Annotated in this window: 56 protein-coding genes (2 of these 56 only partly in view); 31 read left to right on the plus strand and 25 right to left on the minus strand. The window is 77.1% G+C overall.

What is annotated here, in order from left to right; translation table 11 throughout:
* The 11 genes from uvrC to D5H78_RS15570 form a co-directional block, all read left to right on the plus strand.
* A protein-coding gene (uvrC, locus tag D5H78_RS15520; protein ID WP_119951415.1) for an excinuclease ABC subunit UvrC crosses the window boundary here: on the plus strand, window positions 1-721 show its final stretch. It extends 1,280 nt beyond the left edge of the window; only the last 721 of its 2,001 coding nucleotides appear in the window; its start codon lies off the left edge, out of view; its stop codon occupies window positions 719-721.
* Between the two features lie 202 nt (window positions 722-923).
* Complete coding sequence (gene rapZ / locus D5H78_RS15525; RefSeq protein WP_425472966.1) at window positions 924-1,757, plus strand: RNase adapter RapZ; 834 nt, start codon at window positions 924-926, stop codon at window positions 1,755-1,757.
* Complete coding sequence (locus D5H78_RS15530) at window positions 1,754-2,743, plus strand: gluconeogenesis factor YvcK family protein (RefSeq protein WP_119951417.1); 990 nt, start codon at window positions 1,754-1,756, stop codon at window positions 2,741-2,743. Before rapZ ends, D5H78_RS15530 begins: the two co-directional genes overlap by 4 nt.
* A 3-nt stretch (window positions 2,744-2,746) precedes the next feature.
* A complete protein-coding gene (gene whiA / locus D5H78_RS15535) occupies window positions 2,747-3,727 on the plus strand; it encodes a DNA-binding protein WhiA (protein WP_119951418.1) in 981 nt (326 codons plus the stop codon).
* A gap of 165 nt (window positions 3,728-3,892) precedes the next feature.
* On the plus strand, window positions 3,893-4,897 hold the full coding sequence (gene gap, locus D5H78_RS15540) for a type I glyceraldehyde-3-phosphate dehydrogenase (RefSeq protein WP_119951419.1): 1,005 nt from the start codon (window positions 3,893-3,895) through the stop codon (window positions 4,895-4,897).
* An 81-nt stretch (window positions 4,898-4,978) separates the two neighbouring features.
* Window positions 4,979-6,184, plus strand: coding sequence for a phosphoglycerate kinase (locus tag D5H78_RS15545; RefSeq protein ID WP_119951420.1), 1,206 nt, complete (start codon window positions 4,979-4,981; stop codon window positions 6,182-6,184).
* Window positions 6,185-6,261: 77 nt separating this feature from the next.
* On the plus strand, window positions 6,262-7,059 hold the full coding sequence (tpiA, locus tag D5H78_RS15550) for a triose-phosphate isomerase (RefSeq protein WP_119951421.1): 798 nt from the start codon (window positions 6,262-6,264) through the stop codon (window positions 7,057-7,059).
* A gap of 77 nt (window positions 7,060-7,136) precedes the next feature.
* The gene (gene secG, locus D5H78_RS15555) at window positions 7,137-7,376 is read left to right on the plus strand and encodes a preprotein translocase subunit SecG (RefSeq protein ID WP_119951422.1); all 240 of its coding nucleotides are present in this window, start codon (window positions 7,137-7,139) and stop codon (window positions 7,374-7,376) included.
* A gap of 70 nt (window positions 7,377-7,446) precedes the next feature.
* Window positions 7,447-7,791: an RNA polymerase-binding protein RbpA gene (locus D5H78_RS15560; protein WP_119951423.1), complete on the plus strand. Its 345-nt coding sequence runs from the start codon at window positions 7,447-7,449 to the stop codon at window positions 7,789-7,791.
* A gap of 6 nt (window positions 7,792-7,797) precedes the next feature.
* Window positions 7,798-8,439: a biliverdin-producing heme oxygenase gene (locus D5H78_RS15565; protein WP_133412082.1), complete on the plus strand. Its 642-nt coding sequence runs from the start codon at window positions 7,798-7,800 to the stop codon at window positions 8,437-8,439.
* Entirely contained in the window at window positions 8,436-10,760 is a 2,325-nt protein-coding gene (locus tag D5H78_RS15570; RefSeq protein WP_218566679.1) for a SpoIIE family protein phosphatase, read from the plus strand. The genes D5H78_RS15565 and D5H78_RS15570 overlap by 4 nt, the downstream gene beginning before the upstream one ends.
* On the opposite strand, the gene D5H78_RS15575 is transcribed toward D5H78_RS15570, so the two are convergent.
* The 11 genes from D5H78_RS15575 to tkt all read right to left on the minus strand — a co-directional run bounded on the left by D5H78_RS15575 (window position 10,757) and on the right by tkt (window position 25,281).
* Window positions 10,757-11,866, minus strand: a complete 1,110-nt coding sequence (locus D5H78_RS15575; protein WP_119951425.1) for a phosphotransferase — start codon at window positions 11,864-11,866, stop codon at window positions 10,757-10,759. The two genes, D5H78_RS15570 and D5H78_RS15575, sit on opposite strands and share 4 nt — an antisense overlap.
* Window positions 11,863-13,047, minus strand: coding sequence for a phosphotransferase (locus D5H78_RS15580; protein ID WP_119951426.1), 1,185 nt, complete (start codon window positions 13,045-13,047; stop codon window positions 11,863-11,865). The genes D5H78_RS15575 and D5H78_RS15580 overlap by 4 nt, the downstream gene beginning before the upstream one ends.
* Window positions 13,040-14,854 carry an ABC transporter ATP-binding protein gene (locus D5H78_RS15585; RefSeq protein WP_119951427.1) on the minus strand — a complete coding sequence of 605 codons (1,815 nt, stop codon included), beginning with the start codon at window positions 14,852-14,854 and terminating at the stop codon, window positions 13,040-13,042. The genes D5H78_RS15580 and D5H78_RS15585 overlap by 8 nt, the downstream gene beginning before the upstream one ends.
* Window position 14,855: 1 nt before the next feature.
* Complete coding sequence (locus D5H78_RS15590) at window positions 14,856-16,016, minus strand: glycosyltransferase family 4 protein (protein ID WP_119951428.1); 1,161 nt, start codon at window positions 16,014-16,016, stop codon at window positions 14,856-14,858.
* Window positions 16,016-17,272: a glycosyltransferase gene (locus tag D5H78_RS15595; RefSeq protein WP_119951429.1), complete on the minus strand. Its 1,257-nt coding sequence runs from the start codon at window positions 17,270-17,272 to the stop codon at window positions 16,016-16,018. Before D5H78_RS15595 ends, D5H78_RS15590 begins: the two co-directional genes overlap by 1 nt.
* Window positions 17,259-18,548 carry a glycosyltransferase family protein gene (locus D5H78_RS15600; RefSeq protein ID WP_119951430.1) on the minus strand — a complete coding sequence of 430 codons (1,290 nt, stop codon included), beginning with the start codon at window positions 18,546-18,548 and terminating at the stop codon, window positions 17,259-17,261. Before D5H78_RS15600 ends, D5H78_RS15595 begins: the two co-directional genes overlap by 14 nt.
* A gap of 146 nt (window positions 18,549-18,694) precedes the next feature.
* Entirely contained in the window at window positions 18,695-19,474 is a 780-nt protein-coding gene (pgl, locus tag D5H78_RS15605; protein WP_119951431.1) for a 6-phosphogluconolactonase, read from the minus strand.
* Window positions 19,471-20,391 carry a glucose-6-phosphate dehydrogenase assembly protein OpcA gene (gene opcA / locus D5H78_RS15610; RefSeq protein WP_119951432.1) on the minus strand — a complete coding sequence of 307 codons (921 nt, stop codon included), beginning with the start codon at window positions 20,389-20,391 and terminating at the stop codon, window positions 19,471-19,473. Before opcA ends, pgl begins: the two co-directional genes overlap by 4 nt.
* Complete coding sequence (gene zwf / locus D5H78_RS15615) at window positions 20,388-21,911, minus strand: glucose-6-phosphate dehydrogenase (protein WP_119951539.1); 1,524 nt, start codon at window positions 21,909-21,911, stop codon at window positions 20,388-20,390. Before zwf ends, opcA begins: the two co-directional genes overlap by 4 nt.
* A gap of 65 nt (window positions 21,912-21,976) precedes the next feature.
* Complete coding sequence (tal, locus tag D5H78_RS15620) at window positions 21,977-23,131, minus strand: transaldolase (RefSeq protein ID WP_119951433.1); 1,155 nt, start codon at window positions 23,129-23,131, stop codon at window positions 21,977-21,979.
* A gap of 53 nt (window positions 23,132-23,184) precedes the next feature.
* Window positions 23,185-25,281 (minus strand): transketolase, encoded by a 2,097-nt coding sequence (tkt, locus tag D5H78_RS15625; RefSeq protein WP_119951434.1) that lies wholly within the window; start codon window positions 25,279-25,281, stop codon window positions 23,185-23,187.
* A 263-nt stretch (window positions 25,282-25,544) separates the two neighbouring features.
* Between tkt and D5H78_RS15630 the strand changes: the two genes are divergently transcribed.
* Complete coding sequence (locus tag D5H78_RS15630) at window positions 25,545-26,531, plus strand: heme o synthase (protein WP_218566680.1); 987 nt, start codon at window positions 25,545-25,547, stop codon at window positions 26,529-26,531.
* 594 nt (window positions 26,532-27,125) lie between these two features.
* Here the strand turns inward: D5H78_RS15630 and D5H78_RS15635 are convergent.
* The 5 genes from D5H78_RS15635 to D5H78_RS15655 form a co-directional block, all read right to left on the minus strand.
* Window positions 27,126-28,100 carry a COX15/CtaA family protein gene (locus D5H78_RS15635; RefSeq protein WP_218566681.1) on the minus strand — a complete coding sequence of 325 codons (975 nt, stop codon included), beginning with the start codon at window positions 28,098-28,100 and terminating at the stop codon, window positions 27,126-27,128.
* Between the two features lie 85 nt (window positions 28,101-28,185).
* Window positions 28,186-29,082, minus strand: coding sequence for an anti-sigma factor (locus tag D5H78_RS15640; RefSeq protein WP_119951436.1), 897 nt, complete (start codon window positions 29,080-29,082; stop codon window positions 28,186-28,188).
* Window positions 29,069-29,629, minus strand: a complete 561-nt coding sequence (locus tag D5H78_RS15645) for an RNA polymerase sigma factor (RefSeq protein WP_119951437.1) — start codon at window positions 29,627-29,629, stop codon at window positions 29,069-29,071. Before D5H78_RS15645 ends, D5H78_RS15640 begins: the two co-directional genes overlap by 14 nt.
* A 127-nt stretch (window positions 29,630-29,756) precedes the next feature.
* Window positions 29,757-30,533, minus strand: coding sequence for an ABC transporter permease (locus tag D5H78_RS15650; RefSeq protein WP_119951438.1), 777 nt, complete (start codon window positions 30,531-30,533; stop codon window positions 29,757-29,759).
* Window positions 30,530-31,453, minus strand: a complete 924-nt coding sequence (locus D5H78_RS15655; protein ID WP_119951439.1) for an ABC transporter ATP-binding protein — start codon at window positions 31,451-31,453, stop codon at window positions 30,530-30,532. The genes D5H78_RS15650 and D5H78_RS15655 overlap by 4 nt, the downstream gene beginning before the upstream one ends.
* Window positions 31,454-31,617: 164 nt before the next feature.
* On the opposite strand from D5H78_RS15655, the gene D5H78_RS15660 reads away from it, so the two are divergent.
* From D5H78_RS15660 to D5H78_RS15695, 8 genes are all read left to right on the plus strand, one after another.
* On the plus strand, window positions 31,618-32,391 hold the full coding sequence (locus D5H78_RS15660) for a helix-turn-helix transcriptional regulator (protein WP_425472967.1): 774 nt from the start codon (window positions 31,618-31,620) through the stop codon (window positions 32,389-32,391).
* On the plus strand, window positions 32,388-33,797 hold the full coding sequence (gene sufB, locus D5H78_RS15665; RefSeq protein ID WP_119951441.1) for a Fe-S cluster assembly protein SufB: 1,410 nt from the start codon (window positions 32,388-32,390) through the stop codon (window positions 33,795-33,797). The genes D5H78_RS15660 and sufB overlap by 4 nt, the downstream gene beginning before the upstream one ends.
* Window positions 33,798-33,952: 155 nt before the next feature.
* Window positions 33,953-35,110 (plus strand): Fe-S cluster assembly protein SufD, encoded by a 1,158-nt coding sequence (gene sufD, locus D5H78_RS15670; protein WP_425472968.1) that lies wholly within the window; start codon window positions 33,953-33,955, stop codon window positions 35,108-35,110.
* A 25-nt stretch (window positions 35,111-35,135) separates the two neighbouring features.
* Window positions 35,136-35,909, plus strand: a complete 774-nt coding sequence (gene sufC / locus D5H78_RS15675) for a Fe-S cluster assembly ATPase SufC (protein ID WP_119951443.1) — start codon at window positions 35,136-35,138, stop codon at window positions 35,907-35,909.
* Window positions 35,906-37,195: a cysteine desulfurase gene (locus tag D5H78_RS15680; RefSeq protein ID WP_245941683.1), complete on the plus strand. Its 1,290-nt coding sequence runs from the start codon at window positions 35,906-35,908 to the stop codon at window positions 37,193-37,195. Before sufC ends, D5H78_RS15680 begins: the two co-directional genes overlap by 4 nt.
* A gap of 10 nt (window positions 37,196-37,205) precedes the next feature.
* Window positions 37,206-37,661 carry a Fe-S cluster assembly sulfur transfer protein SufU gene (gene sufU, locus D5H78_RS15685; protein ID WP_119951542.1) on the plus strand — a complete coding sequence of 152 codons (456 nt, stop codon included), beginning with the start codon at window positions 37,206-37,208 and terminating at the stop codon, window positions 37,659-37,661.
* On the plus strand, window positions 37,658-37,987 hold the full coding sequence (locus tag D5H78_RS15690) for a metal-sulfur cluster assembly factor (RefSeq protein WP_119951444.1): 330 nt from the start codon (window positions 37,658-37,660) through the stop codon (window positions 37,985-37,987). The genes sufU and D5H78_RS15690 overlap by 4 nt, the downstream gene beginning before the upstream one ends.
* 46 nt (window positions 37,988-38,033) lie before the next feature.
* Complete coding sequence (locus tag D5H78_RS15695) at window positions 38,034-38,597, plus strand: acVLRF1 family peptidyl-tRNA hydrolase (RefSeq protein WP_165865767.1); 564 nt, start codon at window positions 38,034-38,036, stop codon at window positions 38,595-38,597.
* Window positions 38,598-38,654: 57 nt separating this feature from the next.
* On the opposite strand, the gene D5H78_RS15700 is transcribed toward D5H78_RS15695, so the two are convergent.
* Both D5H78_RS15700 and D5H78_RS15705 read right to left on the minus strand, forming a co-directional pair.
* Entirely contained in the window at window positions 38,655-39,125 is a 471-nt protein-coding gene (locus tag D5H78_RS15700; RefSeq protein WP_119951445.1) for a hypothetical protein, read from the minus strand.
* Window positions 39,122-40,183 carry a GTP-binding protein gene (locus D5H78_RS15705; RefSeq protein WP_119951446.1) on the minus strand — a complete coding sequence of 354 codons (1,062 nt, stop codon included), beginning with the start codon at window positions 40,181-40,183 and terminating at the stop codon, window positions 39,122-39,124. The genes D5H78_RS15700 and D5H78_RS15705 overlap by 4 nt, the downstream gene beginning before the upstream one ends.
* Window positions 40,184-40,286: 103 nt before the next feature.
* Between D5H78_RS15705 and D5H78_RS15710 the strand changes: the two genes are divergently transcribed.
* A complete protein-coding gene (locus D5H78_RS15710) occupies window positions 40,287-40,622 on the plus strand; it encodes a hypothetical protein (RefSeq protein WP_119951447.1) in 336 nt (111 codons plus the stop codon).
* Between the two features lie 6 nt (window positions 40,623-40,628).
* Here the strand turns inward: D5H78_RS15710 and ypfJ are convergent, their stop codons facing one another.
* Window positions 40,629-41,600 carry a KPN_02809 family neutral zinc metallopeptidase gene (gene ypfJ / locus D5H78_RS15715; RefSeq protein WP_119951448.1) on the minus strand — a complete coding sequence of 324 codons (972 nt, stop codon included), beginning with the start codon at window positions 41,598-41,600 and terminating at the stop codon, window positions 40,629-40,631.
* A gap of 171 nt (window positions 41,601-41,771) precedes the next feature.
* Between ypfJ and D5H78_RS15720 the strand changes: the two genes are divergently transcribed.
* The 5 genes from D5H78_RS15720 to D5H78_RS15740 all read left to right on the plus strand — a co-directional run bounded on the left by D5H78_RS15720 (window position 41,772) and on the right by D5H78_RS15740 (window position 47,652).
* Complete coding sequence (locus tag D5H78_RS15720) at window positions 41,772-43,370, plus strand: ABC-F family ATP-binding cassette domain-containing protein (RefSeq protein WP_119951449.1); 1,599 nt, start codon at window positions 41,772-41,774, stop codon at window positions 43,368-43,370.
* Window positions 43,371-43,512: 142 nt separating this feature from the next.
* Window positions 43,513-44,322 carry a DUF4397 domain-containing protein gene (locus D5H78_RS15725; RefSeq protein ID WP_119951450.1) on the plus strand — a complete coding sequence of 270 codons (810 nt, stop codon included), beginning with the start codon at window positions 43,513-43,515 and terminating at the stop codon, window positions 44,320-44,322.
* A gap of 2 nt (window positions 44,323-44,324) precedes the next feature.
* Window positions 44,325-45,035, plus strand: a complete 711-nt coding sequence (locus tag D5H78_RS15730; protein ID WP_119951451.1) for a class F sortase — start codon at window positions 44,325-44,327, stop codon at window positions 45,033-45,035.
* A gap of 216 nt (window positions 45,036-45,251) precedes the next feature.
* Window positions 45,252-45,470: a helix-turn-helix domain-containing protein gene (locus D5H78_RS15735; RefSeq protein ID WP_119951452.1), complete on the plus strand. Its 219-nt coding sequence runs from the start codon at window positions 45,252-45,254 to the stop codon at window positions 45,468-45,470.
* Window positions 45,471-45,645: 175 nt separating this feature from the next.
* Window positions 45,646-47,652, plus strand: coding sequence for an ABC transporter ATP-binding protein (locus D5H78_RS15740; RefSeq protein WP_119951453.1), 2,007 nt, complete (start codon window positions 45,646-45,648; stop codon window positions 47,650-47,652).
* On the opposite strand, the gene D5H78_RS15745 is transcribed toward D5H78_RS15740, so the two are convergent.
* Window positions 47,598-48,362, minus strand: coding sequence for an SDR family oxidoreductase (locus D5H78_RS15745; RefSeq protein WP_119951544.1), 765 nt, complete (start codon window positions 48,360-48,362; stop codon window positions 47,598-47,600). The genes D5H78_RS15740 and D5H78_RS15745 overlap by 55 nt on opposite strands.
* Window positions 48,363-48,464: 102 nt before the next feature.
* On the opposite strand from D5H78_RS15745, the gene D5H78_RS15750 reads away from it, so the two are divergent.
* Window positions 48,465-48,875, plus strand: coding sequence for an SRPBCC family protein (locus D5H78_RS15750; RefSeq protein ID WP_218566683.1), 411 nt, complete (start codon window positions 48,465-48,467; stop codon window positions 48,873-48,875).
* A gap of 251 nt (window positions 48,876-49,126) precedes the next feature.
* On the opposite strand, the gene D5H78_RS15755 is transcribed toward D5H78_RS15750, so the two are convergent.
* Together D5H78_RS15755 and D5H78_RS15760 are read right to left on the minus strand one after the other, a co-directional pair.
* On the minus strand, window positions 49,127-51,007 hold the full coding sequence (locus D5H78_RS15755; RefSeq protein WP_119951454.1) for an HNH endonuclease signature motif containing protein: 1,881 nt from the start codon (window positions 51,005-51,007) through the stop codon (window positions 49,127-49,129).
* Window positions 51,008-51,610: 603 nt separating this feature from the next.
* Window positions 51,611-52,426, minus strand: coding sequence for an SURF1 family cytochrome oxidase biogenesis protein (locus D5H78_RS15760; protein WP_119951455.1), 816 nt, complete (start codon window positions 52,424-52,426; stop codon window positions 51,611-51,613).
* A gap of 62 nt (window positions 52,427-52,488) precedes the next feature.
* Between D5H78_RS15760 and moaA the strand changes: the two genes are divergently transcribed.
* Window positions 52,489-53,523: a GTP 3',8-cyclase MoaA gene (moaA, locus tag D5H78_RS15765; protein ID WP_218566684.1), complete on the plus strand. Its 1,035-nt coding sequence runs from the start codon at window positions 52,489-52,491 to the stop codon at window positions 53,521-53,523.
* Between the two features lie 17 nt (window positions 53,524-53,540).
* On the opposite strand, the gene D5H78_RS15770 is transcribed toward moaA, so the two are convergent.
* Both D5H78_RS15770 and D5H78_RS15775 read right to left on the minus strand, forming a co-directional pair.
* Window positions 53,541-53,774, minus strand: coding sequence for a hypothetical protein (locus tag D5H78_RS15770; protein ID WP_218566685.1), 234 nt, complete (start codon window positions 53,772-53,774; stop codon window positions 53,541-53,543).
* A 180-nt stretch (window positions 53,775-53,954) separates the two neighbouring features.
* Window positions 53,955-54,320, minus strand: a complete 366-nt coding sequence (locus D5H78_RS15775; protein WP_218566686.1) for a DUF3099 domain-containing protein — start codon at window positions 54,318-54,320, stop codon at window positions 53,955-53,957.
* Between the two features lie 237 nt (window positions 54,321-54,557).
* Here D5H78_RS15775 and fabG point away from each other — a divergent pair, with 237 nt between their 5' ends.
* From fabG to D5H78_RS15790, 3 genes are read left to right on the plus strand one after another with little or no spacing between them, the layout of a single operon-like run.
* Window positions 54,558-55,292, plus strand: a complete 735-nt coding sequence (fabG, locus tag D5H78_RS15780) for a 3-oxoacyl-ACP reductase FabG (protein ID WP_119951457.1) — start codon at window positions 54,558-54,560, stop codon at window positions 55,290-55,292.
* Between the two features lies 1 nt (window position 55,293).
* Window positions 55,294-56,091, plus strand: a complete 798-nt coding sequence (gene fabI / locus D5H78_RS15785; RefSeq protein ID WP_119951458.1) for an enoyl-ACP reductase FabI — start codon at window positions 55,294-55,296, stop codon at window positions 56,089-56,091.
* Entirely contained in the window at window positions 56,092-56,610 is a 519-nt protein-coding gene (locus tag D5H78_RS15790; RefSeq protein WP_119951459.1) for a SixA phosphatase family protein, read from the plus strand.
* Between the two features lie 2 nt (window positions 56,611-56,612).
* Here D5H78_RS15790 and D5H78_RS15795 read toward each other — a convergent pair whose 3' ends face one another.
* Window positions 56,613-57,151: the 3' portion of an NAD-dependent epimerase/dehydratase family protein gene (locus tag D5H78_RS15795; protein WP_119951460.1), read on the minus strand. It continues 454 nt past the right edge of the window; 539 of the gene's 993 nt are visible here — the last part of the coding sequence; its start codon lies off the right edge, out of view — the gene reads right to left on this strand; it ends in the stop codon at window positions 56,613-56,615.

Genomic DNA, 57,151 nt, shown 5'->3' on the forward strand with positions numbered 1-57,151 from the left:
ACTGGCCCGCAAGTCCGAGTACCGCCGGTTCAGCGTGCGCGGCACCGGCGGGCAGGACGACGTCGCGAGCATCCACGAGGTCGTGACCCGGCGGTTCCGCCGCTACCTGGAGGAGCGCGAGGGCGTCGTCGCGGTGGAGGGCACCCAGGACGAGCACGGCGCGCACGCGGCGGGCGGCGGGGCCCCGGCCGGCCCGGCGGCCCTCGACCCGGACACGGGCCGGCCCCGGCGCTTCGCGTACCCGCCGAACCTGCTCGTCGTCGACGGCGGCCCCCCGCAGGTCGCCGCCGCGGCGCGGGCGCTCGACGAGCTCGGCATCGACGACGTCGCGCTGTGCGGGCTCGCCAAGCGCCTGGAGGAGGTGTGGCTGCCGGGGGAGGACCACCCCGTCGTGCTGCCCCGCACCAGCGAGGGCCTCTACCTGCTGCAGCGGGTGCGCGACGAGGCGCACCGGTTCGCCATCGCCTACCACCGCCAGAAGCGCGGCAAGGGCATGGTCGAGAGCGCGCTGGACGGCGTGCCCGGGCTCGGCGAGAGCCGCCGGCGCGCGCTGCTCAAGCACTTCGGCTCCCTCAAGCGGCTGCGCGCCGCGAGCGCCGAGGAGGTGGCCGAGGTGCCGGGCATCGGCCCCCGCACCGCCGAGGCCGTCGTCGCGGCGCTGGCCGGGCAGGCCCCCGCGGCCCCCGCCGTCAACATGACGACCGGCGAGGTGCTCGACTGACCCCCGGCCCCGCAGCCCCGCCCGCCGCAGCCCCGCCCGCCGCCGCCCCGCCACCGACCCACGAGGGAGCCCTCCGCCCGTGAGCACGCCCGAGCCCGCCCCCGACGCGACCCCGGCGCCCGAGCCGGCCGCCGCCACCGACCCGGCCGCGGTCGCCGCGGCGCAGGAGGTGCGCATCCCGGAGATCGCCATCGTGACCGGCATGTCCGGCGCGGGGCGCACCACGGCGGCCGACGCGCTGGAGGACCTCGGCTGGTACGTCGTCGACAACCTCCCGGCCGCGCTCCTGCCGCGGCTGGCGCACCTGGGCGCGAGCACCGGCGGGGCGGTGGAGCGGATCGCCGCGGTGGTCGACGTGCGCAGCCTGAGCTTCACGAGCGACCTGCGCGGCTCGCTGGACGAGCTGCGCGCCGAGCTCGGCGTGCAGCCCAGCGTGATCTTCCTCGAGGCCGCCGACGACGTGCTCGTGCGCCGCTTCGAGTCGTCCCGCCGCCCGCACCCGCTGCAGGGGAACGGCAGGATCCTCGACGGCATCACCGAGGAGCGCCGCCTGCTCGCCCCGGTGCGCGAGCTCGCCGACCTGCTCATCGACACCTCGGCGCTCAACGTGCACCAGCTCGCGACCAAGGTCGTGGAGAACGTCGACGGCGGGGCGACGGCGCCGCTGCGCGCGACCGTCATGACGTTCGGCTACAAGTACGGCCTGCCCGTCGACGCGGACCTCGTCGTCGACTGCCGCTTCCTGCCCAACCCGCACTGGGTCCCCGACCTGCGCCCGCTCACCGGCCAGGACGAGCCCGTGAGCAGCTACGTGCTCGACCAGCCCGGCGCGAGCGAGTTCCTCGACCGCTACACCGACGTGCTGCGCATCGTCGCCGACGGCTACCGGCGCGAGGGCAAGCGCTACGTGCTGCTCGCCGTCGGCTGCACCGGCGGCAAGCACCGCTCCGTGGCCATGGCCGAGGAGCTCTCGGCCCGGCTGCTCGCCGGCGGGGTCGACGTCACGCTCGTGCACCGCGACCTGGGCCGCGAGTGAGCCGGCGCCCGGGGCGCGACGCACCGTCGCGGATCTTCCACCGGCGGGTCGTGGCCCTCGGCGGCGGGCACGGCCTCGCGGCGTCCCTGCAGGCCCTGCGCCGGGTCACCGACGACCTCACCGCGGTCGTGACCGTCGGGGACGACGGGGGCTCCAGCGGGCGGCTGCGCCGCGAGCTCGGGGTGCTGCCCCCCGGCGACCTGCGCATGGCCCTCGCGGCCCTGTGCGGCGACGACGACTGGGGGCACACCTGGAGCGAGGTGCTGCAGCACCGCTTCGCCAGCCGCGGCGAGCTGCACGGGCACGCCCTGGGCAACCTGCTCATCGTCGCGCTGTGGGAGCGGTTCGGGGGCAACCCGGTCGCAGCGCTCGACCTCGTCGGCGAGCTGCTGGGGGCGCAGGGCCGGGTGCTGCCGATGGCGACCGTCCCGCTGGAGATCTGCGCGACGGTCGGCGGGCTCGACCCCGCCGACCCGCTGGCCACCGCGGAGGTCCGCGGCCAGGTGGCCGTCGCCACCACCCCCGGGCGGGTGCTGGGCATCCGCGTGGAGCCGGAGGAGGCCCCCGCCTGCGCCGAGGCCGTCGCGGCGGTGCTCGCCGCGGACGCGGTCGTCCTCGGGCCGGGCAGCTGGTTCACCAGCGTCATCCCGCACCTGCTCGTGCCGGGCCTGGCCGAGGCGATCCTCACCACCCCGGCGCAGCGGGTGCTCGCGCTCAACCTCGCCCCGCAGGCGGGGGAGACGTCGGGCTTCTCGCCCGAGACGCACCTCGAGGTGCTGGCGGCGCACGCGCCCGCCCTGCGGATCGACACGGTGCTCGCGGACGCAGGTACTGTGAGCGACCGCGAGGGCCTGGAACGGGCGGCTGCGTCCCTCGACGCCCGGCTCGTCCTCGCGCCGGTGGCCGTGCCGGGCGGGGAGCCGCGCCACGACGTGGAGCTCCTCGCGGCGGCCTACGCCGGCATCTTCGCCGATGGGAGGATGTGAGACATGGCGATGACCTCCGCGGTGAAGGACGAGCTCGCGCGCGTCGTGGTCACCAAGCCCTGCGACCGCAAGGCGGAGGTGTCGGCGGTCCTGCGCTTCGCGGGCGGCCTGCACATCGTCAGCGGCCGCATCGTCGTCGAGGCCGAGCTCGACACCTCGGCGGCCGCGCGCCGGCTCAAGCGCGACATCGCCGAGGTCTTCGGCCACCCCTCCGAGCTGCTCGTCATGAGCCCGGGCGGGCTGCGCAAGGGCACGCGGTACGTCGTGCGGGTCGTCAAGGACGGCGAGGCCCTGGCCCGCCAGACCGGCCTGCTCGACGGGCGCGGGCGCCCGGTGCGCGGCCTGCCGCCGCAGGTGGTCAACGGCCCGGTCTGCGACGCGGTCGCCGCCTGGCGCGGGGCGTTCCTGGCCCACGGCTCGCTCACCGAGCCCGGCCGGTCCTCGGCCCTGGAGATCAGCTGCCCCGGCCCGGAGGCGGCGCTGGCCCTCGTCGGCGCCGCGCGCCGGCTCGACGTCGTGGCCAAGGCGCGCGACGTGCGCGGCGTGGACCGGGTCGTGGTGCGCGACGGCGACGCCATCGGCGCCCTGCTGACCCGCCTCGGCGCGCACCAGAGCCTGCTGGCGTGGGAGGAGCGGCGGATGCGCCGCGAGGTGCGGGCGACCGCCAACCGGCTGGCCAACTTCGACGACGCCAACCTGCGCCGCTCGGCGCGGGCGGCGGTGGCGGCGGGGGCGCGCGTGCAGCGCGCGCTGGAGATCCTCGGCGACGAGGTGCCCGAGCACCTGCGCGAGGCCGGGGAGCTGCGCCTGACGCACAAGCAGGCGAGCCTGGAGGAGCTGGGCGGGCTCGCCGAGCCGCCGATGACGAAGGACGCGGTCGCGGGGCGCATCCGCCGGCTGCTCGCGATGGCCGACCGCCGCGCCCACGAGCTCGGCCTCCCCGACACCGAGCAGGGGCTCACCGCGGAGATGCTCCAGGCCTGAGCGCGCCGGGCGCGGCGCCAGCACCGAGCGCCCACGTGCTGGGACCGGCGTCCCAGGACGTGGGCACCCGTACGAGGGCCCGTGGCCGGGCGGTAGGGTCACGGGACGGTAGCGACAGACCGAGCGCGGGGTGGTCCCCGCGCGCTAGCGAGGGGTTCTGCTCACGTGACTGTGCGAGTCGGCATCAACGGCTTCGGCCGGATCGGGCGCAACTTCTTCCGCGCCGCGCTGGCGCAGGGGGCCGACGTCGAGATCGTGGGGGTCAACGACCTCACCGACAACGCGACGCTCGCGCACCTGCTCAAGTACGACTCGATCCTCGGCCGCCTGGGCCAGGACGTGTCGTTCACCGAGGACGAGATCACCGTCGGCGGGAAGAGCTTCAAGGCGCTCGCCGAGCGCGACCCGGGCGCGCTGCCCTGGGGCGACCTGGGCGCCGACGTCGTCATCGAGTCGACCGGCCGCTTCACCTCCGCGGCCGACGCCGGCAAGCACGTCTCGGCCGGCGCCAAGAAGGTGATCATCTCGGCGCCCGCCAAGGACGAGGACGTCACCATCGTCATGGGCGTCAACGAGGGCACGTACGACCCGGCGCAGCACACGATCATCTCCAACGCGTCGTGCACCACGAACTGCCTCGCGCCGATGGCGAAGGTGCTCAACGACGAGTTCGGGATCGTGTCCGGCTTCATGACGACGATCCACGCGTACACCAACGACCAGGTCATCCTGGACTTCCCGCACAAGGACCTGCGCCGCGCCCGCGCCGCCGCGCTCAACATCATCCCGACGACGACCGGCGCCGCGAAGGCCGTGAGCCTCGTGCTCCCGGAGCTCAAGGGCAAGCTCGACGGCTACGCGCTGCGCGTGCCGGTGCCGACCGGCTCGGCGACCGACCTCACGGTCAAGCTCTCCCGCGAGGTCAGCAAGCAGGACATCAACGCCGCGATCAAGGCGGCGGCCGAGGGCCCGCTGAAGGGCATCCTCGAGTACACCGAGGACCCGATCGTCTCGAGCGACATCGTCACCTACCCCGCGTCGTGCATCTTCGACGCGTCGCTGACGAACGTCCTGGGCGACACCGCCAAGGTCCTCGGCTGGTACGACAACGAGTGGGGCTACTCGAACCGCCTCGTCGACCTGACGAAGCTCGTCGGCTCCTCGCTCTGACCCGCACCCCCTGACGCGCGCGCCGCGCGGTCCCGCCCGGGGCCGCGCGGTGCGGCGTGCCCGACGACCGGAGGAAGCGCCGTGAAGACCATCGACGACCTCGAGCGCGAGCTGGGCGGGCTGTCCGGCAAGCGCGTGCTCGTGCGCGCGGACCTCAACGTCCCGCTCTCGGGCTCGACGATCACCGACGACGGGCGCATCCGCGCCAGCGTCCCGACGGTGGAGCGGCTCGCCGCCGCCGGCGCGCGCGTGGTCGTCTGCGCCCACCTCGGCCGCCCCAAGGGCGAGCCCGACCCCCGCTACAGCGTGCGGCCGGCGTACGAGCGCCTGGCCGAGCTGCTGCCCGGGCGCACGGTGTCCTTCGCCGAGGACGTCACCGGCCCGAGCGCGCAGCGCACCGTCGCGGCCCTCGGCGACGGCGACGTCGCGGTGCTCGAGAACCTGCGCTTCGACGCGCGCGAGACGAGCAAGGACGCGGCCGAGCGCGGCGCCCTCGCCGACGAGCTCGCGGCCCTGGCCGACGCGTACGTCTCCGACGGCTTCGGGGTCGTGCACCGCGAGCAGGCGAGCGTGTACGACGTCGCCCAGCGCCTGCCGCACGCCGCCGGCGGCCTCGTCGTGGCCGAGGTCGAGTCCTTCGCCAAGGTGCTCGAGGACCCGGCGCGCCCCTACGCCGTCGTCCTCGGCGGGTCGAAGGTCAGCGACAAGCTCGCCGTCATCGACAACCTCCTCGGCAAGGTCGACCGCCTGCTCGTCGGCGGCGGCATGTGCTTCACGTTCCTCAAGGCGCAGGGCCACGACGTCGGCGACTCGCTGCTCGAGGAGGACCAGGTCGACACGGTGCGCGGGCTCATCGCCCGCGCCGAGCGCGACGGCGTGCGCCTGGTGCTCCCGGTCGACGTCGTGGTGAGCACCGAGATCAGCGACGACGCCGCGACCCGGGTGGTCCCCGCCGACGCGATCCCGGCCGGGCAGAAGGGCCTGGACATCGGCCCGGCCTCGGTGGCGCTGTTCCGCGAGCAGCTCGCCGACGCGCGCACGGTCGTCTGGAACGGCCCGATGGGCGTGTTCGAGAAGCGCCCGTTCGCCGAGGGCACGCGCGGCGTGGCCCAGGCGATCGCCGACGTGGACGGCTTCAGCGTCGTCGGGGGCGGGGACTCGGCCGCGGCCGTGCGCGCCCTCGGGCTCGACGAGTCCGCGTTCGGGCACGTCTCCACCGGCGGCGGCGCCAGCCTCGAGCTGCTCGAGGGCAAGGTCCTGCCGGGCCTCGCCGTCCTCGAGCAGTAGGCCACCCCGCCAGCACGCCCAGCACGCCCAGCACGCCCAGCACGCCCAGCACGCCCAGCCCCGAAGGAGCACCACCGATGGCCCGCACGCCGCTCATGGCCGGCAACTGGAAGATGAACCTCAACCACTTCGAGGGCGTCTCCCTCGTGCAGAAGGTGGCGCAGGGGCTGAAGGACGCCAAGCACGACCCGGCCGCCGGCGAGGTGGTCGTCCTCCCGCCGTTCACCGACCTGCGCTCGGTGCAGACGGTCGTCATGGGCGACCGCCTCGACGTGCGCTACGGCGCGCAGGACCTGTCGCCGCACGACGCGGGCGCGCACACCGGCGACGTGTCCGGCGCGATGCTCAAGGCCCTGGGCTGCTCGTACGTCGTGGTGGGCCACTCCGAGCGCCGGGCCGACCACCACGAGACCGACGAGGTCGTGGCGGCGAAGGTGCAGGCGGCGTACCGGCACGACCTGGTCCCGATCCTCTGCGTGGGGGAGGGCCTCGAGGTCCGCCGGGCCGGGCAGCACGTCGAGCACACGCTCGCCCAGCTCGACGGGGCGCTCGGCGGCGTCACCGAGGAGCAGGCCCGCACGCTCGTCGTGGCCTACGAGCCGGTGTGGGCGATCGGCACCGGCGAGGTGGCCACGCCCGAGGACGCCCAGGAGGTCTGCGCCGCGGTGCGGGGGCGGCTGGCCGAGCGCTTCTCCGCCGACGTGGCGCAGGCGGTGCGCGTGCTCTACGGCGGGTCGGTGAAGGGCTCCAACGTGGCCGCGATCATGGCCCAGCCCGACGTGGACGGCGCCCTCGTCGGCGGCGCGAGCCTCGACGCCGAGGACTTCGTCCGGATCTGCGACGTCCGGGGGCACGGGCAGCCGTCCGGCGCCTGACGCGCGTCCCCGCCCGTCGGACCGGTGCGCCTGGTCTACGCTGGACCGTCGCACGCCGCTGAGAGGAACCCGCACCCGTGTCCTGGCTCGAGATCGTCGTCTCCGTCCTGCTCCTGGTCACGAGCACGCTCATGATCCTGTTGGTGCTGCTGCACAAGGGCAAGGGCGGCGGCCTGTCGGACATGTTCGGCGGCGGGGTGTCCTCGTCCCTCGGCGGCTCGTCCGTCGTGGAGCGCAACCTCGACCGGCTCACCATCGCGATCGGCCTGCTGTGGGCCGCGTGCATCGTGGCGCTCGGCCTGCAGATGAAGCTCTGACGGGCGCGGCGCGCAGCAGCCGGGCGAGCACCCGACCCACCACCCGACGAACGACCTCAGGAGCCTGACCGTGGCGAGTGGCAACGCGATCCGGGGCAGCCGCGTGGGCGCCGGCCCGATGGGCGAGGCGGAGCGGGGCGACGCCGCCCCCCGCGTGCGCATCTCGTACTGGTGCGCCAACGGGCACGAGACCTGCCCGAGCTTCGCCGACGAGCCCGAGGCCGTCCTGCCCGAGACGTGGGACTGCCCGCGCTGCGGGCTGCCGGCCGGGCGCGACCGGGAGGCGCCGCCCTCGGCGCCGCGCACCGAGCCGTACAAGACCCACCTGGCGTACGTGAAGGAGCGGCGCAGCGACTCCGACGGCGAGGCGATCCTCGCCGAGGCCCTGGCCAAGCTGCGCGGCGAGGCGGTCTAGCACCGCGTGGCACCACCCCGTGCGGCGGGCCGCGCCCGCGACCCCGAGGACGTCCTCGTACGACTGCGCAGCGCGACGGCGCGGCAGCACGCCGCTGTCGAGGACGCCTTGGACCTGCTCGACCCGGCGCTCGCCGGGCCGGCGGGCGCGGCGCGGCTGCGGGCGGCCCTGGCCGCGCTGCTGGGGTTCCACCGCGCGGTCGAGGCCCAGGTCGACGCCTGGGCCGCCGGCGGGGCGCCGGAGGCCACCGCGCTGGAGTGGCCGCACCGGCGCAAGGCGCACCTGGCCGCGGCCGACCTGCGCGCCGCCGGCGCGGGCGCGCAGGAGGTGGCGGGCGTCGCGCCGATGGCCCTGCCGCCGCTCGCCGGCACCGGGGGAGCGCTGGGGGCCCTCTACGTGAGCGAGGGCTCCACCCTCGGCGGGCAGGTCGTCGCCCGGCACCTGCAGGGCAGCGGCGTGCCGGTGCCCTCGGTGCTGCGCCCCTACGGCGGGGCCACCGGGCCCCGGTGGCAGGCCTACCGCGCCACGGCGCGGGCGTGGGCCGGCGACGACCCGGCCCGGGCCGACGCGCTCGTGCAGGGGGCCGTGACGACGTTCGACGCGCTGGACCGCCACTGCCGCGGGCTGGTGCCGGAGCGCGCCGCGTGAGCGGGGCCGGCGGTCCCGCGGTGCGGGTGGGTCAGGCGCTGCTGCCGCCCGGCACCCCGGTCGACCTCAGCAACTGCGAGCGCGAGCCCATCCACGTCCCCGGCAGCGTCCAGCCCCGCGGCGTGCTGCTGTCGCTGCGCGAGCCGGACCTCGTGGTGCAGCAGGCGTCGGCCAACCTGCGCGAGGTATCCGCGCTCGACGCCGCTGCGGCGGTCGGCCGCCCGCTCGGGGACGTGCTCGGTGCGGCGGCGGCGGGGGAGGTGACCCGCTTCGTCAGCCGGTTCGGCGAGCTGCGCGAGCGCAACCCGCTCGAGCTGCTCCTGCCGGGCCCGGACGGCTCGCCGCTGGCGGTGGACGCGGTCCTGCACCGCGCGCCGGGCGGCGCTCTCGTCGTGGAGCTGGAGCTGGCCAGCGGGCCGCGGCCCTTCTCGTTCCCCAACACCTACCAGGCGGTGCGCGGCGCCGTCGCCGAGCTCAACCGCACGACCTCGCTGCGGGCGCTCTACCAGGTGGCCGCCGAGGCGGTCCGCGGCCTCACCGGGTTCGACCGGGTCATGGTCTACCGCTACGACGCCGACTGGAACGGCGAGGTGGTCGCCGAGGCCAAGCGCGCGGACCTCAACCCGTTCCTGGGCCTGCACTACCCGGCGTCGGACATCCCGGCGCAGGCGCGCGCGCTCTACGAGAAGAACTGGATCCGGCTCATCGACGACGTCGGGTACGCCCCGGTGCCGGTCCTGCCGGCCGACGACCCGGTGACCGGCGCCCCGCTCGACCTCACCTACAGCACGCTGCGCAGCGTCTCCCCGATCCACCTCGAGTACCTGCAGAACATGGGCGTGCGCGCCTCGATGTCGATCTCGCTGCTGCGGGAGGACCGGCTGTGGGGGCTCATCGCCTGCCACCACTACAGCGGTCCGCTGGCCCCGCCGTACGGCGTCCGGGCTGCGGCGGAGTTCCTCGGCTCGGCGCTGTCGCTGCGCCTCGTCGACCGCGCCGCGGACGAGGAGGCCCGGGCGGGCATCGCCGCGCGCTCCCGGCTGGCCGCGCTCACCGCCCGCACGCTCGACGAGTCGGTGCCGCTCGCGCAGGTCCTCGTGCGCGAGCCGGGCCTGCTCGACCTCGTGCCGGCAGCCGGCGCGGTTGCCGTCCTGCAGGGGGCGGTGGCGACGGCCGGGGACGCGCCGCCGCCCGACGTCGTGCGCGCGGTGGCCCGCTGGGCCGCCGGGCGCGGCGAGGACGTCGTCGCCACCGACTCCCTCGAGCGCGACGCCCCGGGCCTGCTGCCGCAGCCGTCGCCCGCGGCGACCGGCGTCCTCGCGGTGCCGCTCAGCGGCGAGCAGTGCCTCCTGTGGTTCCGGCCGGAGACCGTCCGCCGGGTGGACTGGGGCGGCGACCCGCACAACAAGGCGCTGGCCGAGCAGGAGGGCGACCACGTCCGGCTGAGCCCCCGCAAGTCCTTCGAGCGCTGGCGGGAGACCGTCCGCGGGCGCAGCGAGCCCTGGACCGACGCCGAGCGCGACGTCGCGGCCGAGCTGCGGGTCAACGTCCTCGAGGCGCTCTACGAGCGCAGCCGCCGCCTCGCCCGCGTGGCCGCGACCCTGCAGCACAGCCTGCTGCCGGCCGACCTGCCCCGCGTCGGGGACTGGGAGCTCTACGCGCGCTACGCGCCGATGGCCGGCGGGCAGGTCGGCGGCGACTGGTACGACGCGCTCCGCCTGCCGGACGGCCGGCTGGCCGTCGTGCTGGGCGACGTCGCGGGGCACGGCCTGGCGGCCGCCGGCACGATGGGCCAGCTGCGCAACGCGCTGCGGGCGTACCTCGTCGAGGACGGCGCGCCCGGGCGCGCCCTCGCGCGGCTCGACGTGCTCCTGCAGTGGCTGCTCCCCGAAGCGACGGCGACCGCCGCCGTGGCCGTCGTCGACCCCGCGACGGGGCTGGCGCGGGTGGCGAGCGCGGGGCACCCGCCGCCCCTGCTCATCAGCCCCGACGGCGTGCCGCAGGTGCTCGAGGTCGCGTCGGCGCCGCTGCTCGGCGCGCCCCTGCCGGCCGGGCCGGGCGCCGTGCCCGAGACCGAGGTGCCGCTGCAGTGGGGCAGCGGGCTGGCCCTCTACTCCGACGGGCTGGTCGAGCGCCGCGGCGAGCCGTTCGACACCGGCCTGGCCCGCCTGGTGGGTGCGCTCGTCGACGTCCGCGACGGGCGGGTGGCCGGGGACGCGGGCGAGGCCGTCTTCGAGCGCAGCCGCGACCCGCAGAACGAGGACGACGCGACCCTCATCGTGGTGGCCCGGCGCGACCGCCGGACCCGCCGCCGCCCCTAGCGGGGTCGCAGCAGCGCCGCGGCGGCCGCCTCCTGGCCCGGGCGGAACGCGTAGACCGCCAGCAGGCGCAGCCGGGTCGCCGCCGCGTAGGCGTCGAGCCGCGCGAGCACGCCCGGGTCCGGGCGGTAGCCGTCGAGGACCGCCGCGCGGCACGCGGCCGCGAGGGCCGGGGAGCAGCGGCCCTGCGCGGCGCGCAGCGCGAGGTGCTCCAGCAGGTTCGCGAGGTCCAGGGCGGCCTCGCCCGCCGCGGCGAGGTCGAAGTCGAGCACGCCGACCGCGCCCTCGCCGTCGACGAGCACCTGCTTGTCGTGCAGGTCGCGGTGCAGCCGGACCGGCGGGCCGGGTCTGCCGGCCGCGAGCGCCTCCCGCACGGCACCGGTGCCGGGGGAGCCGGCGAGGGCCCCGTGCTCGCGCGCGGCCGCCAGCCAGCCCTCGAGCACGGCGAGCTCGGCGGCGGCGCCGTGCGCCACGGCGCCCTCCGGCAGCGGCGCGGCGTGCAGCGCCGCGAGGGCGGCACCGGTCGCCCGGCAGGCCGCCTCGACGGCGACCGCGGGGACGCCGGGGTCGCCCAGCAGGTCGTGCAGCGCGCGCCCGGGCAGCGCCGCCGTGGTCACCGTGCCGCGCGCGTGGTCGGCGGCGAGGACCTCGGGCACCCGGACCCCGGGGACGGCGGCGGCGCGGGCCGCGGCCTCCACGGCGCGGGAGCGGCCCGGGCGCACGACCTTGGTCCAGGTGCCGTCGGCGTCGCCGACGACACCGCGCCGCTCGGGGCGGTGCGCGGCCAGCCGGGCGCCGGGCCGGGCGGCGAGCGGCGCGAGGGCGGGCAGCCGCCGGTCCGCCCCGGCGGGCTGCAGGACGACCGGACCGTCCGCGGACGCGCCGCCGCCGGTGGACCGTGCCACCTCCGCCGCGCGCACCGCCGGGGCCAGCCACTGCCCGGCGACCGCGGGCCCGCACCCGTGCGCCGGGACCAGGTCGAGGAGCAGGTGCTCCGGCCCGCGCGGCCAGGCGCGCCGCAGCCGCAGCCCGTGCCGCGCGGCGACCTCCCGCACCTGCGCGAGCGAGCCACCGCCGGGGGCGGTACGGCCCGCGCCGCCGCCGCTCACGCCGCCACCCCGGCCGGGGCCAGAGCCTCATCGAGCACCCGGTGCAGCTCGCGGTGCCAGTCCGGGCGGCAGGTGCGGAACGGCTCGGCCGCCCGCCGCAGCAGGTGCGCCCGCCGGTGCAGGGCGACCCGCCCCGCGGGGGGCGGGACGCGCACGCCGGCGTACCCCTCGAGCAGCGGGCCGAGGACGGCGGCCTCGTCGAGGCCCTGGAGCGCGGCGGCGGCGGCGAACGCGCCCAGGTCCTCCGCCGGCTCGCCCGGGCCTGCGGCATCGAGGTCGACCAGTGCCGCGCCGCCGGTGCCCAGCACGACCTGGTCGGCGGAGAAGTCGCCGTGCAGCAGCGCGGCCGGTGCCGGTGCGGCCCCGAGCTCGCGCTCCAGCCGGGCCGCCAGGCCGTGCGCGTCGGGCCCGCGGGCGGGGTCGAGCCGCGCCACGGCGGCGGCCGCGGCCCGCAGGCCGTGCGCACCGCCGCGGCGCCGCGCGGCGAGGCCCGCCGGCACGGGACGGGCGTGCAGGGCGGCGAGGGCCGCCCCCGCCGACCGCACGTCGTCCCGCGACGCGCGCCCCGCCGCCAGCGCCGCGTCGAGCGGGCGGCCGTCGACCCACTCCACGACGGCGAGGCCGAGCCGGGCGTCGCTGCCCAGCAGCGCCGGGGTCCGCGGGGCGCCGCCGGCCAGCGCCCGGGGCGCGGCCGCGTGCCGCTCGAGGTCGCGCGGGCGGTGCGCGCGCAGCAGCACCGTGCCGCCGGAGGACGACGCGGCGCCCACCCAGCGGCGCTGCGGCTTGTACGCGAGCCGGCGCAGGACCGCGCCGGGCGGCACCAGCGCCGCCGTCCCCTCTGCCAGGGCCCGCAGGGCGGGCAGGTCGCGGTCGGCCGCGGGGGTGGTGACGAGCAGGCCGCGCGCGGGGTCCGCGTGCAGCACCGACCCCGCCGGTGCCCGGCGGGCCGACTTGGCGAGCTTGGGGCGGGCCGCCGCGGACGTCGCCGTCGCCACGACGTCGCGCGGGCCGTCGCCGCGGTCGAGCACCGCGGCGAGCACGAACGACGTGCCGGGCTTCCAGCGGACGTACCGGCGCTCGACCCGGCCGCCGAGCAGCGCGCCGAGCGCCGCGGCGTCCAGGAGCGGTGCCAGGGCCGGCAGGGCGGGGTCGTACGGGCGGGGGGCGCTGGGGTCAGGCACCGCGGCGAACCTCCGGGACGAGCGGGCGGGGGGCGGCGTCGTGCCGGGCCGCCCGGCGGGCGAGGACCTCGGCGGGCCGGCCCTGGTCGGCGACGACGCCGCCGTCCAGCCACACCAGGCGGTCGGCGTCGAGCGCCGCGTCGAGGTCGTGGGTGATGACGAGCGTGGTGCGCCCCTCGCACAGCCGGTCCAGCGCGGCGGCCACCTCGCCGCCGGTCTCGTCGTCCAAGCCGGTGAGCGCCTCGTCGAGGACCACGACGGGCGCGTCGCGCACGGCCGCGCGGGCGATGGCGATGCGCTGGCGCTGGCCGCCGGAGAGGGTGGCGCCGCGCTCGCCGACCACGGTGTCGTAGCCCTGCGGCAGCCGCTCGACGAACGCGTGGGCGCCGGCGAGCCGCGCGGCCGCCTCGACCTCCGCGTCGGTGGTGCCGGGCCGCCCGGCCGCGATGTTCTCGCGGACGGTGGCGGCGAAGAGCACGCTCTCCTGCAGCACGACCGTGACCTGGCTGCGCACCGACGCGAGGGTGAGGTCGCGCAGGTCGTGCCCGTCGAGGGTGACCCGGCCGAGCTCGGGGTCGCGCAGCCGCGACAGCAGCGCGGCGAGCGTCGACTTGCCGGCCCCCGAGGCCCCCACGACCGCGACCCGCTCGCCCGCGCGCACCCGCAGGTCGAGCCCGCGCAGCACGGGCCGGCCGGGGACGTACGACATCCAGACGCCCTCGAAGCCAACGTGCCCGCGCAGCCGCGGCGCGGGGCGCGCCCAGCTCGCGTCGCCCAGGTCGTTGCGCGTCTCCAGCACGTCGACGACCCGCTCGCCGGACGCCGCGGCCTTGGCGATGCGGCCGGTGTACTTGGCGACGTCGCGCATCGGCTTGAACGCCGTCTTGAGGTAGGTGAGGAAGACGACGAGCTCGCCGGGGGACAGCGCCCCGGCGAGGACGCGCTGCGCGCCGACGTAGAGCACCACCGCGGTCGCGACGCCGACGAGCGCGTCGGTCTTGCGCTCGAGCCCGGCGGACAGCTTCTTGCCCTGCACCCCGTCCTTGAGCGTGCGCTCGTTGCTGCCGGCGAAGCGCTCCTGCATGCGGCCCTCGAGCCCGTACGCCTGCACGACCTTCATCGCGCCCAGCGACTCGGTCGCCAGGGACGCCAGCGCCCCCTCGGCGTGGCGCTGGCCGCGGGAGACGCTCGTGATGCGGCGGGTCAGCCGGGTGCTCGTGACCGCGAAGGCCGGGAAGACGGCGAGGACCAGCAGGGCGAGCTGCCAGTCGAGGAACGCGATGACGACGAGCATCCCGGCGAGGGTGACGACGTTGCCGAGCAGCGGCAGGGCCGCCGTCACGGTGGTCTCCTGGAGCCGGGCCACGTCGCTCGTGACCCGCGTGACGAGGTCGCCCGTGCGCGAGCGCTCGTGGTAGGCCAGCGGCAGGCGCTGCAGGTGCGCGAACAGGTCGGCGCGCACCCGGGTGAGCACGCGGTTGCCCGCGAGGGCGAACAGCACGGTCATGAGGTACGCGGCCCCGGCCCGCGCCACGACGAGCGCGAGGACGGCGAGCGCCATGAGGGGGACGAGGACCTGAAGGTCCATGCCCTGCTCGGCGGCGATCCGCGCCCCGGCGGCGATGACGACGGCGTCGAGGACGACCTTCAGCGGCCACGGCTCCAGCAGCCGCAGGGCGACCTCGGCGAACAGCGCGGCCGCGCCGCCGGCGAGCAGGCGCCGCTCCCCGCGCAGGTGCGGGCGCACGGCGCGGAGGGTGCGGCGCAGCCCGGGCGCGGCCTCGCGCAGCGTGGTGGGGCGGGCCACGTCAGGCCACCCCCGCCGCGGGGCCGAGGGCGTGCCCGAGCACGCGGTCGACGACGGCGTCCCACGTGTGCCGCTGCACCGCCGCGGCCCGGCCCGCGCGGGACAGCGCCTGCCTGCGGGCCGGGTCGGCGCGCAGCGCCGCCAGCGCCCGGGCGAGGTCCGCAGCGTCCCCGGGGCGGACGAGCTCGCCGAGCCGCCCGCCGTCGAGCGCCTGCGGCACCTGCCCCACGGCGCTGGCGACGACGGGCAGGCCGGCGGCCAGGTACTCGTACACCTTCAGCGGCGAGAAGTAGCTGCCGTCGAGCGGCGGGTACGGCGCGGTCGCGACGTCCATCCGCTGCAGCAGCGCCGGCACGTCCGGCGGCGCCACGGCCCCCGTGCACTCCACGAGGTGGGCGGTGCCCGCGGCGGTGGCCCGCGCGCGCAGCGCCGCGGCGCACGGGCCGTCGCCCACGAGCAGCAGGCGCCACGAGGGGTCCGTCGCCGCGAGCAGGGCGTGCGCGTCGACGAGGACCTCCGTGCCGTGCCACGGCTTGAGCGTGCCGACGAAGCCGACGACGAAGGGGTCCGGTGCCGCGCGGAACGGCCCCGGGACGACGCGGTCGGCGTCGACGCCGTTGGGCACGGTCACCACGCGCCGGGGGTGCCGGGAGCGCGAGCGCGCCCAGTCGGCGACGGGGTCCGAGACGGCGACGACCGCCGTCGCGGCGGACAGCGCCTCGCGGGCCACCCGCTCGGCGCCGGCGCGGTCCACGAGCTCGCGGTGCTCCGCCTGCTCCTCCACGAGGGGGGCGTTCACCTCGAGCACCGAGGGGACGCCGCGCGCGGCGGCCCACGACGTCGCCGTACGGCCCCAGAGCGCGTACCGCTCCCACAGCAGGTCGAGCGGGCCGAGCCCGTCGAGGAGGCCGGCGACGGCCGCGTCGCTGCGGGTCGCGGCGACCTCGCGCTCGGCCGCGGGGCCCCGGCCCACCGCGGGCAGCGGGTGGACGACGACGCCGTCGAGGTCCGCCGGGGCGGCGCCGCCGGTGCGGGCCGCGAGCAGGTGCACCTCGTGCCCGCGCCGGACCAGCACGCGCAGCACGGCCTGGACGTGGACGGACGCGCCCTTGCCGCCCCACACGGGAACGCCGGGGTCGGTGCAGACGTAGGCGACGCGCATCAGACCGGCACCCCCTGGGCGGCCGGGGCCGCGAAGAGCCCGCGCAGGGCGGCGGCCTGGTGGCGGGCGTCGAACTCGCGCTCGACGAGGGCGCGGGCCGCGACGGCGCAGCGCAGCCGCAGGCCCGGGTCGTCGAGGAAGCGCGCCAGCGCGACGGCCAGGGCGGCCGGGTCGTGCTCCGGGACCAGCAGGCCGGTCGTGCCGTCGGCCACCACCTCGGGGATGCCGGTCACCGGGGTGCCGACGACGGGCGTGCCCAGCGCCATCGCCTCCAGGAGCACCGTCGGCAGGCCGTCGCGGTTGCCGTCCGCGCCCACGACGCAGGGCGCGGCGAAGGCCGCCGCGCCGGCGACGAGCTCGCGCACCCGGTGCTGCGGCTGCGCGCCGTGCAGGTGCACCCGCTCCTGCAGGCGCAGGGCGGCGACCTGCGCCCGCAGCGGCGCCTCCAGCGGGCCGGTGCCGACGAGGTCGAGCGCGACGTCGCGCCCGTCGGCGGCGAGCAGGGCGACCGCGTCCAGGAGGTCCTCGAAGCCCTTCTTCTCGACGAGCCGCCCGACCGCCACCAGCCGGTCCGGCCGGGACGCCGGGGAGGACCACCGGAACGCGTCGAGGTCGAGGCCGTTGTAGACCCGGCGCACCCGGGCCGCCGCGGGCCCGTACGCCGCCCGCAGGTGGGCCAGGTTGAACTCGCTGACGGTCACCACGGCGGCGGCGTCGGCGAGCTTGCGGCGCAGGTCGGCGGGCTCGACGTCGTCGTGGAAGATGTCCTTGGCGTGGGCCGTGAAGGTGTACGGCACGCCGGTGAGCCGGGCGGCCAGCCGCGCGACCGTCGTGGCGACCGACCCGAAGTGCGCGTGCAGGTGCGTGATGCCCCGCTCCCGGACCGCGACGGCGAGCTGCACGGCCTGCAGGGCGTCGACGACGTCGACGGCGAGCAGCTCCCCGAGGTGCCCGTCGAGGCCCGGCAGCACCGGCCGGGCCGCGGCGAGGACGCCCCAGGCGTCGGCGGCGCGCAGCCCGCTGTGGCGCAGGTAGGTCACCGGCGCCCGCACCCGGGACAGCGCCTCGTGGAACCGGCCGTCGGCCGGCGGGCGCAGCGAGAAGACCTCGACGGCGGTCCCGGCCGCCTCGACCGCGAGCAGCTCGGTGACGACGAACGTCTCGGAGAACCGGGGGTACATCTTCAGCACGTAGCCGACGCGCGGCGCGGCGCCCTGCGGGTCGGCGGGCGTCGGGTGCGGGTCAGACGGCGACATCGGCGAGCTCCTCGGTGGCGGTGACGTGCAGGGTGGCGAGGCCGGCGGGGACCACGGGGGCGGCGGCGGGGGCGGGGCGCCGGCGCGGCGGGGCGGAGAGCAGCTCCCGGGCCAGGACGGGGACGCGGGCCAGCCCGTCGAGGTCGATGCCGGCGTCCCGGCGCCGGGGTCGGACGACCGCGGCGCGCAGCCAGGTGCCGAGCTGCTCGGGGCCGGCGACGTCGGGGGTGAGGACGTCGACGAGGCCGAGGGACTGCAGGCGCCGGGCCCGCACCAGCTGCTCGGCGCGCGGCGCCGTGCGCGGCACGACGAGCGCCGGTCGCCCGGCGGCGAGCAGCTCGCAGACGCTGTTGTAGCCGCCCATGGACACCACCGCCGCCGCGCCGTCGACCCACTCCTCGGCGTCGGTCACGAGGTCCAGGACCCGCACGCCCGGGCCGGCGGCGCGGCGCAGCGCGGCGCGGGCCTGCGGGCGCATGTACGGCCCCGTGAGCACCACCCCGGTGTGGCCCGGCGGCAGCGGGGCGCGCACGAAGGCGTCGGCGAGCTCGTAGCCGTCCTGGCCGCCGCCCACGGTGCACAGCACGTACGGCCCCGCGGGCCGGCCCTGGCGCCCGGAGGGGCGGGTGCGCAGCGCGGTCCCCTCGCCGCGGCCCCGGGCCAGGTAGCCGGTGCTGCGCACCTTCGCCGCCACCTCCGGGGGCAGGGCGTACTCGCGCACCGGGTCGTACACCGCCGGGTCGCCGTAGACCCACACGGCGTCGTAGTGGCGCTCCAGCGCCGCCGTCGTGCCCGCGGCGTCCCACTCGCGCCGCGCGACGTCCGGCGCGTCGAGCACCTCGCGCAGCCCGAGGACGACGCGCGTGCTCGCGGGCAGCGACGCCAGGGCGTGGTCGAGCTCGCCGTCGACGCCGCGCGCGACCTTGTCCACGACGAGCAGGTCCGGCGCGAAGGCGGTCAGGGCGGCCTGCAGGATCCGCGCGCGCAGCTCCAGCAGCTCGGGCAGCGACGTCGCGAGGGCGCGCGGGGCGTACCGGCCCCGCTCGTCCTTGCGCAGCGTCGGCAGGGTGAGGACGTCGGTGTGCGGCGGGAGCGGCAGGGACGTCGCCTCGGGCGCGCCGGTCAGCAGCAGGACGTCGGTGCGCGGCTCGGCCGCCACGAGGGCGGCGGCCAGCGCGACGTTGCGCCGCACGTGGCCGAGCCCCTGCGTGTCGTGCGAGTAGAGCGCGACGCGGCGCCGCGGCGGTGACGGGGGGCGGACCTCGAGGGTGCTCATGGGGTGCGCTCCTGCGGCTCGGGAGGCGCCGGGGCTCCGGCGTCACCCGTACGCTGCCGCCCGTCCATGACACCGACGTGAGCCGTCCATGAGAGCCCCCTCATGCGCCCGCCGCTCCCGGTCCCCGGCCGCGGCGGGCGCCCCCGCTAGGGCGAGGCGGGGCGCGCGAGGTCGCGCGGGAGCCGCGCGGCGGCGGCCTGGTCGAGCAGCCACAGGGTGCGCCGGCCCCGCGCGCCGGCGGCGGGGACCTGCACCTCGCCGGCGCCGCCCAGCGCCAGGCCGACCGCCCCGGCCTTCTCCTCGCCCGCGGCGAGCAGCCACACCTCGCGCGCCGCCCGGATGGCCGGCAGCGTCAGCGACACCCGCAGCGGTGGGGGCTTCGGGGCGCCGCGCACGCCGACGACCGCGCGCTCCTGCTCGTACAGCGCCGGCTGGCCCGGGAAGAGCGAGGCCACGTGCGCGTCGGGGCCGACCCCGAGCATGAGCACGTCGAACTGGGGCACCGGAGCGTGGTCCTCGGAGCGGGCGTGCCGGGCCAGCTCGTCGGCGTAGAGCGCCGCCGCCTCGTCGACGTCGCGCGCCCCGCCGTCCGCGGCCGGCACGGCGTGCACGTGCTCGGGCGGGAGCGGCACGTGGTCGAGCAGCGCGCCGCGCGCCCCCACCTCGTTGCGCTCCTGCGAGTCCGCGGGGACGAACCGCTCGTCGCCCCACCACACGTGCAGGCGGGCCCAGTCCACCGCGTCGCGGGCGGGGGAGGCGGCCAGCTCGGCCAGCACCCGCGTGCCGATGCCGCCCCCGGTGAGGACGACGTGCGCGGTGCCGCGCGAGGCCTGCGCGTCGACGAGCCGGGTGACCAGGCGCGCCGCCACCGCGCGCGCCAGCAGGGGCGCGTCGCGGTGGACGACGACGGGTGCGCCGGTGCTCACGAGCCGGCGGCCGCGAGCGAGCGGCGCAGGGCGGCGAGCGTGGCGCCGTACGTGTCGTCGGGGTCGAGCCGGCGCAGCTCCTCCGCGACGAGGTCGGCCGTCCCGCGGCGCGGCAGCGCCACCGTGCGCTCGACCTGCCCCGGCCGGGTCAGCAGGGCCTGGCGCCCGTCGCTGCGCGAGAGCGTGATCGGCCCCGCCGACGTGCGCAGCGACACCTCGGTGATGCCGGGGCCCTGCGAGGAGCGCCGCTCCACGGGCACCCCGAGCCGGTCGCCCAGCCACGCGGCCAGCAGCTCCGCGCTCGGGTTGCCCTCCTCGGCGCAGACGAGGACGCCCTCGACGGGCTCGTACGGCTCGTCGAGCGCCGAGGCCAGCTGGGTGCGCCAGGACGTCGTGCGGGTCCACGCCAGGTCGGTGTCGCCCGGGCGGTGGTTGTCCGCGCGGCGGCGCAGCTCCGCCAGCGGGTCGGCGCAGCCCGCCGCGTCGGTGACCCGGCGCTGGGCGAGCGCGCCCAGCGGGTCCTCGGCCGGCACCTGCGGCGCCTCGCCCGCCCACCACGTGACGACCGGGGCGTCGGGCAGCAGCAGCGGCAGGACCACGCTGTCCGCGTGGTCGGCCAGCGGCCCGTACATGCGCAGCAGCACGACCTCGCCGGGCCCGCTCTCCCCGCCGACGCGCACCTCGGCGTCGAGGCGGACCGCGTCGCGCCCCGGGCGGCGGATGGCGATGAGGATGCGCGAGGGGTGCTCGCGGGCGGCCGCGGTGGCCGCGCGCATCGCGTCGTAGTGGTCGCGCTCGTCGGTGGCGATGACGAGCGTGAGCACCATGCCCATCGCGGGGCTGCCCGAGCGGCGGCGCGCGTCGAGCATCGCGCTGCCGATGCCCGCGGCCGTCGTGTCGACGAGGTCGATGATCACGGTCGCCTCCAGGTCCGGCCCTCGCGGGCGAGCATCGCGTCGGCGCCCTTCGGGCCCCAGGTGCCCGAGGCGTACTGCTCGGGCTGGCCCTGCGTGGCCCAGAACTCCTCGATCGGGTCGAGGATCTCCCAGGAGCGCTCGACCTCCTCGTGCCGCGGGAAGAGCGGCGGGTCGCCGAGCAGGACGTCGAGGATGAGGCGCTCGTACGCCTCCGGGCTCGACTCGGTGAAGGACTCGCCGTAGGCGAAGTCCATCGTCACGTCGCGCACCTCCATCGAGGTGCCGGGCACCTTCGAGCCGAAGCGCACGGTGATGCCCTCGTCGGGCTGGACCCGGATGACGAGCGCGTTGGCGCCGAGCTCCTCGACGGCGGTGCGGTTGAACGGCAGGTGCGGGGCGCGCTGGAACATCAGCGCGATCTCGGTGACCCGCCGCCCGAGCCGCTTGCCGGTGCGCAGGTAGAACGGCACGCCGGCCCAGCGCCGGGTGTCGATCTCGAGCTTGACCGCGGCGTACGTCTCCGTGGTGCTCCCCGAGGGGATGCCCTCCTCCTGCAGGTAGCCGCGCACGGGGGAGCCGCCCTGCCAGCCCTCCGCGTACTGCCCGCGGGCCGTCGCCTGGGACAGGTCCTCGGGCAGCTGCACCGCGCCGAGCACCTTGAGCTTCTCCAGGCGCAGGTCGCGCGCGGCGAAGGAGACCGGCTCCTCCATCGCGGTGAGCGCCAGCAGCTGCAGCAGGTGGTTCTGGATGACGTCGCGGGCCGCGCCGATGCCGTCGTAGTAGCCGGCGCGCCCGCCGATGCCGATGTCCTCGGCCATGGTGATCTGCACGTGGTCGACGAAGGAGCGGTTCCAGACCGGCTCGAACATCGCGTTGGCGAACCGCAGCGCCAGGATGTTCTGGACCGTCTCCTTGCCGAGGTAGTGGTCGATCCGGAACACCGAGTTGACCGGGAAGACGTCGGCGACGAGCGCGTTGAGCTCGCGCGCGGACGCCAGGTCGTGCCCGAACGGCTTCTCGATGACCACCCGCCGCCACGCCCCGGGCCGCTCCTCGGCGAGCCCGTGCTTCTTCAGCTGCTGCGTGACGTGCGGGAAGAACTTCGGCGGGATCGACAGGTAGAAGGCGTGGTTGCCCCCCGTGCCCCGCTCCTCGTCGAGCTCGCGGATCGTGCGCCCGAGGGTCTCGAACGCCGCGTCGTCGTCGAACTCGCCGGGCACGAACCGGCAGCCGGCCGCGAGCTGGTTCCAGACCTCCTCGCGGTACGGCGTGCGCGCGTGCTCCTTCACCGCGTCGTGCACGACCTGGGCGAAGTCCTGGTCCTCCCAGTCGCGGCGGGCGAACCCGACGAGCGAGAAGCCCGGCGGCAGCAGGCCGCGGTTGGCGAGGTCGTAGATCGCCGGCATGAGCTTCTTGCGGGCCAGGTCGCCGGTGACGCCGAAGATGACGAGCCCGCAGGGCCCGGCGACGCGGGGGAGGCGCCGGTCCGCGACGTCGCGCAGCGGGTTGCTGCGCGGCAGGGCGTCGGCGCCCCCGGCCCCGGCGCCCCCCGTGCCCTCGGAGGTGTCCTCGGAGGTGCCCGCGCTCACTTGCCGCGCGCCTCGTCCAGCGCGGCCTGCGTGCTCTCCAGCAGCTCGGCCCAGGCCTGCTCGAACTTCTGCACGCCCTCCTCCTCGAGCACCCGCACGACGTCGTCGTAGTCGACGCCCGCCGCGGCGAGCCGGTCGAGGACCCCGTGCGCGTCGGCGTAGCTCGCGGAGACCGTGTCGCCGCGGACCTGCCCGTGGTCGGCGACGGCCTGCAGGGTGGCCTCGGGCATGGTGTTGACGGTGCCGGGCGCGACGAGCTCGATGACGTAGCGGGTGTCGTCCATCGACGGGTCCTTGACCCCCGTGGAGGCCCACAGGGGGCGCTGCGTCCGCGCGCCCGCCGCCTCCAGCGCCTTCCAGCGCTCGCCGGCGACGACCTCCTCGTACGCCTCGTAGGCCAGCCGCGCGTTGGCGATGGCCGCCGCGCCGCGCAGGCCCTGCGCGTCCTCGGAGCCGAGCTTCTCCAGCCGCTTGTCGATCTCGGTGTCGACCCGGCTCACGAAGAACGAGGCGACCGACTCGATGCGCGAGAGGTCGTGCCCGGCCGCGCGGGCCCGCTCGAGCCCGGTGAGCCACGCGTCGAGGACCGCCTTGTAGCGCTCGAGGCTGAAGATGAGGGTCACGTTGACGCTGATGCCCTCGGCCAGCGCCTGGCTGATCGCCGGCAGGCCGTCCTGCGTCGCCGGGATCTTGATGTAGAGGTTCGGGCGGTCCACCAGCCACCACAGCGCCCGCGCCTCGGCGGCGGTGCGCTCCGCCTCGTGCGCCAGGCGCGGGTCGACCTCGATCGACACCCGCCCGTCGCGCCCGCCGGTCGCGTCGAAGACGGGCCGCAGCACGTCGCAGGCCCACCGCACGTCGTACGTGGTGAGGGCCCGCACCGCCTCCTCGACGTCCACGCCGCGCACGGCCAGGTCGCGGACCTGGTCGGCGTACACCGCGCCGTCGGAGAGGGCCTTCTGGAAGATGCTCGGGTTGGTGGTCACGCCGACGACGTGCCGGTCGCGGACCAGGCCCGCCAGGTTGCCGGTGATGAGCCGCTGGCGGCTCAGGTCGTCGAGCCACACCGCCACCCCCGCCGCGCTGAGCGCGGCGAGGGCGTCGGTGGCGGCGGAGTCGGAGACGGTCTGGGTTCCGCTGGCGTCTGCCATGGGAGGGGCTCCTTCGCGCTGCTGCTGCCGGCCTGCGGGGACGCTCGGGGGAGTCAGTTCCCCGTCGTCGACCCCTTGATGACGCCCGCCTTGTCGAGGGCGGCGTGCGCGGCCGCCACGACGCGGTCGCGGGTGAACCCGAACTGCTCGTAGAGCACCGTGTAGGGCGCGCTGGCCCCGAAGTGCTCGATGCTCACGGTCTGGCCGACCTCGCCGACCCACTCGCGCCACGGCATGGCGATGCCCGCCTCGACGCTCACCCGGGCGGCCGCCGACGGCGGCAGGACCTGCTGCTGGTACGCCCGGTCCTGGGCGCGGAACCACTCCATGCAGGGCATCGAGACCACGCGGGTCGGCGTGCCCTCGGACTCGAGCTGCTCGCGGGCGTCGAGGGCGATCTGCACCTCCGAGCCGGTCGCGATGAGCACGACCTGCGGCAGGGCGGTCGAGGCCTCGGCGAGGACGTACGCCCCCTTGGCCGTGCCCTCCGCCGAGCCGAGCACCTCGCGGTCGAGGGTCGGCACGTTCTGGCGGGTGAGCGCGAGGCCGGCGGGGCGGTCGGTGTGCTCGAGGATCGTGCGCCAGGCCACCGCGGTCTCGTTGGCGTCGGCCGGGCGGACCACGTCGAGCCCGGGGATGGCCCGCAGCGCCGCGAGCTGCTCGATCGGCTGGTGCGTCGGGCCGTCCTCGCCGAGCCCGATGGAGTCGTGCGTCCAGACGTACGTCACCGGCAGCTGCATGAGCGCGGCGAGGCGCACCGAGGGGCGCATGTAGTCCGAGAACACGAGGAACGTGCCGCCGTAGACGCGGGTGCCGCCGTGCAGGGCGATGCCGTTCATGATCGCGCCCATGGCGTGCTCGCGGATGCCGAAGTGCAGCACGCGCCCGTACGGCCCGCCCTGCCACTCCTTGGTCTGGTGCTCCGCCGGGACGAACGAGGGCTCGCCCTTGGGCGTGGTGTTGTTGCTCTCGGCCAGGTCCGCCGAGCCGCCCCACAGCTCCGGCAGCACCGGCGCGATGGCGCTGAGGACCTCGCCGGAGGCCTTGCGGGTCGCCATGCCCTTGGGGTCGGCGGGGAAGACCGGCAGCGCCTGCGTCCACCCGTCGGGCAGGCGGCGCTGCTGCATCCGCTCGTGCAGGGCCAGCCGGTCGCCCGCCTCGGCGGCCCAGGCGTCGTAGCGCTGCTGCCAGGCGGCGTGCGCCTCGCGGCCGCGGCGCACGACGTCGCGGGCGTGCTCGAGCACCTCGGTGGAGACCTCGAAGCTCTGCAGCGGGTCGAAGCCGAGCAGCTCCTTCGTCGCCTTGACCTCGTCGGCGCCGAGCGCGGAGCCGTGGATCTTGCCGGTGCCCTGCTTGTTCGGCGCCGGGTAGCCGATGACCGTCTTGAGGGCGATGAAGCTGGGCCGCGAGGTCTCGGCGCGCGCGGCCTCCAGGGCCGCCGCGACCGCCTGCACGTCCTCGCCGTCCTCGACGAACTGGGTGTGCCAGCCGTACGCCTCGTAGCGCGCGACGACGTCCTCGGTGAACGCGATGTCGGTGTCGTCCTCGATGGAGATCGAGTTGTGGTCCCAGACCACGACGAGGTTGCCGAGCTGCTGGTGCCCGGCGAGCGAGGACGCCTCGGCGCTCACGCCCTCCTGCAGGTCGCCGTCGGAGGCGATGCACCAGATCGTGTGGTCGAAGGGGCTCTCGCCGGCCGCGGCGTCGGGGTCCAGCAGCCCGCGCTCGCGGCGGGCGGCCATCGCCATGCCCACCGCGTTGCCGACGCCCTGCCCCAGCGGGCCGGTCGTCGTCTCCACGCCCGCGGTGTGGCCGTGCTCGGGGTGGCCCGGGGTGAGCGAGCCCCAGGTGCGCAGCTGCTTGAGGTCGTCGAGCTCGAGGCCGTAGCCGGAGAGGTAGAGCTGGATGTAGAGCGTGAGGCTCGAGTGCCCGGCCGACAGGACGAAGCGGTCGCGGCCCGGCCACGCGGGGTCCGTGGGGTCGTGGCGCAGGAAGCGCTGGAACAGCGTGTACGCCACCGGCGCGAGGCTCATCGCCGTGCCGGGGTGGCCGTTGCCGACCTTCTCCACCGCGTCCATGGCCAGCACGCGGACGGTGTCCACGGCGCGCCGGTCGGTGTCGGTCCACTGCAGGGCGGGCTTCTCGCTCACGAGCCTGTCACGGTCCTCTCGTCGCGCCGGCGCTGGGGCCGTCGCACCAGGTCGGCAGCGGGGGAGGGGCAGGCGCCGCCCTCCCGCTGCGCAGGGCTGCCGAGGCACCGTTGCCCGGCCAGCCGCGAGCCTACTCGTGAGGGGTGACACACCGGTCCGGGCGGTGCGCGGGAGGTGGGGGCCGGACGGCCGCGGATAGAGTGGACGCCGTCCGGCCCTGGTGCGCGACGGCGCGCCGCCCCCTCCGCAGCATCGAGGTGCCCGTGCCCGCAATCGACCCCCGGCCCCGCGTCGAGGACGGTCCGCGGGTGCCCGCGGGCGCGACGGCGTCCCCGGTCGACCCGGCGCCCGCCCGGCGGGGCGGCCGGCGGCGCAAGCTGGGCGCGTACGTCGCCCTCACCAAGCCGCGGATCATCGAGCTGCTGCTCGTCACGACGGTCCCCACGATGGTGCTCGCCGAGCGGGGGCTGCCCGACCTGCTCCTCGTCCTCGCGACCCTCGTCGGCGGCACGCTGGCGGCCGGCAGCGCGAACACGCTCAACTGCTACCTCGACCGCGACATCGACAAGGTCATGCACCGCACGAGCGGGCGCCCGCTCGTGACCGGGGCGGTCACCCCGCGCGAGGCGCTCACCTCGGGGGTGCTCCTGGGCGTGGCCTCGGTCCTGTGGCTGGGCCTGGTCGTCAACTGGCTCGCGGCGGGGCTGGCCCTCGCCGCGATCGCCTTCTACGTCGTCGTCTACACCCTCGGCCTCAAGCGGCGGACGCCGCAGAACATCGTCTGGGGCGGTGCCGCCGGGTGCATGCCCGTGCTCATCGGCTGGGCGGCGGTCATCGGGTCGCTGTCGTGGGCCCCGGTCGTGCTCTTCGCCGTCATCTTCTTCTGGACCCCGCCGCACTACTGGCCGCTGTCCCTGCGCTACGCGGAGGACTACGGGCGGGCCGGCGTCCCGATGCTGGGCGTCGTCGCCGACGAGGCCGTCGTGACGCGCCGGGTGCTGGTCTACAGCTACGTCATGGTCGCCGTCTCCCTGCTGCTGTGGCCGGTGGCCCCCACCGGCTGGCTGTACGGCGCCCTCGCCCTCGTCCTCGGCGCCGCCTTCCTCCTCGAGGCGCACCGCCTCGACCGCCGCGCCCGCCGCGGCCTGCGCGGGCGCGAGCTCGGCCCGATGCGCCTCTTCCACGGGTCGATCAGCTACCTCACGCTGCTGTTCGTGGCGATCGCCCTGGACCCGCTGCTCCTGGGCTGAGCCCTCCTCGCCCCGCACCCCGGGGCGCGTGCGAGGGCTGGTGCGGCTGTGCCGGACCGCGGCTCCGCCGGTCCCGCTCGCGGCGCCGGGCGCGCCCCGTGCCCGGTCCGCACGCGCAGCGGGCGGCTGGTGCTCCTCGCCCGGCGCGTGATCGCCGAGCCGCCGCGACACGCCGGGCGCTGGGCGCGCAGGGAGGCAATCGCGGGCGGTCCGCACGCGCGTACGGCCTCCGCCACGAGAGGTGACGCGCGCCGTCCACCCTCCGCGCTGACCGGGCCTGCAGCCGGCGACCGTACGAGGACCTCCAGGGGCCCGGGTCGCGCTCGCGGGGCAGGCCCTGTCCGCTTCGCACCTGCAGCGCACGGCGTGTCGCGCGAGCAGGCGGGGGGCACGCCGTCCCCGGGCAGCCCGTCGGGTGCGCGAACCGGGCAGGCGCGTGCGCCGGGGGCCGACCCGGGACCGACGCCGGGTGCCCGGCACCGGCGAGTACGAGCCCGGCGACCGTGCCGCGGTCCGTCCCGGCGGTCGCGGGCGCCCGTCCGTACCGGCGGCCGGCGAGTCCGCGAGCGTCCCCGCGACGGCCGCCCGCGCGCCTCAGCGCGCCCGCGGCACCGTGAGGGGGCGCTCGAGGGGGTCGGGGGCGTCGAGGTCCAGCGGCGCGGGCCCGGGGACGGCGCCGCGGCCGGACAGGCTGTCCTGGGCGCGGACCGTGGCGACGACGAGCAGGGCGGAGCCGAGCATGTGCGCGGCGACGAGGGCGACGGGCAGGTCGGTGGCGTACTGGACGAAGCCGATCGCGCCCTGGCCGAGCTGCACGCCGAGCACCCAGGCCCAGGCGCGGCGGGCGGCGGCGGGGGCGCCGAGCGCTTGCAGCGCGACGAGGGTGGCGGCGGTGAGGCCGACGAGCAGGAAGACGGCGTCGGCGTGCAGCTGGGTCACCGCGGCCGGGTCCAGGCCGTTGCGCGGCACGTCGGCGTCGCCGGCGTGCGGGCCGCTGCCGGTGACGACGGTGCCGAGGACGACGACGGCGCCGAGCACGCCGAGCTGGGCCCGGCCGAGCAGCAGCATCGGGCGCGGCACGAGCGGGCGGGCCGGGCCACCGCCGTCGCGGGTGCGCCGCACGAGCAGCGTCGACACCGCCACGAGCACCGAGCTGGCCAGGAAGTGCAGCCCGACCGTCCACGGGTTGAGTTGGGTGAGCACCGTGATGCCGCCGATGACGGCCTGCGCCGGGATCCCGAGGAAGCTCAGCAGGGCGAGGCGGCGCCAGTCCCGGCGCACCGGCCGGTGCTGCCAGGCCGCGACGAGGGTGGCGAGGGCGACGGCCGCGAGGACGTACGTCAGCAGCCGGTTGCCGAACTCGATGGCGCCGTGGACGCCGTACTCGGGGGTGGGGGTCCAGGACTCGTCGACGCAGCGCGGCCAGGTGGAGCAGCCGAGCCCCGACCCGGTGAGCCGCACCGCGGCCCCGGTGACGACGATCCCCACCTGCGCGACGAGGTTGGCGACGGCGAGGCGGCGCACGACCGCGCTGGCGCCCAGCGGGGCGAGGCGGGACGTCCTGGTCACGGCCGGTACGGGCTCCTCGGGCACCTCGTCATCGTAGGTCGCCCGTCCGGGGCCGGCCCGTCCGGACCGGCCCCGGTGGCGGACCTCACGCTCGCAGCTCGCCGCGGACGATGCTGTCGCTCGAGTGCGCGGGGTCCCCGTCGAACGGCTCCAGCGACAGGTCGACGAGCGGGTAGTCGCCGATGTCGAGGGACTCGGGGACCGGGAAGGAGCCCGACCCGCCCTGGAGCACGCCCAGGGACACGAGCCGGCCGGCCTCGGCGTCGAGGAGCCAGACCTCCGTGTAGCCGTCGCCGGTGCTCAGGCCCGACGCGGTGACGACGAGGCGCCGGCCGTCGCCGCCGCGCTCGAGGACCGCCTCGCCCGTGCCGGTGCGCTCGGGGAGCGGGGCGAGCTCGGCGCGGGCCTCGACCGCCACGGGCGGCGCGGCGGGCCCGCCCGGGTCGTCGCGCAGCAGCGCGCTGCCCCCGGCCCCGGCGACCACCCCGACCACGCCCGCGGCGACCGCGAGCAGCGCGGCCCGGCTGCGGGCCACCCCGCGCCGCCCGCCCCCGCCCCCGCCGGGACGGCGCCGGTGGCGCACGACGCCCAGGTGGTCGCGGTGGTCTCCGTGGTCCCCGTGGTCCCGGTGCCCGCCCGCGGCGGCAGCGTCCCCGTGCACGCCCCGCCCGTCCGGGCGCGCCCCGCCGAGCAGGACCGGCGGCGGGGGCGGCACCCGCTCGCCGGCGGGTCGCGCGGGCGCGGCGCCCAGGGCGAGCTCGGCGGCCACGGCGTCCCACACCCGGGCCGGCGGCTCCTCCACGCGCCGCGCCCGCGCGTCGGGGGCCGACCGGGCGGCGTCGACCACGCCGCGCAGCGACGCCAGCTCCGCCCCGCAGGCGCGGCACGCCGCGAGGTGCGCCGCGTCGAGGCCCTCGACGTCCTCGCCGAGGGCGTGCAGGGCGAGCAGGTCGACCGGCACGTGCGCGTCACCGGGGACCACGGTCGACCTCCAACCTGGTGCGCAGCCGCTCGAGCGAGCGGCGGACGTGGCTCTTGACGGTGCCGAGCGGCAGGTCGAGCTGCTCGGCGATCTGGCGGTGCGTGAGGTCGCCCCAGAAGGCGAGCTCGAGGATGCTGCGCTGCGGCTGGCCGAGGCGCGCGACCTCGTCCTCGATGATCACCCGGTCCGCGACGGCGTCGACGGGCGGGGGCACCTCGAGCGCCGGCGCGACCGCGGCGGCCGCGTCGACGAGGCGCCGCTCCCGTGCGCGCCGCTCGTGCGCGTCGGCGAGCTTGTGCCGGGTGATGCCGAGCAGCCAGGCCGGCAGGGCGGAGGCCGCGGGGTCGTACCGCAGCCGGCCCCGCCACGCGTCGACGAACACCTGCTGGGTGACGTCCTCGGCGTCGCTGCGGTCGCCCAGCGAGCGCAGGGCGACGGTGTGCACGAGCCCGGACCAGCGGGCGTACGCCTCCCGCAGGCACGCCTCGTCGCCCGCGCAGAAGCCGGCCCCGACCTCCGCGTCGCTCAGCACGTCGGGAGCGACCACGACGGGGACGCTACCGGTGCTGGTGGCCACGGCGGTGCTCACACCCGGGTTTCGGCGCGGAGGGGTCACGCGGATGCGTCTCCCCGGGCGTGCTCATGGTCACTCGCGGTCACGCGGACGCCGCGGGTCACTCCCAGCGGAAGGCCCGGGCGGCGGCGGCCACCGCGGCCACCGCCCAGGCGGTGAGCACCGCGAGCGGGCCCCACGGCGTGCCCGTGGCGCCGGACCCGCCGGCGTCGAGCGCGGCGCGCAGGCCCTCGGTGAGCGCTCCGACCGGGGTCAGCGCGAACAGCCCCTGCACCGCCTCGGGGTACTGCGCGAGCGGCACCGCGACGCCGCCGACCGCCACGAGGACGAGGTACGCGAGGTTGGCCACGGCGAGCGTCGCCTCCGCGCGCAGCGTGCCGGCCATGAGCAGGGCGAGCCCGGAGAAGGCGGCGGTGCCGAGGGCGAGCAGGAGCACCGCGAGCAGCGGCTCCCCGCGCGCCTGCCAGCCGAGGGCGAGCGCCGCGCCGACGAGCAGCACGACCTGGAGCACCTCGACGGCCACGACGCTGAGCGTCTTGCCGGCCACCAGCCCCGCCTTGGGCAGCGGGGACGCCGCGAGGCGCTTGAGGACGCCGTAGCGGCGCTCGAAGCCCGTGCCGATCGCCTGGCCGGTGAAGGCGGTGGACAGCGCCGCGAGGGCCAGCACGCCCGGCAGGGCGACCTCGACGCGCTCGCCGGGGCCCAGGTCGACCGCCGTGGTGAGGACCAGCCCGAGCAGCGCGGCGAGCGGGATGACGAGGGTGATGAGCAGCTGCTCGCCGTTGCGCAGCAGGAGCCGCAGCTCGAGCCCGGCCTGGGCGAGCACGCGCCGGGGCAGCGGCGCCGCCCCGGGCCGCGGGACGAAGGAGAGGCTCACGCGCGCAGCTCCCGGCCGGTGAGCTCGAGGAAGACGTCCTCGAGGGTGCGCCGGCCGACGCTGAGCCCCTCGGGCATGACGCCGTGCGCCGCGCACCACGCGGTGACGGTGGCGAGCAGCTGCGGGCCCATCGGGCCCTCGACGAGGTACTGGCCGCGGGCGGGCTCGCTGGCCCGGCAGCCCTCGGGCAGCGCGAGGAGCAGCCCGGCGAGGTCGAGCGAGGGCGGCCCGCTGAAGCGCAGCGCGTCCTCGGCGCCGGTGGTGGTGAGCACCGCGGGGCTGCCCTCGGCGACGACGCGGCCGTGGTCGACGACGACGACGTGGTCGGCGAGCCGCTCGGCCTCGTCCATGTGGTGGGTGGTGAGCACGACGGCGACCCCGTCGGCGCGCAGCGCCTCGACGAGCTCCCAGGTGGCGCGGCGCGCCTGCGGGTCGAGCCCGGCGGTCGGCTCGTCGAGGAAGACGAGCTCGGGGCGGCCCACGACCGCGAGGGCGAGCGCGAGGCGCTGCTGCTGCCCGCCGGACATCCGGCGGTACGGCGTCCGCCCCAGCCCGCCGAGGCCCAGCCGCTCGACGAGGGCGTCGACGTCCAGGGGGTGCGCGTGCAGCCGGGCGACGTGGCGCAGCATCTCGGTGCCGCGCGAGGACGGGTAGACGCCGCCCTGCTGGAGCATGACGCCCACCCGGGGGCGCAGCCGGTGCCCGTCGCGCACCGGGTCGAGGCCGAGGACCCGCACGGTGCCGGCGTCCGGGGCGCGGTAGCCCTCGCAGCACTCGACGGTGGTCGTCTTGCCCGCCCCGTTGGGGCCGAGGACCGCGGTGACGGCCCCCCGGGCGACGGTGAGGGACAGCCCGTCGACGGCGGTGACCGCGCCGTACCGCTTGACGAGGTCGACGACCTCGACCGCGGGCAGACCCATGGCGCCCGATGATAGGTCCGGCGGGCAGGACGTGCCGCCCGCCGCGGGGCGGCGCCGCAGGTGAGGGTCGCCTTCCGTGACGCACCCCACGCCGGCGCGCCCGCGACCGGCGGCGGCGCGGCTTGCGACCCGGGCATCAATAACGTGACACTCGCGTTGTGGAAATCGTGGGCAGCGACAGCGGCAGGGGGGGCACCTCCCCGCAGGAGGCGACGGGCGAGCACGCCACCCGTCGTCGCGTCGCCCGCGCCGTCCTCGAGGACGGGCCCTCGACGGCCGCCGCGCTCGCCGAGCGCCTCGACCTCACGACGGCCGCCGTGCGCCGCCACCTCGACGCGCTCGTCGCCGACGGCACGCTCGAGGCGCGCGAGCCGCGCGAGGACCGCCGGCCCCGCGGGCGCGGGCGACCGGCCCGCGTCTTCGCGGTCACCCGCGGGGGTCGGTCCGCGTTCGGGCAGGAGTACGACGACCTGGCCGCCAGCGCGCTGGAGTTCCTCGCGGGCGTGGGCGGCGACGCCGCGCTCGAGGCGTTCGCCCGCCAGCGCGTCTCGGGCCTGCGCGAGCGGCTCGTGCCGGCGCTGCACGGGCACGACGGCGAGGCCGCGGGGGAGCGGGCCGCGGCCGTCGCGGACGCGCTGAGCGCGCAGGGCTACGCCGCCTCGGCCCGCACGACGGGCACCGGCGCGGTCCAGCTGTGCCAGCACCACTGCCCGGTGGCCGCGGTCGCCGAGCGGTTCCCGCAGCTGTGCGAGGCCGAGACCGAGATGCTCTCGGGCCTGCTCGGCACCCACGTCCAGCGGCTGGCGACCATCGCGCACGGCGACGGCGTCTGCACCACCCACGTCCCCACCAGCCAGACCAGCCAGACCAGCCCGACCAGCACGACCCGTACGACCACCAGCACCACCGCCACCCCCACCGGGAGGACCACGGCATGACCACCACGCACCCCGAGCTCGAGGGCCTGGGCACGTACGAGTACGGCTGGGCCGACTCGGACGCGGCCGGCGCCAGCGCGCGTCGCGGCCTGTCCGAGGAGGTCGTGCGCGACATCTCGGCGAAGAAGGGCGAGCCGGAGTGGATGCTCCAGTTCCGCCTCAAGGGCCTGCGCCTGTTCGGCCGCAAGCCGATGCCGACCTGGGGCTCGGACCTCGAGGGCATCGACTTCGACAACATCAAGTACTTCGTGCGCTCCACGGAGAAGCAGGCCACGTCCTGGGACGAGTTGCCCGAGGACATCAAGAACACGTACGACCGCCTGGGCATCCCCGAGGCCGAGAAGCAGCGCCTCGTCGCGGGCGTCGCGGCGCAGTACGAGTCGGAGGTCGTCTACCACCAGATCCGCGAGGACCTGGAGGAGAAGGGCGTCATCTTCCTCGACACCGACACCGCGCTCAAGGAGCACCCGGAGCTCTTCAAGGAGTACTTCGGCACGGTGATCCCGGTGGGCGACAACAAGTTCGCCGCGCTGAACTCGGCCGTCTGGTCCGGCGGGTCGTTCATCTACGTCCCCAAGGGCGTGCACGTCGACATCCCGCTGCAGGCCTACTTCCGGATCAACACCGAGAACATGGGCCAGTTCGAGCGGACGCTGATCATCGCCGACGAGGACTCGTACGTGCACTACGTCGAGGGCTGCACGGCGCCGATCTACAAGTCCGACTCGCTGCACTCGGCCGTCGTCGAGATCGTCGTCAAGAAGGGCGCCCGCGTCCGCTACACGACGATCCAGAACTGGTCGAACAACGTCTACAACCTCGTCACCAAGCGCGCTGCGGCGCACGAGGGCGCGACGATGGAGTGGGTCGACGGCAACCTCGGCTCCAAGGTGACGATGAAGTACCCGGCCGTCTGGCTGCTCGGCGAGCACGCCAAGGGCGAGACGCTGTCCATCGCCTTCGCCGGCGAGGGCCAGCACCAGGACGCGGGCGCCAAGATGGTGCACGCGGCCCCGCACACCTCCTCGACGATCGTGTCGAAGTCGGTGGCGCGCGGCGGCGGGCGCACGTCGTACCGCGGGCTCGTCCAGGTCCAGGAGGGCGCGCACCACAGCCGCTCCACGGTGAAGTGCGACGCGCTGCTCGTCGACCAGGTCAGCCGGTCCGACACCTACCCGTACGTCGACGTCCGCGAGGACGACGTGACGATGGGCCACGAGGCGACGGTCTCCAAGGTCTCCGACGACCAGCTCTTCTACCTCATGAGCCGCGGCATGACCGAGGACGAGGCCATGGCCATGATCGTGCGCGGGTTCGTCGAGCCCATCGCGCGCGAGCTCCCCATGGAGTACGCCCTCGAGCTCAACCGCCTCATCGAGCTGCAGATGGAAGGGGCCGTGGGCTGACGATGGCCGAGTCCACCACCACCGGGTTTACCACCACCGGGTCCACCACCACCGGGTCCACCACCAGCGGGTCCACCACGGGCGGGGGCACCCCGCTCGAGACCACCGTCGCCCCGGCGCAGCGCGAGGGCCTCACCTCGCCCGCGCCGGGCGGCGTGGCGGTGCGCGAGCACTCGCACGGGGCCGGCACGGCCCCCGACGCCTCGCGCGCGGACCGCCTGACCTCCTTCGCCGTCGCGGACTTCCCGGTCCCCACCGGGCGCGAGGAGGACTGGCGGTTCACCCCGCTGGACCGCCTGCGCGGCCTGCACGACGGCTCGGCCGCCCCGGGCGGCAAGGTCCTCGTCGACGTCCAGGCGGCGCAGGGCGTCCGGGTCGAGACGGTCGGGCGCGACGACGCCCGCCTCGGCACGGCGGGCGCCCCCGAGGACCGCGTCGCGGCCCTGGCCTGGGAGTCGTTCGAGACCGCCACCGTCGTCACGGTGCCGCGCGAGCTCGAGGCCGAGGGCGCGACGGTGGTCACGCTCACCGGCCAGGGGGCGGACGCGGCGGCGTACGGGCACGTGCTCGTCGACGCCCAGCCGTTCAGCCGCGCCGTGGTGGTCCTCGACCACCGGGGGTCGGCGACGTACGCGGACAACGTCGAGCTGCGCGTCGGCGACGGCGCCCGGCTCACCGTCGTGGCGATCCACGACTGGGACGACGACGCCGTGCACCTGACCCAGCACCGCGCCCGCGTCGGGCGCGACGGCGCCCTCAAGAGCGTCGTCGCGACGCTCGGCGGCGCGGTCGTGCGGGTGCTGCCCAGCGCCGCGTACGACGGCCCGGGCGGTGACGTCGAGATGCTCGGCCTCTACTTCGCCGACGCCGGCCAGCACCTCGAGCACCGGCTCTTCGTCGACCACGCGGTGCCGCACTGCCGCAGCAACGTCGTCTACAAGGGCGCGCTGCAGGGCGACGACGCGCACGCGGTGTGGATCGGCGACGTCCTGATCCGGGCGGCGGCCGAGGCGACGAGCACGTACGAGCTCAACCGCAACCTGCTGCTCACCGACGGCGCCCGCGCCGACTCGGTCCCCAACCTGGAGATCGAGACCGGCGAGATCGAGGGCGCGGGGCACGCGTCCGCGACCGGCCGGTTCGACGACGAGCAGCTGTTCTACCTGCAGGCGCGGGGCATCCCGCTCGACGAGGCCCGCCGCCTGGTGGTGCGCGGCTTCTTCGCCGAGCTCGTGCAGCAGATCGGGCTGCCGGACGTCGAGGAGCGCCTCGTGGCGGCGATCGAGTCCGAGCTGTCCACCGCCGGCGCCTGACCACGAGACACGGAGAGAGGCACAGATGAGCACCCTCGAGATCCGCGGCCTGCGGGTCAGCGTCGACACCGAGGCCGGCGCCAAGGAGATCCTGCGCGGCGTCGACCTCACGGTGAGCAGCGGGCAGACGCACGCGATCATGGGGCCGAACGGCTCCGGCAAGTCCACGCTGGCGTACTCCATCGCCGGCCACCCGAAGTACACCGTCACCGGCGGCTCGGTCACCCTCGACGGCGAGGACGTCCTCGCGATGTCCGTCGACGAGCGCGCCCGCGCCGGGCTGTTCCTCGCGATGCAGTACCCGGTCGAGGTCCCCGGCGTGAGCGTCTCCAACTTCCTGCGCACCGCCGCCACCGCGACCCGCGGCGAGGCCCCGGCCCTGCGGCACTGGGTCAAGGAGGTCAAGGAGGCGATGAGCGGGCTGCAGATCGACCCGTCGTTCGCCGAGCGCAGCCTCAACGAGGGCTTCTCCGGCGGTGAGAAGAAGCGGCACGAGATCCTGCAGCTCGAGCTGCTCAAGCCGCGCGTGGCGATCCTCGACGAGACCGACTCCGGGCTCGACATCGACGCGCTCAAGGTCGTGTCCGAGGGCGTCAACCGCGCCAAGGCCGGCGGCGAGATGGGCGTCCTGCTCATCACCCACTACACCCGGATCCTGCGCTACATCAGCCCCGACTTCGTCCACGTCTTCGTCGACGGCCGCGTCGCCGAGGAGGGCGGGCCGGAGCTGGCCGACGAGCTCGAGGCCAACGGGTACGAGCGCTTCGTCTCCCGCGCCGGGGCGGGCGCGCCGGCGTGACGGCCGTGGCCACCGGGCGCCCGGCCCGGCGCATCGACCCCGGCGCGCTGCGGGGCGACTTCCCGCTGCTCGCCCGGACGGTGCGCGGCGGGCGCCCGCTGGTCTACCTCGACAGCGGCGCCACGTCGCAGAAGCCGCGGCAGGTGCTCGACGCGGTCCGCGCGTTCGACGAGCAGCGCAACGCCGCCGTCCACCGCGGCGCGCACCAGCTCGGCGACGAGGCCACCGACGCGTACGAGGGCGCCCGCGCGACCGTCGCCGCGTTCGTCGGGGGCCGGCCCGAGGAGGTCGTGTTCAGCAAGAACGCGACCGAGGCGATCAACCTCGTTGCGTACGCGCTCGGCGGGGCGACGCTGGGGGGCGGCACCGACCCGCGCCTGGTCGTGGGACCCGGCGACTCCGTCGTGGTCACCGAGATGGAGCACCACGCCAACCTCGTGCCGTGGCAGGAGCTGTGCCGGCGCACGGGGGCCACGCTGCGCTGGCTCGGCCTCACCGACGAGGGCCGGCTCGACCTGTCGCGGCTCGACGAGGTCGTCGACGCGAGCACGAAGGTGCTGGCGTTCGTGCACCAGTCGAACATCCTCGGCACGGTCAACCCGGTGGACCGGCTCGTGGCGCGGGCGCGGGAGGTCGGCGCGCTCGTCGTGCTCGACGCCTGCCAGTCCGTGCCGCACATGCCGGTCGACGTCGCCGCCCTCGACGTCGACTTCGCCGCGTTCAGCGGGCACAAGATGCTCGGCCCCACCGGGGTCGGGGTGCTCTGGGGCCGGTACGACCTGCTGGCCGCCATGCCGCCGTTCCTCACCGGCGGGTCGATGATCGAGCTGGTGCGGATGGAGGGCTCGACGTACGCCCCGCCGCCGCAGCGCTTCGAGGCCGGCACGCCGATGGCCGCGCAGGCGGTCGGGCTGGGCGCGGCCTGCGACTACCTCTCCGCGCTGGGCATGGACGCCGTGCGCGCGCACGAGCACGAGCTCACCGCGCGCTGCCTCGACGTCCTGCACCGCGTCGACGGGGTGCGGGTCATCGGGCCGGACTCGGTCGAGGAGCGCGGGGGAGCGGTGTCCTTCGTCGTGGACGGCGTGCACGCGCACGACGTCGGGCAGGTCCTCGACGACCTGGGGATCGCCGTGCGGGTGGGCCACCACTGCGCGGCGCCGACGTGCGCGCGCTTCGGCGTGCCCGCCACCACGCGGGCCTCGTTCCACGTCTACACGACGCCGCAGGAGGTCGACGCCCTCGGGGAAGGCCTCGAGCGGGTCACGGCGTTCTTCCGGCGATGAGGTGCGCACGATGAGCGTCGAGGCCTTGTACCAGGACCTGATCCTGGACCACTACCGCAACCCGCACCGCCGCGGCCTGCGCGACCCGTACGACGCGCAGGTGCACCACGTGAACCCGACGTGCGGCGACGAGGTGACCCTGCGGGTCCGCCTCGACGGCGACGTCGTCACCGACGTGTCGTACGAGGGCGAGGGCTGCTCGATCAGCCAGGCCTCGACGTCGGTGATGACGGACCTGGTCGTCGGGCGCCCGCTCGCCGAGGGGCTGGCGAAGGGCGAGGCGTTCCTCGCCCTGCTGCAGTCCCGCGGCCGGGTCGAGCCCGACGAGGAGGTGCTCGAGGACGCCGTGGCGTTCGCGGGCGTCTCGCGCTACCCGGCGCGCGTGAAGTGCGCCCTGCTCGGCTGGATGGCGTGGAAGGACGCCGTCGGCCGGGCCACCGGAACCAGCGAGGGGAGCACAGCATGACCGACGTGACCGACCGCCCCGTCGACGTGGGCGACATCGAGGAGGCCATGCGCGACGTCGTCGACCCCGAGCTCGGGATCAACGTCGTCGACCTGGGCCTGCTCTACGGCGTGACGCTGCCGGGCGACCGCACCGTCACGCTCGACATGACCCTGACGTCCGCGGCCTGCCCGCTGACCGACGTCATCGAGGACCAGACGAACTCCGCCCTCGACGGCCTGGTCGACGAGGTCCGGATCAACTGGGTCTGGATGCCGCCGTGGGGCCCGGACAAGATCACCGAGGACGGCCGCGAGCAGCTGCGTGCCCTCGGCTTCAACGTCTGAGCGGGCGCTGACCCCGCCCGGGCCGCCCGGCGCGCCGGGCCGGCCGGTGCACGTCGCCCCGGAGCGCCTCGAGCGCTGGCTGGCGACCTTCGCCGAGCGGCACGGCGGGGCGGCGCCGCGGGACGGGCGGTGGGTCGCGGGCGACGGCTCGTGGGCGGTCGTCGGCGACCCACCGCCCGCGCGGCTCGGGCTGCTGCTGGTGCGCCGCGGCGGCTTCGCCGCGGGGGTCGCCGACGGCCCCCGGCTCGTGGCCTCGAAGGTGGGGCGCCGGCGCGTGCAGGGCCGCACGGCCGCCGGCGGCTGGTCGCAGCAGCGCTTCGCCCGACGCCGGGAGGGGCAGGCCCGCGAGCTCGCCGGCGCGGCCGCCGACCTCGCCGCGCGCCTGCTGCTGCCCGCCGCGTACGACCTGCTGGTCACCGGGGGCGACCGCCCCCTCGTCGGGGAGGTGCTCGCCGACCCGCGCCTGGCGCCGCTGCGCCCGCTCGTGGCGGAGCGGGTGCTCGACGTGCCCGACCCGCGGCTCGACGTCCTGCGCGACGCGCTCGCCACGGCCCGCGCGGTGCCGGTGCGGGTGCACGACGTGCTGCGCGACGGGCCGCCGGCGCCGTGACGCCCGTCGCCGTGGCGCCCGTCGCCGTGGCGCCCGGCACCGCAGCCCCCTCGCGCGTCACGCGGGACGGGGCGCCGGGGCGCTGACGACCGCCGCGCGCAGCGCGTCGGGGACGTCGGCCCCGGGGCGGGCGCCGTCGGCGGGGCCCCCGGCGCGCACCCACGCCACGAGCGCGGCGGCGAGCGCGGGGCGGTCGAGGCACGAGAGCCACAGCGGCGCACCGGGACGCCCGGTGGCGCCGTCGCGGCGGGCGACGACGCCGACGACGCCGAGGGCGCACGCCCCCGGGCAGTCCGCCCGCAGCAGGACCGCGCCGGGGGTGGCCCGCACCGCGTCGGCGAGCTCGTCCAGCGGCCCGGGGGCGAGCCGGCGCAGCCCGGCGCACCGCGCGCCGCCGCACACCCCCACGAGCGGGCCGTCGCGCCCGCTCGGCGCGTGCCGGTACGCCCGCCGCTGCGCGCGTCCGGCGGCCCCGCTGCCGGCCCCGTCGCCGGCCGGCTGCGCCTCGCCGGACGGGCGCGGGCTCACCTGACCCCCTCCTGCTCGCCGAGCCACGGGCCGTACCCGTCCTCGCGGGTGCTCCACCAGGCGGTGCCGAGCGCCAGCTCGGCGTCGGTGAGCGGGGTCCGCCCGAACGCCGTGGCCAGCGCCACCGCGTCGAGGTCCACGCCGGTGAGCAGGAGCCGCGACCCCGTCGCCGGGCCGGCCCCGGCGGGCACGCTGCCGATGCTGAGCTGGCCGCCGGCGCCGTCCCAGGCCACGGCGGTGCCGGGCCGGCTGGCGAGCCGCAGGCGCCCGCGCCCGCGCACCGGACCGCCGCCGAGCGCCTCGAGCTCCTCGCGCAGCCGCTCCGGGTGCAGCGGCCGGTGCGAGCGCAGGTCGAGCGTGCTCACCCCGTCGCGCGGCGCCGGGACCGAGCGGGGCAGCTCGTCGCCGCGCAGGGCGGCCGGGTCCGGGGACGCGGCGAGCAGGTCGCCGGCACCGCAGGCGTGCAGCAGGGCCCGGCGCGCCGCCGGCGCGAGGTGCTCCAGGAGGGCGTCGGCCCGTGGCGGCGCCGGGCGGGGGAGCAGCAGCGCACCGGCCGCCTCCACCTGCTGCGCGAGGGCCTCGCCGACGCCGCGGCGGTCGTCGGCGGCCAGGGCGAGGCCGCGCTCGGCGAGCAGGTCGTCGCCGAGCAGGTCGTCCACGAGCCCGTGGGGGTCGACGGCCGTGACGAGCGCCGCACCGCGCCAGGCGCGCCGCGCGCCCCCGCGGCCCCTAGGTCGCAGCGCGGCGAGCACCGGCCGGGGCCCGGCCCCGACGGGCAGCGCGAGCACGACGGCGCGCGCGCCGGGCGCCACCCGGTCCAGGGTGGGCAGGACGTCCTCGCGCAGGGCGCACCCGAGGCAGGCGTGCTCCAGCGGGCGCACGACGTCCTCCCGGACGCCGCCCAGGTCGTGCACGACGCGGCGCAGCGCCCCGTCGGCGAGGTCGTGCCGCACGACCACGGCGCCGGGCACGTCGAGCAGCAGCGCACCGGCCGCGGCGTCGCGCAGCAGCGGGTCGACGGTGGCCAGCGGGACGACGGGGACGGGTCGGTCGGGCACGAGCGCTCCTCTCCTGGTGCAGGTGACAATCATTACCAGGAACAGGTGAGCGGGGGGTCGCCGACCCCTGCCGCCGCGGGGCCCGCGCGCGTACGCTGGGCCCGTGGCCCCGGCCCTGACGCTGCTGCTCGGCGGGATCCTCGGCGTGCTCGTGCTGCTGCTCGTGGTCCTGCCGGTGCTGGGCCGCGCCGTCGGCGGAGCGCTGCGCTCGGGGCTGCCCGGCCCGCAGGGCCCGCCCGGGTCGCACCGCCGCCCGGGCCCGCCGCTGCCCGGCGGTCCCGCGCGCCCCGCGCCGGCCGAGGACGCCGCGCTGCGGCGCATGGTCGAGCAGGTGCGCGAGGCGCGCGCCACCGAGCACGGGGAGCTGCGCGAGCACCTGCTCCGCCGCGTCGAGGACGACCTCGTCGAGCTGCGGGTCCGGCTGGCCCGCCGGCGCTGAGCCGCCTCAGCGCGCGAAGGTGTCGCAGGCGGCGGGGTCGCCGGTCGTGAAGCCGCGCTCGTACCACGAGCGGCGCTGCTCGGCCGACCCGTGCGTCCACGACTCCGGGTCGACCCGGCCCTGCGTGCGCTGCTGGATGCGGTCGTCGCCGACCGCGGCCGCCGCGCGCAGCGCCTGGTCCACCTCGGCCCCGGTGACGCTGAGGTTGCCGCGGTCGTCCGCCTGGCGCCCCCACACCCCCGCGTAGCAGTCGGCCTGCAGCTCCAGGGCCACGGACAGGGCGTTCCGCCGGTCGGGGCCGGCCTGCTGCGCGGCCCGCACCTGCCGCTCGGTCCCGAGGAGGGTCTGCAGGTGGTGGCCCGCCTCGTGGGCCACGATGTACGCCGTCGCGTAGCGGCCCTCCGCACCGAACTGCGCCTGCAGCTGGTCGAGGAAGTCCAGGTCGAGGAAGATCGCCTCGTCGGGCGGGCAGTAGAACGGCCCGACCTCGGAGGACGCCCCGCCGCAGCCGGTGCTGGTGCCGCCCGAGAAGAACACCAGCGACGGCGGGCGGTAGTCCACGCCGGTGGCCGCCGGCAGCTCCTCGGTCCAGACCTCGTCGACCTCGTTCGAGACCTTGATGACGAAGCAGTCGGCGTAGCGCTCCAGCGCGCCCTCGCCGTTGCAGCGCTCCTCGAGCTCCGCCGTGCTCTCGCCGCCGGCCAGCGGACCGCTGCCCAGCACGCCCGGCTGGACCTGCGACAGGTCGAACCCGCCGCCGCCGGCCCCGCCGCCACCGCCCAGGAGGTTCACGGCGAGCACCAGCAGCAGCCCGACCACCCCGAGCCCGCCGCCACCCACCGCGACGGGGACGCCCCGGCCCCCGCGGCGCAGCCCGCCGCCCCGCAGCCCGCCGCCCCGCAGCCCGCCGCCCCGCAGCCCGCCGCCCCGCCGGTCCTGCACGCCGCCGACGTCCACCCGCCTGTCGTCGAAGTCCACGGCACCAGCGGTACCCGCGCCGGGGCCGCGACCACCCTCCGGGTGCGCGCCCCGTGCGTCCCGAGCGCGCCGGCCCGGCCGCTCCCGGCCCGTAGACTGGCGCGCATGTCCTCCTGCACGTAGGCCGGCGCGGCCCGCCACGACCCGCCCGCCAGCCCCACGGAGAGACCTGTGATCACCGCCCACGACGTCGAGCTGCGCGCCGGCGCCCGCATCCTGCTGTCCGGGGCGACCTTCCGCGTCGCGCCCGGTGACCGCGTCGGCCTCGTCGGGCGCAACGGCGCCGGCAAGACCACGCTCACCCGCTGCCTCGCCGGGGAGGGCCAGCCGGTCGCCGGGTCCATCACGCGCTCCGGCGAGGTCGGCTACCTTCCGCAGGACCCGCGCACCGGGGACCTCGACGTGCTGGCCCGCGACCGCATCCTGTCCGCCCGCGGGCTCGACGAGGTGATCGCGCGGATGCGCCGCACCGAGGGCGAGATGGCCAGCGTCGACCCCGAGACGCACGACCGTGCGATGGGGCGGTACGCGCGGCTCGAGGCGGAGTTCCTGGCCAAGGGCGGCTACGCCGCGGAGTCCGAGGCCGCCACCATCTCCTCCAGCCTCGGCCTGCCCGACCGGGTCCTCGAGCAGCCGCTGCACACGCTCTCCGGCGGCCAGCGCCGGCGCGTGGAGCTGGCGCGGATCCTCTTCAGCGACGCGCAGACGCTGCTGCTCGACGAGCCGACGAACCACCTCGACGCCGACTCGATCGTGTGGCTGCGCGACTACCTCATGGCGTACAGGGGCGGCTTCGTGGTGATCAGCCACGACGTCGACCTCGTCGAGAAGTGCGTCAACCGGGTGTTCTACCTCGACGCCAACCGGTCGGTCATCGACGTCTACAACATGGGCTGGAAGGCGTACCTCCAGCAGCGCGAGACCGACGAGCGGCGCCGGCACCGCGAGCGCGCCAACGCGGAGAAGAAGGCGGCCGCGCTCATGGCGCAGTCGGACAAGATGCGGGCCAAGGCCACCAAGACCGTCGCCGCGCAGAACATGGCCCGGCGGGCCGAGCGGCTGCTCTCGGGCCTGGAGGAGGTCCGCGCGCACGACAAGGTGGCCAAGCTGCGCTTCCCCAAGCCCGCCCCCTGCGGGAGGACCCCGCTCATGGCCAGCGGCCTCAGCAAGTCGTACGGGTCGCTGGAGATCTTCACCGACGTCGACCTGGCGATCGACCGCGGCTCGCGCGTGGTGATCCTGGGGCTGAACGGCGCGGGCAAGACGACCCTGCTGCGCCTGCTCGGCGGGGTGGAGCGCCCCGACACCGGCGGCGTCGAGCCCGGGCACGGGCTCAAGCTCGGCTACTACGCGCAGGAGCACGAGACGCTCGACCCGGAGCGCACCGTGCTGGAGAACATGCGCAGCGCGGCGCCCGACCTGCCCGAGGTCGAGGCGCGGCGCACGCTGGGGTCGTTCCTCTTCAGCGGCGACGACGTCGACAAGCCGGCGCGGGTCCTCTCCGGCGGGGAGAAGACGCGCCTCGCGCTCGCCACGCTCGTCGTGTCCAGCGCCAACGTGCTGCTGCTCGACGAGCCGACGAACAACCTCGACCCGGCGAGCCGCGAGGAGATCCTCGGGGCGCTGCGCTCGTACGAGGGGGCGGTCGTCCTGGTGACCCACGACGAGGGCGCCGTCGAGGCCCTCGACCCCGAGCGCGTCGTGCTGCTCCCCGACGGCGTCGAGGACCTGTGGAACCCGGAGTACGCGGACCTGGTGTCGCTCGCCTGAGCGGTGCGACCGGTTCCGCGCCACGGGTTGTGCAACCGGTGCATCCGCCGGGCGCACCCGGGCGGAAGAGGGGGTGTGCGGCACCCGCCCCGGGGGCCGCTGCAGCCCCGGCGACCCGCCGGCCGACTCTGAGGAGACCCGCATGCTCCGCAGGACCAGCACCCTCGCCCTCGCCGCCGCAGCCGGCACCGCCGCGCTCGGCCTCGGTGCCCTGCCCGCCGTCGCGTCCTCGTCCGGCGACGCGACGGTCACCGTGATTCACGGCGTCGCGCTCCCGGACGCCGCGACCGTCGACGTCTGGGCCGGCGAGGAGGTGCTCCTGGACGACTTCGCGTACCAGGACCTCGAGACGGTCTCCGTGCCGGCCGGCACGTACGACCTCTACGTCACCGCGCCGGACGCCGAGGACACCTCCGCCGCGATCATCACGGCCGAGGGCGTCGAGGTGCCCGCGGGGGCGAACGCCAGCGTGGTGGCCAACGCCGCCGGCGGCACCCCCAACCTGGCCGTCTTCGTCAACGACACCAGCGCGCCGGAGGACGGCTCGGCCCGCGTCACCGCCCGCCACACCGCGGACGCGCCCGCGGTCGACGTGCTCGTCAACGGCGCGCCGGCGTTCTCCGGCCTCGAGCCGCTCGCCGAGCAGTCCGCGGAGGTCCCGGCGGGCACCGTCGACGTCGAGGTGCAGGCGGGCGGCTCGGCGGTGCCGGGCCTGTCGGCCGAGGGCCTCGCGCTCGAGCCGGGCGTGGCGTACTTCGCCTACGCGGTCGGCGACGGCGAGAACGGCTACGCGCTGCTGACCCAGACCATCGACACGGGCGAGGGCGGCGCGCCGGGCGAGGTGCCGGCGGGCGACGGCTCCAGCGCCCCCGCCCCCTACGGCTACCTGGCCCTCGCCGGGCTCGGCGCCCTCGTCCTCGGCGGCGCCGCGGTGCGGGTCGCGCGCCGCTGACCGTGCGACGCCGGAGCGGCCGCGTCCGCCGGCGGGACCTCGCGGGTCTCGCCGGCGGCGCGGCCCTGCTCGTGAGCGGGCTCGGGCTCTGGGCCGGCTCGGGCGCGCAGGTGCGCGCGGACGTGGGCGCGCTGCCCGCGCCCGTGCCGAGCGCCGCGCCCGAGCCGGTGGTCACCGCCACCGCGAGCCCACGGGCCCCGGCCCCGTCGCGGGCGCCGCGGCCGGTGCGGGCCACGCCGTTCGCGCCGCCGTCCGCGGCGTTCGTGCCGGAGCGCCTCGTGCTCCCGGCGGTGGACGTGGACCAGCCCGTCGTGCCGGTGGCCGCCGGCGCCGGCGTGCTCGACGTCCCGGAGGACCCGGACGTCGTCGGCTGGTGGCGCGACGGCGCCCGCCCGGGCAGCGGCGTCGGCAGCGCCGTGCTCGTGGGGCACGTGGACAGCGCCCGGTACGGCCGCGGCCCGCTCGCGCGCGTCGTCGACCTCCGCCCGGGCGACCGCGCCGAGCTCGGCGGCCGGCGGGTCCAGGGCGGGGCGGGGGAGCGGTCGTACGAGGTCGTCGCCGTCCGCACGTTCGTCAAGGAGCGGCTGCCGGCCGAGCGGCTCTTCACCGCCCGGGGGCCGGAGCGGCTCGTCGTCGTGACGTGCGGCGGGTCGTACGACCGCGACCGCGGCGGCTGGGACAGCAACGTGGTGGTGGTCCTCGAGCCGGTGTGACGCGTGCCACACACACCCGGTCGACCACCCGCTGACCTGCGGCGTCGCGCTGTCGACGCCGCCGTGACGGGGCCGACGGTGCGCGGCCCGCCGCGCGCCGGGTGGCCGGTCGTGCCCCACTGACCGATCATGGGCCGCAAGGGCGCCACTGTCGCGCGGCGCCCGACGGGTCAGACCGGGACCCGACGTCCGACGAGGTGCGAAGGAGACGCGAGCGTGGCCGACACCGTCAAGAAGGGTGCCCGCGTGACGGGCGACGACCGCAGCCGCCTCGCCGGCGAGCTCCAGGAGAAGTACGCCTCCGGGACGAGCATCCGGGCCCTCGCCGAGGAGACCGGCCGCTCGTACGGGTTCGTGCACCGGATCCTCAGCGAGTCGGGCACGCAGCTGCGCGGGCGCGGGGGCGCCACGCGCGGGCGGGCCACCGGCGCCTGAGCCGGAGCACCCCCACGGCCCCCGTCCCGCACCGCCGGGCGGGGGCCGTCGTACGCCCAGGGCGGACGGCCGTGCGGAAGGGCGCGGCGGGGTACGGGGTTGACGCCCCCGGACGCCCCCGTCGCGGGGGCCGTCGTCGACCGGCAGGAGGCCCCGCAGCGTGAACCCGGGATCCATGAGCGGTGCCCGCACCCTGCGCTCGTTCACCCGCGACGAGGCGGTGGCGCGCCAGCGGCTCGCGCCGGGCACCGCCCGGCGGATCCTGCGCTTCGCACGGCCCTACCGCCGCCAGGTGGCCGCGCTGCTCGCGCTGGTCGTGGCGGACGCGCTCATCGTCGTGGCGACGCCGCTGCTGTTCAAGGTGATCATCGACCAGGGCGTCGCGGAGGGCGACCGCCGCCTCGTCGTGCTCGTCGCGCTCGGCATCGCGCTGCTCGCGGTCGTCGACGCGGCCCTCTCGCTCACCCAGCGCTGGTTCACCGCGCGGGTGGGGGAGTCGCTGATCTTCGACCTGCGCACGCAGGTGTTCGACCACGTGCAGCGGATGCCGGTCGCCTTCTTCACCCGCACCCAGACCGGCTCGCTGGTGTCGCGGCTCAACACCGACGTCATCGGCGCCCAGCAGGCGTTCACCACGACGCTGTCCTCGACGGTGTCGAACGTCGTGAGCCTCGTGCTCGTCGTCGCGACGATGCTGCTGCTCTCCTGGCAGATCACTCTCGTCGCGCTGCTGCTCCTGCCGGTGTTCGTGCTGCCGGCCAAGCGCGTCGGGCGCCGGCTGGCGGCCATCAGCCGCGAGGCGATGCAGCTCAACGCCGAGATGAGCCAGACGATGACCGAGCGGTTCAACGTCTCCGGCGCCCTGCTCGTCAAGCTCTTCGGGCGCATGTCGGAGGAGGCCGACCGCTTCTCGGCCAAGGCGGCCCGGGTGCGCGACATCGGCGTCACCCAGGCGATGTACGCCCGCGTCTTCTTCACCGCCCTCACGCTCGTCGCGTCACTGGCGACGGCGGTCGTGTACGGCGTGGGCGGCCTCCTGGCGATCGGCGGCACGCTGCAGGTGGGCACGCTCGTGGCGCTCAGCGCCCTGCTCACGCGGCTCTACGGCCCGCTCACCGCCCTGTCGAACGTCCACGTCGACGTCATGACGGCCCTGGTGAGCTTCGAGCGGGTGTTCGAGGTGCTCGACCTGCCGCCGATGGTCGCCGAGCGACCCGGCGCGCGCCCGCTGCCCACGGGGCCGGCCACCGTCGAGTTCGACGACGTGCGCTTCCGGTACCCGGCGGCGGACGAGGTGTCGCTCGCGTCGCTGGAGTCGGTCGCGGTGCTCGACGCGACGCCGTCGACGGAGGTGCTGCACGGCGTGTCGTTCGCCGTGGGCGCCGGGCGCACCGTCGCCCTCGTCGGCCCGTCCGGTGCCGGCAAGACGACCATCACCGGGCTCGTGTCGCGGCTGTACGACGTCACCGGCGGGGCGGTCCGGGTCGCCGGCGAGGACGTGCGCGACGTGACGCTCGCGTCGCTGCACGACGCGGTCGGCGTGGTGACGCAGGACGCGCACCTCTTCCACGACACGGTGCGCGCCAACCTGCTGTACGCCCGCCCGGGCGCCACCGAGGAGGAGCTGCGGGCCGCCTGCCGCGCCGCGCAGATCCTCGACCTCGTCGAGTCGCTGCCCGAGGGGTTCGACACGGTCGTCGGGGACCGGGGCCACCGGCTCTCCGGCGGGGAGAAGCAGCGCCTGGCCATCGCCCGGCTGCTGCTCAAGGCGCCGCGCGTCGTCGTGCTCGACGAGGCCACGGCCCACCTGGACTCCGAGTCCGAGGCGCTCGTGCAGCGCGCGCTGCGCACCGCCCTGGTCGGGCGGACCGCCCTCGTCATCGCGCACCGGCTCTCCACCGTCCGCGAGGCGGACGAGATCCTCGTCGTGGAGCGCGGGCGGATCGCCGAGCGCGGGCGGCACGAGCAGCTGCTGGCCCGCGGCGGGCTGTACGCCGAGCTCTACCGCACCCAGTTCGCCGGGCAGCAGGACACGCTGCACGGTCCGGACGGAGCCGGGGCCGAGGTGGTCGACGGGGCCGGCGCCGACGGGGCCGGGCGGCACGGCGCCGGGGGCGCCGGTGCGGCTCAGAGCCCGGGCGTGGCCCCGCCGTCGACCGGGAGCATGACGCCGGTCAGGTAGGACGCGGCGGGGGAGAGCGCGAACGCCGCGACCCGGCCGAACTCCTCCGGGGTGCCGTACCGGCGCAGCGGCACGGCCGCCTCGCGCTCGCGCCGGGCGCCGGCGGGCCGACCGGTGGCGGCGTCGAGCTCGCGCACCCGCTCGGTGTCGACGCGCCCGGGGAGCAGCCCGTTGACCCGCACGCCCCGCGGGCCGAGCTCCTCGGCGAGCTCCTTGGCGACCATGGCGAGGCCGGGGCGCAGCCCGTTCGACGCGCCGAGGCCCTCGATGGGCACGCGCACCGAGCTGGACAGGACGAGGGCGATCGAGCCGCCCTCGTCGCCGGCTTGGCGCGCGACGGCGCGCACGACGCGCAGGGGCCCGAGGAACTGCGTCTCGAAGGCGCGCCGCCAGACGTCGTCGTCGAGGGCGCTCGTGGGGCCCGGTGGGGGTCCGCCGACGCTGACGAGCGCGCCGTCGAGGCGGCCGTACCGCCCGTGGGCCGCAGCGACGAGCCGCTCCGCGACGCCCGGCTCGGCGAGGTCGGCGGCTACGCCGAGCGCCTGCTCCGGCCCGCCGAGCTCGGCGGCCGCCGCGGCCGCCCGCTCCTCGTCGCGCCCGCAGAGCACCACACGCGCCCCCTCGGCGACGAGGACCCGCGCCGTGGCGTGGCCGAGGCCGCGCGAACCGCCGGTGACGATGACGACGCGTCCAGTGAGCCCCAGGTCCACGGCGCCATCCTGCACCACGACCCGCGGCTGGTCGGGCCGGGCGTCCTGCGGCAGGCTGGGCGCCGGCGGTCCGGGCACGGGGCCCGGGCGGGGGGAGGCGCGGTGGGCGTCGTACGGGGCTCGCTGCGCGTCGGGGCGAGCGGTCCCCAGGCGCCGGACGTGGCGTGGGAGCGGTACGCCCGCCCCGCCCTCTGGTCCACCTGGGCCCCGCAGATCCGCGCGGTCGAGTGCGACGCCCCGCGCCTGGTCGCCGGGGCGCGCGGCAGCGTGGTCGCCGCGGTGCCCTCGCCGGTCGCGGTGCGCCTGCCCTTCACGGTCACCGACGTCGACGAGCCCGGCCGGACCTGGTCCTGGACCGTCGGCCCGCGCGTCCTGCCCCTGCACCTGCAGCACGGCGTCGAGCCCGCCGAGGGCGGCGGGAGCAGCACCTGGCTGGTGCTGCACGGCCCATGGCCGGTCATCGCCGCGTACGCTCCCCTCGCCCGCCTCGCCCTCCGGCGGCTCGTGCGCTGAGGACGCGGAGGGGCGCACGGCCGGGCGCGGGGCCGCGGGTCGTCGCCGTCGGGTCCGGCGCGCGCGGATCGGCTCGGCGCGGGTCGGACCGGTGCACTCGCCGGTCGGTGATCAGGTAGCGCGGATCAGATCAGCGCGGCCCTGGCGGGCGCGGCTGGGGCGGGCGCGGCTGGGGCGGGCGCGGCTCCGGCGGGCGCGGCTTGTTGGGTGCGGCTCCGGCGGGCGCGGCTCCGAGGGCTGCGCCGGGGGGGTCAGCGACGCAGGGCACGGACGAGGTGGCGCTCGTGCCGGCGGGGCCGCTGGTCGGGGTCGACCCAGCGCGGCGGCACGACCTCGACGACGCCGGTGGCCGTCACCTCGAGCGACCAGCCCTGCAGGTGGACCTGGGTGTGGTGCGCCGGGCAGAGCAGCGCGAGGTTGGCCAGGTCGGTGCGCCCTTGCTGGCCCCACTCCTGCAGGTGGTGGGCGATGCAACCGGCCGCGGGGACGGGGCAGCCCGGCACCACGCAGCCGCGGTCGCGCAGCGCGAGCGCCGTGCGCTGCGCCCTGCTCGCGAGCCGTCGGGAGCGGCCGAGGTCCAGCGGCTGCGACGGCCCGCCCATGAGCGCCGGCACGACGTCCGCGTCGCAGGCGAGGGCCCGCACCTGGGCCGGTGTGAGGTCGGCCGCGCCGCTGCCGCTCGGCAGCGCGTCGAGCGTCCCGGCCCCGGCCAGGCCTCGCCGCAGGCGCTCGAGGTCGACGGTGAGGGTGACCTGCGGGTGACGGGTGGCCTCGGACGGCAGGAGGAAGCCGCCGACCTGCCCGGCGAGGGCGTAGGTGCACAGCTGCGCGAGCGCGTCCGCGGCGCGCTGGGCGCGGGTCCGCCGGTCGGGCGGCACGTCGGCAGCACGTGCAGCCGGCCCCTCCTCCGGTCGCTCGCACGGTGCTGCAGGGGGGCCGGCGTCGTCCGGGGCCTGGCGCGGTGCGGACCCGGTGGCCGCGAGGAGTCCTGGCGGGTCGTGGTCGTCCGGCTGGTCGTCCGTCGCATCGTGCAGCCAGTCGTCCCGGTCGTCGCGCCTCCGTCCGCCAGGATGCTCGATCGCCTCGTCCCGGTGGCCGGTGTGCCCGTCGTGGGCGTGCCCGTCGTCGTGGGCGTGCCCGTCGTCGTGGGCGTGCCCGTCCCCGACGGCGCGCACCGGGTCGTCCGGCCGCCGGGCCGCCGCGTCGAGGAGGGCGACGAGCGGGGCGGCGGTGACCGGGTCGAGGCGGAAGCCGCCCTCGACGGCGCTGTCGGTCCGCTCGCGCCACCAGACCTGGCGCTCCTCGTAGAGCTCGCTCGCCCGCTGCTCGGCCTGCCGGGCCGCCCGCCGCTCCTCGTCCTCGACGGCCGCCGCCTCGGCGGGGTCGTCCGTGTCGGCCCGGCGGGCCGCGAGGGCCTCGGCCAGGCGGCGACCGGCCCGGCCCACCTGGCGAGCCGTCAGGTCGCGCGCGCAGCCGGCCAGCACCGCCTCCGCCTCGGCGCGCTCGAGCGCGCTCGCGTCGTGCGGCAGCAGGGCCAGCGCCCGCAGGACGGCACCGGCGCGGCCCCGGTCGACGCGGCCCGCGGCCACCTCGGCGCCGACGGCGCTCCCCGGGGCCGGCAGCGGCCCGGGCGTGGGAGACGCGGCCGGTGCCGCGGCCAGGTCGTCAGGCCCGTCCACGCCCGGTGCGTCCTCGTCCGGTGCGTCCTGGTCCGCCGCCACCAGCGCGAGGCGCGGGACCGCCGTACCGGTCGCGGCGAGCCCGGCCGACAGGGCAGCGGCGTCGGCGACGAACCCCCGGGCCTCGGCGGGCTCCCAGCGCGCGGTCTGCGCCAGCCACTGCGCGGTCGAGGCCGCGCCCAGCGCGGCGTGCAGCCCCCGCACGTCGGCCTCCCGCACGACGGCGAGCAGCACCGCCTCCAGGCGCGTGCGCAGGGCGAGGGCGGTCGTCGCGAGCGACGCGAGCTCGCCGGTGGGGACGCGCCACAGCCCGTCACTGGTCGACGGCGACGCGCCGGTCGGTGCGGAGGTGCCGAGCGGGAGCTCGTCGAGCAGGGTGTCGACGGCACGCAGCGTCGCGGCCGCAGCGCAGACCGGGACGTCACGCTCGACCTCGCCGACCCCCGCTGCCATGCCCCCGAACCTACGGAGGGGGTCCGACAGTCCTCGCCCGAGCAAGCGCTTGCCGAGGGCACTGGGGAAGCACCACCCGGACGACGCACCGGGGCGACCAGAGGGTCACGAGCGACTGCGCGCCGTTGCGTCAGGAGCGCCGAGGGTCCGGCCCACGGAGGATCGGCCCGCGGCCGGCTGGTGGTCGTCCGCCGAGGTCGGTGTGGTGCCGGTGGTGGTCGTCGAGGTGCGGTCGCCCGGCGAGGCGGCGCGGTAGGCCGCCCTGAGCGGTAGGGGCGGGCGCAGGTCCGCCCGGTGAGCAGGGTGCGGTCGGAGGCGGCGGTCGTGGGGTGGGAGCTTGGGGCGGGCCCCGGCGCGGCGCACCGTCCAGACGTCCCCGACGACGCAGCGGCGGGGCGCAGTCGCCGAGCTCGGACGGCAGGGCGTCGGGAACGCCACGGACCCGACCATCAGCGCATGGTCGTGTCCGGCGACGCTGCGCCCCGTCGTCGACGTGCGTGGGCGGTGCACCCGACGCGTGCGAGGACGCACTGCCGGCGAACGCCCGGGCAGCGTCAGGAGCACCGGCAGGGCGCGGCACGGCCCGGGCTCACGCGCCCCTCGTCAGGCCCGGACCGCCCGACGCTCCCGCGCCGCCCCGTCCTGCCCCGACCCCTCGCGCGCCTCGCGCCGCAGGAGCAGCCACCAGCCGACGACCCCGATGAGGGCGAAGAGCCACCACTGGACCATGTACGCGTAGTTGAGCCCGTAGTTGCCGGCCTCGGGCGCCGGGAGCGGGGCCAGGGTCGCGGGCGGAGCGGGCTCCTCGGCCGTCGCCTCCACCAGCCCCCCGCGCAGCGAGCCCGCCGGGGCGACGCGGGCGCCGAGCGCCGTACCGAGGACGAGCGGGTCGGCGCGCGAGGCGCTGAGCACGCCGCTGCCCTCGTCGAGCCCCAGGTCGTCGGGCCCGTCCACCGCGTCGCCCGGCACGAGCCGGCCCTGCAGCGCCACGCGCCCCTCCGGCGGCGCGGGCACGTCGACGCCGGCCGACAGCGGGCCGGGGGCCGGCAGGAACCCGCGCACGACGACCTGCACCGTCCCGTCGTCCAGGCGCAGCGGCACGAGCACGTGGTAGCCGCGCTGCCCGTCGAGCGAGCGGTTGCGCAGCAGGACCGTCCCCGACGGGTCGTACGCCCCCTCGGCCGAGACCGACCGCCAGCGCGTGGCCTCGGCCGGGCGCTCCCCGACGGCCGTGACGTCCTGCACGGGCAGCGGCTCGGCGCTCGTGCGCGCCGCCACCTCGCGCGCCGTCGCCTGCCGGTCCTCCGCGCGGTGCAGCTGCCAGCGCCCGAGCTGCACGCACGCCAGCACCACGACCAGGGCGAAGACGGTGAAGCCCAGCCACCGGCGCGTGGCGAGCAGGCCGAGCGGGGTGGGCACCCCTCGACGGTACTGGCCGCGGCACGGGCGCGCGCACCGCGCGCGGCCGTAGGCTGGGGAGGGTGACGAGCGCCTCCCCGAGCACCCCCGTGCCCCCCGCCCTGGTGGACCGGCACGGGCGGGTGGCCACGGACCTGCGGGTGTCGCTCACCGACCGCTGCAACCTGCGCTGCACCTACTGCATGCCCCCCGAGGGGCTCGACTGGCTCCCGGGGCCGGAGCTGCTGACCGACGACGAGCTCGTGCGCCTGGTGCGCGTCGCGGTGGGCCTCGGGGTCACCGACGTGCGCTTCACCGGCGGCGAGCCCCTGCTGCGCCGGGGCCTCGTGGGGCTCGTGGAGCGGGTGGCGGCCCTCGAGCCGCGGCCCCGGCTCTCGCTCACGACGAACGGCATCGGGCTGGCCCGGCTCGCGGCGCCCCTGGCCGCGGCGGGGCTGGACCGGGTCAACGTCTCGCTCGACACCCTCGACCGGCTCGCGTTCACCCGCATCACCCGCCGTGACCGCCTGGACGACGTCCTGGCGGGCCTCGCCGCGGCGCAGGAGGCCGGCCTCGCGCCGGTCAAGGTCAACGCGGTGCTCGTGCGCGGCGTCAACGACGACGAGGCGCCCGACCTGCTGCGGTGGGCGCTGCGGCACGGCTACGAGCTGCGGTTCATCGAGCAGATGCCGCTGGACGCCCAGCACGGCTGGCGGCGCGAGGAGATGGTGACCGCGGACGAGGTGCTCACCTCGCTCGGACGCGCCTTCGACCTCGTCGCCGAGGGCGCGGCGGCCCGCGGCAGCGCGCCGGCGGAGCGCTGGTGGGCGCAGGAGCGCGGTGGTGCGCTGCGCGGCCCGGTCGGCGTCATCGGCTCGGTCACGCGCCCCTTCTGCGGCACGTGCGACCGGGTGCGCCTCACCGCCGACGGCCAGCTGCGCAACTGCCTCTTCGCGCGCGAGGAGAGCGACCTGCGGGCCGGCCTGCGCGGGGGCGAGGACGACGCGGCGCTCGCGGCCCGCTTCGTCGCCTCGCTCGCGGCCAAGCGCGCCGGCCACGGCATCGACGACCCGGGGTTCCTCCAGCCCGTGCGGCCCATGTCGGCCATCGGGGGCTGAGCGGGGGCCGCTCCGGCTCAGGCGGGCGGGGCGGCGACGGGCTCGACGTCGCGCAGGAAGCCGCGCCGGTCCAGGAACGAGGCGAGGTGCTCGCGGTGGGCGTCGCAGGCGGCCCACTGCTTGCGCCGCTCCGGCGCGTGCAGGGCCGGGTTGTTCCAGGAGAGCGCCCAGGTCGCGGGCGCGCGGCAGCCCTTGGCCGAGCACGTGGGGGGTGCCTCGTCGACGGGGACGGGGCCGGGGAGCAGGTTCACGCGGGCCATCCTCGCGGGTCCGGCGCGGGCGGTGCCGGGCAGCCACGGGGGGAGCCGCCCGGCACCGCGTCCGGGGGCACCGCCCGCGCTCAGCGCGGACCGGCGGTGCCCGTCGAGTATTGCACGGATCGGTGCAGCGCCGGAGCGGGACGCGCAGGCCAGCGGCCGACCGGTACGGCCTCAGGCGGCGTCGTCGTGCCGCGCCTCGAGCATGGGCCGGCTGGGGACGTACGGCGCGGTCGGCAGGTCCTTCGTCGGCTCGCGGCCGCCGTTGGCGATGACCACGGCGAAGTACGGCAGCAGCACCGCGCCGGCGAGCAGGGCCCAGCGCGTGAAGCCCGTCGACAGCACCGCGCCGAGGAAGCACGCGGTGCGCACGAGCATCGAGAACAGGTAGCGCCGCGTGCGCGCCTGCACGTCCGCGGTGACGCTGCGCCGCGCGCCGGTGATGGCGTGGACCTCCACGCGCCGCCCGCGGCCGTGCACGGTCGACCGGCCGGACCCGCGGGGGAGCGCGTGCGCCCTGCGCACGTCGTCGCTGCTCACCCGGTCAACGCTACGCCGGGCCCCACCGACCTGCGACCCGGCTCGTGAGAGGTGCGTCACGCCGTCCTGCCGCCCCTCGGCCCGCCCGTGCCGGGGGCCGGGTAGGTTGCGGCGCGACCGACCCGACGACACCCGCCCGACCCCCGCCCGACCCCCGCCCGCGCGCCGGCGCGGGAGCCGGCGCCCAGCACCCGCACCAGCACCCGCACCAGCACGCCCAGCAGCCCAGGAGGACCCGTGGCCGGACCCAGCGACGAGGCCGCCCCCGGCGGCCGCTCCGTGCTCGTGACGGGGGGGAACCGGGGCATCGGCCTGGCCGTGGCCCGGGCCTTCGCGGCGGCCGGCGACCGGGTCGCGGTGACCCACCGCAGCGGCGACGCCCCGGAGGGCCTGCTCGGGGTGCGCTGCGACGTGACCGACACCGCGAGCGTCGACGCGGCGTTCGGCGAGGTCGAGGCCGCCCACGGGCCTGTGGAGGTGCTCGTGGCCAACGCGGGCGTCACGAAGGACCAGCTGCTGCTGCGCATGTCGGACGAGGAGTTCGACCAGGTCCTCGACACGAACCTCACCGGCGCCTTCCGCTGCGCCCGCCGGGCGAGCAAGGGCATGATCCGGCTCCGCCGCGGCCGCATCGTGCTCGTCGGCTCGGTCGTGGCGCTGTACGGCACGCCGGGGCAGGCGAACTACGCCGCGTCCAAGGCCGGCCTGGTCGGCCTCGCCCGCTCGATCACCCGCGAGCTCGGCGGGCGCGGCATCACCGCGAACGTCGTGGCACCGGGGTTCGTGGAGACGGACATGACGGCCGCGCTGCCGGAGGAGCGGCGGGCGGCGTACGTCGCGGCGATCCCGGCGGGGCGGCTCGCGACCCCGCAGGAGGTCGCGGGCGTGGTGCGGTTCCTGGCGTCGGACGACGCCGCGTACATCAGCGGGGCCGTGGTCCCCGTGGACGGCGGACTCGGGATGGGGCACTGACATGGGCGTGACGACGGACGGTACGGCGCAGGGCGGGCTGCTGGCGGGCAAGCGCCTGCTGGTCACGGGCGTGCTGATGGAGAGCTCGATCGCGTTCCACGTGGCGCGCGTCGCCCAGCAGCAGGGCGCGACGGTGGTGCTCTCCGGCTTCGGCCGCGGGCTGCGCATCACCCGGACGATCGCCCGGCGGCTGCCGCAGCCGGCGCCGGTGGTCGAGCTCGACGTGACGAGCGAGGAGCAGCTCGCGGGGCTGCCCGACGCGGTCCGCGAGCACGTCGACGGCCTCGACGGGGTGCTGCACAGCATCGGGTTCGCCCCGGAGGCCGCGCTCGGGGGCAACTTCCTCAACACCACGTGGGACGACGTGGCGACCGCGGTCCACGTGTCCGCGTACTCCCTCAAGGCGCTGACCATGGCGGCCAAGCCGCTCATGCCGCGCGGCGGATCGGTCGTGGGCCTCACCTTCGACGCGGCGGTCGCCTGGCCCAAGTACGACTGGATGGGCGTGGCGAAGGCCGCGTTCGAGTCCACCGCGCGCTACCTCGCGCGCGACCTCGGCCCCGAGGGGTTCCGGGTCAACCTGGTGGCCGCGGGGCCGCTGCGCACGACGGCCGCCAAGTCCATCCCCGGCTTCGAGGAGTTCGAGCGGGTGTGGTCGACGCGCGCCCCGCTCGGCTGGGCGCTGGAGGACCCGGAGCCCGCGGCGCGCACGTGCTGCGCGCTGCTCTCGGACTGGATGCCCGCGACGACCGCGGAGATCGTCCACGCCGACGGCGGCGTGCACGCGATGGGGGCCTGAGTGGCGCGGCGCGACCCCGAGCGGCGCCTCGTCCTGGTCCGCCACGCCAAGGCCGACTACCCCGAGGGCGTGGACGACCACGACCGCCCGCTCACCGAGCGCGGGGAGCGCGACGCCGTGGCGCTGGGCCGGCTGCTGCACGACACGTGCTGGCCCGACATGGTGCTGTGCTCGACGTCGGTGCGGACCCGGCGCACCTGGGAGCTGGCCGAGGGCCAGGCGGACGAGCCGGTGACGGTGCGCTACGAGCCGAGCCTCTACCTGGCCTCGCCGCGCGCGGTGCTGGGCCTCGTGCGCGGCACGTCGGACGACGCCCGCTGCCTCGTCGTCGTGGGCCACAACCCGGGCACGCACGAGCTCGCCGTGGCGCTCGCCGGCCGGGGCGACAAGGAGCAGCTCGCCGCGCTGGCGGAGAAGCTCCCCACCGCGGGCGTCGTCGTGCTCGGCGTCGACGGGGGCTGGGACGACCTCGCCGAGGGCGGCGCCCGGCTCGAGCAGGTCAGCGCCGCGCGCGGCTGACGTCAGCGCGGCGCGCGGCCGGCCGCGGTGCACGGCCCCGTCGGCCGGTCGTGGTAGCCCTTGGTGCCGACCGACGCGGCCAGCGCGCTGCGCGCCTCGCCGCCGGCGGCGAGCGCCGCGAGCGCGTGCCCGAAGGTCCAGCGCGGCGCCCACCCGAGGTCGCGGCGGGCGCGGGTGCTGTCGTACACGCGGTCCAGCGACGGGGGCAGCCGCCAGCCGCGGGGGCCGTACACCGCGTCGACGCCGGGGAACAGCCGGCGCACGACGGCCGCGGCGTCGCGGCGCAGCTCGGCGGCGTCCCCCCGGGTGAAGGGGGTCGGGGCGCTGACGACGTACCGCCCCCAGCGCAGGGCGGGGGCCCGCTCGAGGGCGCAGCGGTGCGCGGCGACGACGTCCTCGAGGTCGACCCGCCGGTGCAGCAGCTCGTTGGCCTTGAGGTTGGCGTCGTCGTACGCCGCCCGCTGCTCGGCGACGTCGTCGCCCTCCGGGAAGAAGCGGGAGGTGCGCAGCACGAGGACCGGCAGCCCCGTCTCGCGGTGCA

Source organism: Vallicoccus soli, from assembly GCF_003594885.1.
Lineage (GTDB): Bacteria > Actinomycetota > Actinomycetes > Motilibacterales > Motilibacteraceae > Vallicoccus > Vallicoccus soli.

Bases quoted from the DNA above. Each gene is read 5' to 3' on its own strand.
- rapZ (WP_425472966.1), top strand. From the start codon at position 924: ATGTCCGGCGCGGGGCGCACCACGGCGGCCGACGCGCTGGAGGACCTC.
- whiA (WP_119951418.1), top strand. From the start codon at position 2,747: ATGGCGATGACCTCCGCGGTGAAGGACGAGCTCGCGCGCGTCGTGGTC.
- tpiA (WP_119951421.1), top strand. From the start codon at position 6,262: ATGGCCCGCACGCCGCTCATGGCCGGCAACTGGAAGATGAACCTCAAC.
- D5H78_RS15590 (WP_119951428.1), bottom strand. From the start codon at position 16,016: ATGCGCGTCGCCTACGTCTGCACCGACCCCGGCGTTCCCGTGTGGGGC.
- D5H78_RS15595 (WP_119951429.1), bottom strand. From the start codon at position 17,272: ATGTCGCCGTCTGACCCGCACCCGACGCCCGCCGACCCGCAGGGCGCC.
- D5H78_RS15600 (WP_119951430.1), bottom strand. From the start codon at position 18,548: ATGAGCACCCTCGAGGTCCGCCCCCCGTCACCGCCGCGGCGCCGCGTC.
- tal (WP_119951433.1), bottom strand. From the start codon at position 23,131: ATGGCAGACGCCAGCGGAACCCAGACCGTCTCCGACTCCGCCGCCACC.
- D5H78_RS15655 (WP_119951439.1), bottom strand. From the start codon at position 31,453: ATGGGTCTGCCCGCGGTCGAGGTCGTCGACCTCGTCAAGCGGTACGGC.
- sufB (WP_119951441.1), top strand. From the start codon at position 32,388: ATGACCACCACGCACCCCGAGCTCGAGGGCCTGGGCACGTACGAGTAC.
- sufC (WP_119951443.1), top strand. From the start codon at position 35,136: ATGAGCACCCTCGAGATCCGCGGCCTGCGGGTCAGCGTCGACACCGAG.
- sufU (WP_119951542.1), top strand. From the start codon at position 37,206: ATGAGCGTCGAGGCCTTGTACCAGGACCTGATCCTGGACCACTACCGC.
- D5H78_RS15690 (WP_119951444.1), top strand. From the start codon at position 37,658: ATGACCGACGTGACCGACCGCCCCGTCGACGTGGGCGACATCGAGGAG.
- D5H78_RS15725 (WP_119951450.1), top strand. From the start codon at position 43,513: ATGCTCCGCAGGACCAGCACCCTCGCCCTCGCCGCCGCAGCCGGCACC.
- D5H78_RS15740 (WP_119951453.1), top strand. From the start codon at position 45,646: ATGAGCGGTGCCCGCACCCTGCGCTCGTTCACCCGCGACGAGGCGGTG.
- D5H78_RS15755 (WP_119951454.1), bottom strand. From the start codon at position 51,007: ATGGCAGCGGGGGTCGGCGAGGTCGAGCGTGACGTCCCGGTCTGCGCT.
- fabI (WP_119951458.1), top strand. From the start codon at position 55,294: ATGGGCGTGACGACGGACGGTACGGCGCAGGGCGGGCTGCTGGCGGGC.